General features: G+C 59.7%; 42 protein-coding genes. All 42 read right to left on the bottom strand.

Translation table 11 applies throughout. The features are described 5' to 3' along the window. Window positions 1–520: 520 nt before the first annotated feature. Window positions 521–1,660 (bottom strand): flagellar biosynthesis protein FlhB, encoded by a 1,140-nt coding sequence (flhB, locus tag AC1DIG_RS28255; protein ID WP_427539043.1) that lies wholly within the window; start codon window positions 1,658–1,660, stop codon window positions 521–523. A 3-nt stretch (window positions 1,661–1,663) separates the two neighbouring features. Next, window positions 1,664–2,446, bottom strand: a complete 783-nt coding sequence (fliR, locus tag AC1DIG_RS28250) for a flagellar biosynthetic protein FliR (protein WP_123584007.1) — start codon at window positions 2,444–2,446, stop codon at window positions 1,664–1,666. 3 nt (window positions 2,447–2,449) lie between these two features. After that, complete coding sequence (fliQ, locus tag AC1DIG_RS28245; RefSeq protein ID WP_054596295.1) at window positions 2,450–2,719, bottom strand: flagellar biosynthesis protein FliQ; 270 nt, start codon at window positions 2,717–2,719, stop codon at window positions 2,450–2,452. Between the two features lie 24 nt (window positions 2,720–2,743). After that, on the bottom strand, window positions 2,744–3,493 hold the full coding sequence (fliP, locus tag AC1DIG_RS28240; RefSeq protein WP_477769959.1) for a flagellar type III secretion system pore protein FliP: 750 nt from the start codon (window positions 3,491–3,493) through the stop codon (window positions 2,744–2,746). Next, on the bottom strand, window positions 3,493–3,924 hold the full coding sequence (gene fliO, locus AC1DIG_RS28235) for a flagellar biosynthetic protein FliO (protein ID WP_103315621.1): 432 nt from the start codon (window positions 3,922–3,924) through the stop codon (window positions 3,493–3,495). Before fliO ends, fliP begins: the two co-directional genes overlap by 1 nt. Then, window positions 3,925–4,386, bottom strand: a complete 462-nt coding sequence (fliN, locus tag AC1DIG_RS28230) for a flagellar motor switch protein FliN (protein ID WP_477769958.1) — start codon at window positions 4,384–4,386, stop codon at window positions 3,925–3,927. It abuts the gene before it with no gap. A 69-nt stretch (window positions 4,387–4,455) separates the two neighbouring features. Then, window positions 4,456–5,424, bottom strand: a complete 969-nt coding sequence (gene fliM, locus AC1DIG_RS28225) for a flagellar motor switch protein FliM (RefSeq protein WP_010456950.1) — start codon at window positions 5,422–5,424, stop codon at window positions 4,456–4,458. Between the two features lie 9 nt (window positions 5,425–5,433). Further along, window positions 5,434–5,934, bottom strand: coding sequence for a flagellar basal body-associated protein FliL (gene fliL, locus AC1DIG_RS28220; protein WP_477769957.1), 501 nt, complete (start codon window positions 5,932–5,934; stop codon window positions 5,434–5,436). A gap of 240 nt (window positions 5,935–6,174) precedes the next feature. Continuing rightward, window positions 6,175–7,569: a flagellar hook-length control protein FliK gene (locus AC1DIG_RS28215; RefSeq protein WP_477769956.1), complete on the bottom strand. Its 1,395-nt coding sequence runs from the start codon at window positions 7,567–7,569 to the stop codon at window positions 6,175–6,177. Between the two features lie 105 nt (window positions 7,570–7,674). Next, window positions 7,675–8,019, bottom strand: coding sequence for an Hpt domain-containing protein (locus AC1DIG_RS28210; RefSeq protein ID WP_477769955.1), 345 nt, complete (start codon window positions 8,017–8,019; stop codon window positions 7,675–7,677). Between the two features lie 30 nt (window positions 8,020–8,049). Beyond that, window positions 8,050–9,756: an ATP-binding SpoIIE family protein phosphatase gene (locus tag AC1DIG_RS28205; RefSeq protein ID WP_477769954.1), complete on the bottom strand. Its 1,707-nt coding sequence runs from the start codon at window positions 9,754–9,756 to the stop codon at window positions 8,050–8,052. A 5-nt stretch (window positions 9,757–9,761) separates the two neighbouring features. Then, window positions 9,762–10,070 carry an STAS domain-containing protein gene (locus AC1DIG_RS28200; RefSeq protein ID WP_019692386.1) on the bottom strand — a complete coding sequence of 103 codons (309 nt, stop codon included), beginning with the start codon at window positions 10,068–10,070 and terminating at the stop codon, window positions 9,762–9,764. An 82-nt stretch (window positions 10,071–10,152) separates the two neighbouring features. Beyond that, window positions 10,153–10,602 carry a flagellar export protein FliJ gene (gene fliJ, locus AC1DIG_RS28195; RefSeq protein WP_216741855.1) on the bottom strand — a complete coding sequence of 150 codons (450 nt, stop codon included), beginning with the start codon at window positions 10,600–10,602 and terminating at the stop codon, window positions 10,153–10,155. A gap of 6 nt (window positions 10,603–10,608) precedes the next feature. Further along, window positions 10,609–11,967, bottom strand: a complete 1,359-nt coding sequence (gene fliI / locus AC1DIG_RS28190) for a flagellar protein export ATPase FliI (protein ID WP_477769953.1) — start codon at window positions 11,965–11,967, stop codon at window positions 10,609–10,611. Beyond that, window positions 11,957–12,784 (bottom strand): flagellar assembly protein FliH, encoded by an 828-nt coding sequence (fliH, locus tag AC1DIG_RS28185; RefSeq protein ID WP_477769952.1) that lies wholly within the window; start codon window positions 12,782–12,784, stop codon window positions 11,957–11,959. The genes fliI and fliH overlap by 11 nt, the downstream gene beginning before the upstream one ends. Before the next feature lie 4 nt (window positions 12,785–12,788). After that, window positions 12,789–13,808: a flagellar motor switch protein FliG gene (gene fliG, locus AC1DIG_RS28180; protein WP_019692390.1), complete on the bottom strand. Its 1,020-nt coding sequence runs from the start codon at window positions 13,806–13,808 to the stop codon at window positions 12,789–12,791. Continuing rightward, window positions 13,801–15,588, bottom strand: a complete 1,788-nt coding sequence (gene fliF, locus AC1DIG_RS28175) for a flagellar basal-body MS-ring/collar protein FliF (RefSeq protein WP_477769951.1) — start codon at window positions 15,586–15,588, stop codon at window positions 13,801–13,803. The genes fliG and fliF overlap by 8 nt, the downstream gene beginning before the upstream one ends. 14 nt (window positions 15,589–15,602) lie before the next feature. After that, window positions 15,603–15,932, bottom strand: coding sequence for a flagellar hook-basal body complex protein FliE (gene fliE, locus AC1DIG_RS28170; protein ID WP_427529933.1), 330 nt, complete (start codon window positions 15,930–15,932; stop codon window positions 15,603–15,605). A gap of 290 nt (window positions 15,933–16,222) precedes the next feature. Then, window positions 16,223–17,623 (bottom strand): sigma-54-dependent response regulator transcription factor FleR, encoded by a 1,401-nt coding sequence (fleR, locus tag AC1DIG_RS28165; RefSeq protein ID WP_477769950.1) that lies wholly within the window; start codon window positions 17,621–17,623, stop codon window positions 16,223–16,225. After that, a complete protein-coding gene (locus tag AC1DIG_RS28160) occupies window positions 17,623–18,822 on the bottom strand; it encodes a sensor histidine kinase (protein WP_477769949.1) in 1,200 nt (399 codons plus the stop codon). The genes fleR and AC1DIG_RS28160 overlap by 1 nt, the downstream gene beginning before the upstream one ends. A gap of 128 nt (window positions 18,823–18,950) precedes the next feature. Then, the gene (locus tag AC1DIG_RS28155) at window positions 18,951–20,426 is read right to left on the bottom strand and encodes a sigma-54 dependent transcriptional regulator (RefSeq protein WP_477769948.1); all 1,476 of its coding nucleotides are present in this window, start codon (window positions 20,424–20,426) and stop codon (window positions 18,951–18,953) included. Between the two features lie 170 nt (window positions 20,427–20,596). After that, window positions 20,597–20,893: a flagellar protein FliT gene (fliT, locus tag AC1DIG_RS28150; RefSeq protein ID WP_123423334.1), complete on the bottom strand. Its 297-nt coding sequence runs from the start codon at window positions 20,891–20,893 to the stop codon at window positions 20,597–20,599. A gap of 10 nt (window positions 20,894–20,903) precedes the next feature. After that, complete coding sequence (gene fliS / locus AC1DIG_RS28145; RefSeq protein ID WP_427529926.1) at window positions 20,904–21,299, bottom strand: flagellar export chaperone FliS; 396 nt, start codon at window positions 21,297–21,299, stop codon at window positions 20,904–20,906. 128 nt (window positions 21,300–21,427) lie between these two features. Then, a complete protein-coding gene (gene fliD, locus AC1DIG_RS28140) occupies window positions 21,428–22,876 on the bottom strand; it encodes a flagellar filament capping protein FliD (RefSeq protein WP_477769947.1) in 1,449 nt (482 codons plus the stop codon). 83 nt (window positions 22,877–22,959) lie between these two features. Further along, complete coding sequence (locus tag AC1DIG_RS28135) at window positions 22,960–23,316, bottom strand: flagellar protein FlaG (RefSeq protein ID WP_477769946.1); 357 nt, start codon at window positions 23,314–23,316, stop codon at window positions 22,960–22,962. 73 nt (window positions 23,317–23,389) lie between these two features. Beyond that, the gene (locus tag AC1DIG_RS28130) at window positions 23,390–24,241 is read right to left on the bottom strand and encodes a flagellin domain-containing protein (RefSeq protein WP_103315605.1); all 852 of its coding nucleotides are present in this window, start codon (window positions 24,239–24,241) and stop codon (window positions 23,390–23,392) included. Window positions 24,242–24,488: 247 nt separating this feature from the next. Then, a complete protein-coding gene (locus AC1DIG_RS28125; protein WP_477769945.1) occupies window positions 24,489–24,761 on the bottom strand; it encodes a hypothetical protein in 273 nt (90 codons plus the stop codon). Continuing rightward, window positions 24,758–26,050, bottom strand: coding sequence for a motility associated factor glycosyltransferase family protein (locus AC1DIG_RS28120; protein WP_477769944.1), 1,293 nt, complete (start codon window positions 26,048–26,050; stop codon window positions 24,758–24,760). Before AC1DIG_RS28120 ends, AC1DIG_RS28125 begins: the two co-directional genes overlap by 4 nt. 82 nt (window positions 26,051–26,132) lie before the next feature. Beyond that, window positions 26,133–27,059: a ketoacyl-ACP synthase III gene (locus AC1DIG_RS28115; RefSeq protein WP_477769943.1), complete on the bottom strand. Its 927-nt coding sequence runs from the start codon at window positions 27,057–27,059 to the stop codon at window positions 26,133–26,135. A gap of 226 nt (window positions 27,060–27,285) precedes the next feature. Further along, entirely contained in the window at window positions 27,286–28,338 is a 1,053-nt protein-coding gene (gene pseI / locus AC1DIG_RS28110; RefSeq protein WP_477769942.1) for a pseudaminic acid synthase, read from the bottom strand. 1 nt (window position 28,339) lies between these two features. After that, window positions 28,340–29,836, bottom strand: coding sequence for a UDP-2,4-diacetamido-2,4,6-trideoxy-beta-L-altropyranose hydrolase (gene pseG, locus AC1DIG_RS28105; protein ID WP_477769941.1), 1,497 nt, complete (start codon window positions 29,834–29,836; stop codon window positions 28,340–28,342). Continuing rightward, the gene (gene pseF, locus AC1DIG_RS28100; RefSeq protein WP_477769940.1) at window positions 29,833–30,540 is read right to left on the bottom strand and encodes a pseudaminic acid cytidylyltransferase; all 708 of its coding nucleotides are present in this window, start codon (window positions 30,538–30,540) and stop codon (window positions 29,833–29,835) included. Before pseF ends, pseG begins: the two co-directional genes overlap by 4 nt. Continuing rightward, the gene (locus AC1DIG_RS28095) at window positions 30,537–31,157 is read right to left on the bottom strand and encodes a pseudaminic acid biosynthesis-associated methylase (protein ID WP_477769939.1); all 621 of its coding nucleotides are present in this window, start codon (window positions 31,155–31,157) and stop codon (window positions 30,537–30,539) included. The genes pseF and AC1DIG_RS28095 overlap by 4 nt, the downstream gene beginning before the upstream one ends. Window positions 31,158–31,191: 34 nt before the next feature. Continuing rightward, the gene (pseC, locus tag AC1DIG_RS28090) at window positions 31,192–32,361 is read right to left on the bottom strand and encodes a UDP-4-amino-4,6-dideoxy-N-acetyl-beta-L-altrosamine transaminase (RefSeq protein WP_477769960.1); all 1,170 of its coding nucleotides are present in this window, start codon (window positions 32,359–32,361) and stop codon (window positions 31,192–31,194) included. A gap of 110 nt (window positions 32,362–32,471) precedes the next feature. Next, entirely contained in the window at window positions 32,472–35,402 is a 2,931-nt protein-coding gene (locus AC1DIG_RS28085; protein ID WP_477769938.1) for a TIGR00180 family glycosyltransferase, read from the bottom strand. Window positions 35,403–35,457: 55 nt separating this feature from the next. After that, on the bottom strand, window positions 35,458–36,186 hold the full coding sequence (locus AC1DIG_RS28080; RefSeq protein WP_103315594.1) for a cephalosporin hydroxylase family protein: 729 nt from the start codon (window positions 36,184–36,186) through the stop codon (window positions 35,458–35,460). 25 nt (window positions 36,187–36,211) lie between these two features. Continuing rightward, entirely contained in the window at window positions 36,212–36,877 is a 666-nt protein-coding gene (locus tag AC1DIG_RS28075; protein ID WP_477769937.1) for an acetyltransferase, read from the bottom strand. Then, complete coding sequence (locus AC1DIG_RS28070; RefSeq protein WP_477769936.1) at window positions 36,874–37,995, bottom strand: DegT/DnrJ/EryC1/StrS family aminotransferase; 1,122 nt, start codon at window positions 37,993–37,995, stop codon at window positions 36,874–36,876. Before AC1DIG_RS28070 ends, AC1DIG_RS28075 begins: the two co-directional genes overlap by 4 nt. Further along, window positions 37,992–39,218 (bottom strand): methyltransferase domain-containing protein, encoded by a 1,227-nt coding sequence (locus AC1DIG_RS28065; protein ID WP_477769935.1) that lies wholly within the window; start codon window positions 39,216–39,218, stop codon window positions 37,992–37,994. Before AC1DIG_RS28065 ends, AC1DIG_RS28070 begins: the two co-directional genes overlap by 4 nt. Then, entirely contained in the window at window positions 39,215–39,775 is a 561-nt protein-coding gene (locus AC1DIG_RS28060; protein WP_477769934.1) for a dTDP-4-dehydrorhamnose 3,5-epimerase family protein, read from the bottom strand. The genes AC1DIG_RS28065 and AC1DIG_RS28060 overlap by 4 nt, the downstream gene beginning before the upstream one ends. Beyond that, window positions 39,772–40,854, bottom strand: a complete 1,083-nt coding sequence (gene rfbG / locus AC1DIG_RS28055; protein WP_477769933.1) for a CDP-glucose 4,6-dehydratase — start codon at window positions 40,852–40,854, stop codon at window positions 39,772–39,774. Before rfbG ends, AC1DIG_RS28060 begins: the two co-directional genes overlap by 4 nt. Next, window positions 40,836–41,609, bottom strand: coding sequence for a glucose-1-phosphate cytidylyltransferase (gene rfbF, locus AC1DIG_RS28050; RefSeq protein ID WP_103315589.1), 774 nt, complete (start codon window positions 41,607–41,609; stop codon window positions 40,836–40,838). The genes rfbG and rfbF overlap by 19 nt, the downstream gene beginning before the upstream one ends. Window positions 41,610–42,083: the final 474 nt, after the last annotated feature.

The raw sequence follows: 42,083 nt of genomic DNA, 5'->3' as shown, positions 1-42,083 counted from the left end.
GCTGTTGATCTTGATCCACCCGCCCCTATCGGGAGGCCGAGTGGAGGTGTTCATCAGGGGGTGGGCGCGCAGCGCCGTACGGCGCAGCCGGACACATCGAGAGGAGGTCGTCGCGAAGCAGACCGTAGGCGATGCCCCCTGATGAATGCCGGAACGAGGGTACGCCGAGCCTAGGCGAGGTGCCGTACGCTTGGGGCGAGCGTTTTTTTGCTTACTTTTTTTAGGCGCTTGTAAAAAAAGTGAGTCGCCGTCAGGCGAAACCGTAAGTGGCCGTTACCGCAGAAATGGATATGTACACCTGCAAGAGATGGGTCGGCTGTCAGGCCGCCATCGCAGGCAAGCCAGCTCCCACAGGTTTGATTGGGGTACATCCGCGGGAGATTGGTCGGCTGTCAGGCCGCCATCGCAGGCAAGCCAGCTCCCACAGTTTTGATTGATGTACATCCGCGAGAGATGGGTCAGCTGTCGGGCCGCCATCGCAGGCAAGTTAGCTCCCACAATTTTGATCAGCGTATGCCGGTCAGGAATCGCGGCGCAGATCCGGCGGAATCGGCAAATCATCCTTGAGCGGATCCGGCCGCTTACCCTTGCCGGCACGGTACTGGCGAATCTGATAAACGTAAGCCAACACCTGAGCAACCGCCAGATAGAGCCCACCAGGAATTTCCTGGTCAAGCTCCGTGGAATAGTAGATCGAACGCGCCAGAGCCGGCGACTCAAGCAGCAAGACCTCGTTGGCCACCGCGATTTCGCGGATCTTCAGCGCCAGGAAGTCGCTGCCCTTGGCGACCAGCATTGGCGCCCCACCCTTCTCCGGATCGTACTTGAGCGCCACCGCATAGTGGGTCGGGTTGGTAATGACCACATCGGCCTCAGGAATGGCCGCCATCATCCGCCGCTGGGACATCTCGCGCTGCAACTGGCGAATCCGCTGTTTGACCTCTGGGCGACCTTCCTGATCCTTATGCTCGTCGCGCACTTCCTGCTTGGTCATCAGCAGCTTCTTGTGACTCTGGTAAAGCTGAACCGGCACATCGACCGCCGCGATCAGAATCAACCCGCACGCCATCCACAAGGTGCTCCAGCCCACCAGCTGCACACTGTGAATAATCGCCTGCTCCAGTGGCTCATGGGCGATTCGCAACAAATCGTCGATGTCCGAACGCAGCACGCTCAGCGCGACGAACAGCACCAGCAGGAATTTTGCCAGGGCCTTGAGCAGCTCGATCAGCGCCGTGGACGAAAACATCCGCTTGAGGCCGTTGGCCGGGTTCATTCGACTGAACTTGGGTGCCAGGCTACTGCCGGCGAACAACCAGCCGCCCAAGGAAATCGGGCCAATGATCGCCGCCAGCAACAAGGTCAGCAGCACCGGTTGCACCGCAATAATCGCGATCTTGCCCGACTTCAGCAAATACAGGCCCATGGCGTCCGGGGTCAGCACCACTTCACGCGGCAGGGAGAAGTTCAGGCGCATGATTTCCAGCAGGTCCAGCGCCAGACCACCGCCATAGATCAGCAACCCGCCCGCCCCGGCCAGCATCACCGCCAGGGTATTGAGTTCTTTGGAGCGCGCGATCTCGCCCTTTTCACGGGAGTCCCTTTTGCGCTTGTCCGTGGGGTCTTCTGTCTTGTCCTGACCGCTCTCGCTTTCAGCCATGACTCAGCGCGCCTGTGCCATATCACGCAACAACTGCAAGGCCTCGACGGCCAACGGTTGATACTGGTTGAGAATGTCCCCCAGGCTGACCCAGAAAATCACCAGGCCCAGCACCAGGGTCAACGGAAAACCGATAGAGAAGATATTCAGTTGCGGCGCCGCACGGGTCATGACCCCGAAGGCAATGTTGACCACCAACAATGCGGTGATTGCCGGCAATACCAGCAGCATCGCCGCCCCCAGCACCCAGCCCATCTTGCCGGCCATTTCCCAGAAATGATTGACCAGCATGCCACTGCCTACCGGCAGGGTCGTGAAGCTTTCCGTGAGGACTTCAAACACCACCAGGTGGCCATTCATCCCCAGAAACAACAACGTCACCAGCATCGTCAAGAACTGCCCGATGACGGCCGCCGACACGCCATTGGTGGGGTCGACCATGGACGCGAAGCCCATGCCCATCTGAATCGAAATAATCTGCCCGGCCACCACGAACGCCTGAAAGAACAACTGCAAGGAGAACCCCAGCAGCGCGCCAATCAGTATCTGTTCGGCAATCAGCAGCAGGCCACTCAAATCCAGCGGATTGACCTGCGGCATCGGCGGCAGGCCCGGCGCGATGACCACCGTTATCGCCACTGCGAAATACAGTCGGATACGCCTGGGCACCAGGGTCGTGCCGAAGACCGGCATGGTCGTCAGCACTGCGCCAACCCGGAATAGCGGCAGCATGAAGCTGGCCACCCAGGTACTGATTTGCGCGTCGGTCAGCGCCAGCAACGACATGGCTTAGCCGATCAACTGCGGAATGCTGGTGTACAAGCGCAGGATGTATTCCATGAACGTTTGTATCAGCCACGGACCGGCAACGATCAGCGTGATCAGCATCACCAGCAAACGCGGCAGGAAACTCAGGGTCTGCTCGTTGATCTGGGTGGCTGCCTGAAACATCGCCACCAACAGCCCCACCAGCAAACTCGGAACGACCAATATGGCGACCATCATGGTGGTCAGCCAGAGCGCTTCACGGAACAGGTCTACCGCAACTTCAGGAGTCATATCGCCCTACCCGCCCACTTATGCCTAAACACCGCCGAAACTGCTCGCCAGCGTACCGATGATCAACGCCCAACCATCCACCAGCACGAACAGCATGATCTTGAACGGCAGCGAAATAATCAGTGGCGAGAGCATCATCATGCCCATGGCCATCAGCACACTGGCAACGACCAGGTCGATGATCAGGAATGGAATGAAGATCATGAAACCGATCTGGAACGCGGTTTTCAGTTCCGAGGTCACGAAGGCCGGCACCAGAATGGTCAGAGGAGCCTGATCCGGCGTCGCGATATCGGTGCGCTTGGACAGGCGCATGAACAGCTCAAGATCGCTGCTGCGGGTCTGCGCCAGCATGAAGTCCTTGATCGGTACTTGCGCCTTGAGTACCGCATCCTGAGCCGTCAGCTTTTCGGCCAGATACGGCTGCAAGGCATCCTGGTTCACCCGATCAAAGACCGGCGCCATGATGAACATGGTCAGAAACAGCGCCATGCCGGTGAGGATCTGGTTCGACGGCGTCTGCTGCAGGCCCAGGGCCTGACGCAGGATCGAAAACACGATGATGATCCGGGTGAAACTGGTCATCAGCATGACGAACGCCGGGATGAAGCTCAGCGCGGTCATGATCAGCAGGATTTGCAGGCTGACCGAGTATTCCTGAGCGCCATTGGCGTTCGTGCCCAGGGTGATCGCCGGAATCGACAGCGGGTCGGCAGCGAACGCCAACGGCGCGGCCAGCATCAGGGCCAGTGTCAACAGGATGCGCAACGGCATTACTTCTTATCCTTATCTTTACCCAGCAACTCCATCAGACGCTGGGCAAACTCGGGGGTCGCCTGCTCGGTGCTCGGCACTTGCACCGGTTCCTTGAGCACATGCAACGGGGTAATGGTGCCCGGCGTCAGCCCAAGCAGAATCTGCTCGTTACCGACTTGCACCAGCACCAGGCGATCACGCGGCCCGAGGGCGCGCGAGCCGATCAGCTCGATCACTTGCCCTTTGCCGGCAGGACCCGCCTGCTGGACGCGGCGCAACAACCAGGCGAGGAAGAAGATCAGACCCAGCACCAGCAGCAACCCCAGCACCAGCTGAGTCAACTGCCCGGCCACGCCGCTGCCGACCGCTGGTGTCGCGACCGCCGCTACCGGTTCCGCCGCCCACGCACTGAGCGGCAAGGCCAGCAATACGCCGAGAAACGCCTTCACTCAGCGCAGCTTCTTGATGCGTTCGCTTGGGCTGATCACGTCGGTCAGGCGGATGCCGAACTTCTCGTTGACCACCACCACTTCGCCGTGAGCGATGAGCGTGCCATTGACCAGCACGTCCAGCGGTTCGCCGGCCAGACGGTCAAGCTCGATCACCGAGCCCTGGTTGAGCTGCAGCAGGTTACGAATGTTGATATCGGTGCTGCCGACTTCCATGGAAATCGACACCGGGATGTCCAGAATCACGTCCAGGTTAGGACCGTCGAGGGTCACTGGCTCGTGGTTCTTCGGCACGCTGCCGAATTCTTCCATTGCCAGGCGACCGGAGGACGACGAACTCGCCGCATCGGCGGCCAGCAAGGCGTCAATATCGTCCTGTCCGGCATCACCGGTTTCTTCGAGCGCCGCAGCCCATTCATCGGCCAGCGCCTGGTCGTCCTGGGTATTCATTTCGTCAGCCATCATTTGTCCTCAGCGGGCAACCAATCAATTGGACGCCGTCAATTAAAAGCGAATGTGTACGAACGCGGATCAGCGTCGCTCGATCGGCTCGATCACTTGCAACGCCAGGTTGCCCTTGTGGGAGCCCATCTTGACCTTGAAGGCCGGCACGCCGTTGGCGCGCATGATCATCTCTTCCGGCATCTCGACCGGGATCACATCCCCTGGCTGCATGTGCAGGATGTCCCGCAGGCGCAGCTGGCGACGGGCAACCGTGGCACCGATCGGCACGTCGACATCCAGCACGTCCTGACGCAGGGCGTTGACCCAACGTTCATCCTGATCGTCGAGGTCCGACTGGAAGCCGGCATCGAGCATTTCGCGTACCGGCTCGATCATCGAGTACGGCATGGTCACGTGCAGATCGCCGCCACCGCCATCGAGTTCGATGTGGAAGGTCGAGACCACCACCGCCTCGCTCGGCCCGACGATGTTGGCCATGGCCGGGTTCACTTCCGAGTTGATGTACTCGAAATTGACTTCCATGATCGCTTGCCAGGCTTCTTTCAAATCAACGAAGGCCTGTTCCAGCACCATGCGCACGACGCGCAATTCGGTCGGGGTGAATTCACGGCCTTCGATCTTGGCGTGACGACCGTCACCGCCGAAGAAGTTGTCCACCAGCTTGAACACCAGCTTGGCGTCGAGGATGAACAACGCAGTACCGCGCAACGGCTTGATCTTGACCAGGTTGAGGCTGGTCGGTACGTACAGCGAATGCACGTATTCGCCGAACTTCATCACCTGCACGCCACCGACAGCGACGTCCGCCGAACGCCGCAGCATGTTGAACATGCTGATGCGCGTGTAACGGGCAAACCGCTCGTTGATCATTTCCAGGGTCGGCATGCGTCCACGGACGATGCGATCCTGACTGGTCAGGTCATAGCTTTTGACACTGCCCGGTTCAGCAGCGTTGTCGGTCTGCACCAGACCATCGTCGACGCCATGCAACAGCGCATCGATCTCATCCTGGGACAGCAGGTCCTGCACGGCCATGTCGTGTTCCTACTGCAGTACGAAATTGGTAAACAGCAACTGGTCGATAACGACTTTGCCGACTTCTTTCTGCGCCACTTCCTGCACACTGGCAGTGGCTTTCTGGCGCAGCATTTCCTGACCGACCGGAGTCGCCAGGGTGTCGAAATTCTGCCCGGAGAACAGCATCACCAGGTTGTTGCGAATCACCGGCATATGCACTTTGAGGGCATCCAGATCAGCCTGGTTACGCGCCTGCAGGGTAATGCTCACCTGCATGTAGCGCTGACGGCCATTCTGGTTGTAGTTGGCCACGAAGGCCGGAGCCATGGGTTCATAAATCGCCGCAGGCTTGGCATTACTGGCGGTTTCGGCTGCAGGCGCAGGCTTGCTCTGAGCGCTGTGCATGAAGTACCAGGTCGCCCCCACGGACAGACCGATCGCCAGCAGCACGGCCAGCACAATCACGAGAATAAGCTTGAGTTTGCCTTTCCCGGCAGGGTCTTTCACTGCTGCTTCGCTCTTCGCCATGCCAATAATCCGTCACTATTCGAGTTTTCACAGGTGCACGGCAAGGCAAGAGCAAGTGTTATGCCAGAAGTGTCAGGAGGGGAAATGGCTCTGAATGATGCGTGACGAACGCACTCTATGAAACGCAATGAATCTAATGTGGGAGCGGGCTTGCTCGCGAAGCAGGCACCGCGGTTTATCTGTTAAACCGCGTTATCGTTCTTCGCGAGCAAGCCCGCTCCCACAGGGTCCTGCGCTCGGTCAGGCGTAGTAATCGACTGCGCTGGAGCCGATGACGCTGGTCGTGCTGGCAGCCGCTTCAGCCACGCTTGCCGGCAGCTCTTCATCTGCCGAATCCAGACGACCACCGCTGGCAGTCGTGCCGGCGCCCTGGCCTTGCTGAGCCTGCTGCTGTCCCTGCCCTTGCCAGCCGCGAGACTGGTCGGACACGCTGACATCGACCTGCCCCATGCCTTGCTGGGCAAACATGTCGCGCAGGCGGTGCATCTGGCTATCCAGCGCCTCACGTACGCCAACGTGAGCACTCATGAACGTCACTTGAGTCTGCTGATCGGGAACCATGTTCACCCGAATATCCAGGCGACCCAATTCCGCCGGCTGAAGCTGAATATCAGCCGCCTTGAGGTTGGCACTCGACAGGTACATGACCCGATTGACCACTTCCTCGGTCCAGCCGCTCTGATGCATGGCGATCGGTTGATTCACCGGCAACGCATTCGCGGTCTTTGGCGTGGCGGCCTGGGTCAGCGCTGCCAGGCGATTGGCGAAATCGTCAACGCGCGTGTCGCTGGTCGCCGACTTCAAATCCTTGAGCCCGTCGTCGATCAACCCGCTGAAGGACTTTTCGCCCCCCTGGCTGGTGCTGTCCTTGCTGGCCTGCACATCAAGCATGCTCGCCATGCCATTGGCAAAGTTTTGCGCCGTCGTGGGCTCACCATCAGCCTGATCCGGCGTCGCTTTGGTCGGGGACTGGCTGGAGGCCGACACGTGACCACTTTGCTCCAGGGCCAGGCGCACGGCCGGCATCGCGTCCAAAGGATCGGATGCAGGATCGAACGAGGGGTCCGTCGTGACCGCAGGCTGAGCCGGTGCAGGCGTCACCGTCGCCGCAAGAGCCGCATCGACTTGAGGCGGGGTCTGAACCTGAGCCTGAACGACCACTGGCGGTGCTTGTGGATCGGGTACCGGCACTGGCACCGGCGTCGGCTGCACCGCCTGCGCCAATGCCGGATCAAGGGTTGGGTCGAGCGGAGTGCTATCAGCTACCGGGGCATCTTTGACCGCTGCAGAATCGCTTGCGCCGCTTGCGGCCTTATCGCTGGCATCCGCCGGCTTGTCGGCGGGCAAGGATTTGCCGCTATCGGCAACGGTCGCTTGCGGGGCGGCAGACTTGTCGCCAGTCGCCACTTTTTTGCCGGAGCTGTCAGCGACTTTGTCACGCGCGCTTTTACCGGCCCCGTCGGTGCTTGACGCCGGGGTAGCTTGCGCCTGTTTGGCGTAGACCTGAGAAAAGCTGGCGGCCTTATCCCGGGGCTCTGCTGGCGCTGCCGGCGCATTGACAGGCACGCTGGCAGACACAGACGGAGTCTTGGCCTGCGAGGCGGTCTGAAGAAGCGAATTCGGGGCGAGGGGCATAGCGGTCTCCGCTGCACTGGGATCGTAGGTACAGTTGAGAAACAAAACTGCAAGGGTTGAGCCAAGTTTGCTCAAGCGCTGAAAAAAACTGCACCGATGGCGCTTTCAACAATGAAAGCGCTGGCGCTCTTCACGGTACAGTCGCCGGACGATGGCGAATTCGCCGTCGATTTCTCCGACCAGCTCTTCAATTCCCGCAAGGCTTTTTTGTTTGGCTCGCTGCTCCAGCTCATTGCACAGCTCAGCCAGGCGCGTAGCCCCCATATTGCTGCTGCTGCCCTTGAAGCTGTGGGCGGTACTGAGCAACTGGTCGGGGTCCTGAGTTTCGCGAAGCTGGGTCAAACGTGTTTCGGAATCCTGAAGAAAAGTATCCAGAAGTATCGGGTACTCATCCTCCATGACCTCTTGCAGCGCATTCAGTACGTCGTGATCCAGATGAATGTCAGTCACTTGTTCGCTCCTTGATCAAGAATGCACGGATTATGCCTGAGCCTCCCAGGAAAACTCCACGCGGGCACGCCGACCATTGTCCGACCAACTGGCTCGGTGACTCAACTGACGAATCAGGCTCACACCACGACCCGACAAACGGCCATCGTCGACCGGTCGAGCCATGACCCGCTCCACGTCGAACCCTGCGCCACTGTCTTCGACTTCCACCACCAGGCAGCCACCCGCACCTTGCGGCGACAGCTGCATATGCACCCGCAGGTAACCATCCTCAAGCGCCTCCAGACGCGCATTGCGCTGCTCGTAATACCGCGAAAACCCGGAGGCATCGCGCTTGATACTCGAATCCAGGCCCAGTACGCCATGTTCCAGCGCATTGGAATAAAGCTCGGCCAGCACGCTGTAGAGCGCCCCGCTTTGCGCCCGCAACCCATGCACCTCAAGCAACAATTGCATCAGATAAGGCAACGGGTTGAAGCGCCTGAGCGAATCTGCACGAAACTCAAAACTCACTGACCAATCCAGTGGGCAAGACACACTACTGTCGGAATACACCATGGCCGGAGGCGTGAGCTGCGCGGCCTCGAGCAGACTGACCTCAACCATGCTGACATCATCACGCGCCTCGCCCCGAAAATCCTGCAACGCCTGTTCAATTTCCTCGAACAACCGTTCTGGCTGGCGATTGTCGGCAAATACCCGCTCTAATCGCTCGACTCCAAACAGCTGCTCATTGGCATCACAGGTATCGATCACGCCGTCCGACAACAGGAATACCCGGTCGCCGAGGGCCATCGGGAACACCTCGGTGCGATCGTCAAAGGCTTGCGAACTCAACACACCCAGGGGCAGATGCCGCGCCAGCAACGTGGTGCGCTTTCCGCTGGCGATATCATGCAGATAACCATCCGGCATACCGCCGTTCCAGACCTCCACTGAACGACGCTGAAAACTCAGGCACAACAGGGTCGCGCAACAGAACATATCCACCGGCAGGATACGCTTGAGCTTGGCATTCATCTCGCACAGCATTTCCGCCAGGCCGTAACCCTTGGCAGTCATGCCATAGAACACTTCCGCCAGCGGCATGGCGCCGACCGCCGCCGGCAGGCCATGACCGGTGAAATCCCCCAGCAGCACATGCATGTCACCGGCCGGCGTAAATGCCGCCAGCAACAGGTCGCCGTTGAACAGTGCGTAAGGGGATTGTGAATAACGGATATTGGGAGCGCTCAGGCAACCGGAGTGAGCCACCTTGTCGAATACCGCCTTGGCCACCCGTTGCTCATTGAGCAGGTACTCATGGTGCCTGGCAATCAGATCGCGCTGCTCCAGGACCGTCGCCTGCAAGCGCCGCAAACGATCCATCGCCTTGATCTTGGCGCTGAGGATCACCTGGTTATAGGGTTTTGCCAGAAAGTCGTCGCCACCCGCCTCCAGGCAACGCGCCAAGGCTTCGCTTTCCGTCAGCGAGGTCAGGAAGATGATCGGCACCAGCGTTTCGCCGGCCAGCAGCTTGATCTGTCGCGCCGCTTCGAAACCGTCCATTACCGGCATCATCGCGTCCATCAACACCAATTGCGGACGCTGCTGCTGATACAGCTCAACCGCTTCGGCGCCGTTGGCCGCGGTCAACACCTCATGTCCCTGACGACGGACGATACTCGACAGCAACAAGCGATCGGCCGCGCTGTCTTCTGCGATCAGCACGGTCAGCGGCTCGGGCAGCGTCGACATGACGATCAACTGATGTCGAACAGCTTGTCGAAATTGGAGATGGCGAGGATTTTCTTCACATCGGAACTGCTGTTGACCACGCGAATATCGGAGTTGTCTCCGCCAGCATGATCACGCAACAGCAGCAACATGCCCAACGCCGAGCTGTCGAGGTAGGTCGCTTCTTTCAAGTCGACCACCACCGAGTTTGGCATCTGCCCGTCGGGGCGTTCGTAGGACTCACGAAATTCCTGATGCTTGGCGAAATCGAACCGCCCCTTGACCGAAATCGTGAGTTTTTGCCCATCCGGAGATACTTCTGTAACGACTGACATGCTGCGGCTTCCCTGTCATTGGCAACGTGTAGAAGGTTTAGCACTTGCAGGGGGCATGAGCAAGGCCATTTGAAAGCAACGCTCAATACGGGTCGTGGCGCGGCAAACGCTGGGAAAGCTCGTCGAGCAGCTTCTGCTCGCGCCGGTCTTCGAGTTGGCGAGCCTCATCAATGTAACGCTGCACCAGTTTGCGCAGCCCTTCAACCCGGGCAAACGCCTGCTGCCAGGTGTCACGCGCCTTGTTCAGGTTGTTCTGGTGCCAGGCCAGGCTTTGGCGCTGCTGATCGATCGCGGTGCCCAGTTGCGCAAGAAAGCCCTGATACCCCAGCAACCATTGCCCCGAGACGCCATGGCTGCCGCGTACGATCCATTGTTCCTGGTACTCGAGGCGGAAGCTTTCGAGGTCGGCGAGCTTGCTTTCGGCCAATCGCACCTGGCCCTGGAAGTGTCCCAGGCGCTGGGCGGCGGTCTTTTCGGCCTTTTCAGCCATATCGACCACGGGCGCCAGGCGCGCCGACCGGCTCTGGGCCATGAGGGGTTAGCCGCCAGCCGCCGGGGCGAAGATCGAGGCAAGGTACGCCTCGCTCTCACCCAGGCTGATGCTGTCGTTCAGGCCCTGACGCAGGTACTTGGCCAATTGTGGCTGCAACGAGATCGCCAGATCGGTTTCCCGGTCGCCGCCCGCCACATAGGCACCGACACTGATCAGGTCGCGACTTTGCTGATAACGCGACCACAGCTGCTTGAAATACTGCGCACGGGTCATGTGGTCCGGGCTGACCACCGACGGCATGACCCGACTGATGGACGCTTCGATGTCGATCGCCGGGTAATGCCCCTCTTCCGCCAGGCGACGCGACAGGACGATGTGCCCGTCGAGCACGCCCCGCGCGGCATCGGCGATCGGATCCTGCTGGTCGTCACCTTCGGACAGCACCGTATAAAACGCGGTGATCGAACCGCCGCCTGCCTCGGCATTACCGGCACGCTCCACCAGTTTCGGCAGTTTGGCGAATACCGATGGCGGATAACCCTTGGTCGCGGGAGGCTCGCCGATGGCCAGAGCGATTTCCCGTTGCGCCTGAGCAAAACGGGTCAGTGAATCCATCAGCAACAGGACGTTCTTGCCTTTGTCGCGGAAATACTCGGCGATTCGCGTGCAGTACATCGCGGCGCGTAGACGCATCAGCGGTGCATCGTCCGCAGGCGACGCCACCACCACGGAGCGCTTGAGTCCCTCTTCACCGAGGATGTGCTCGATGAATTCCTTGACCTCGCGACCCCGCTCGCCGATCAGCCCGACCACGATGATGTCGGCCTCGGTAAAGCGGGTCATCATGCCCAACAGCACACTCTTGCCGACGCCGGTGCCGGCGAAGAGACCGAGGCGCTGACCGCGACCGACTGTCAATAATCCGTTGATGGAGCGAATACCCACATCCAGCGGTTGGCTGATGGGGTCACGCTTGAGCGGGTTGATGGTCGGACCATCCATCGGCACCCAGTCTTCGGCTTTCATTCCGCCCTTGCCGTCCAGCGCACGACCGGCGCCATCCAGTACCCGCCCGAGCATGCTCATGCCCATCGGCAAGCGCCCGGCATCGGCCAAGGGCACGACCCTGGCGCCCGGGGCGATGCCGGCGACACTGCCGACCGGCATCAAAAATACCTTGCTGCCAGAGAAGCCCATGACTTCGGCTTCGACCTGTACCGGGTGATAACTGTCGTCGTTGATCACCATGCAGCGGCTGCCCATGGCAGCGCGCAGGCCCTCGGCTTCAAGCGTGAGGCCGACCATGCGCAGCAAGCGCCCTTCAAGGATCGGTTGGCCGGGAAGCTCGGTGGCATGCGCATAAGTACTCAGGCGCTTGCCGAAGCTGGTGCGATCAAGGCGCATCAGCGATTTCCGGCTCTGGCTCTGGCTCTGACTCTGGCTCAAGCGCCAAGGCAGACGGTTTTTCGCTGACGGGAAATTCCAGCGTCAAATCCGCCTCAGCCGGATGCAGCGCCTGATCGTGTAATTGATCGAACAGCTTGGCCATGATTTGCGTGATACGGGTCTCTACGGTCGCGTCGATGCGGCTGTGCTCGGTCTCGACCCGGCACCCGCCTGGCAACATGGCTTCGTCTTCGACGATGCGCCAGGTCTCTTCATGACGCTCGCGCAATGCCTTGACCAGCTCGAAGTCCTGCGGATTGATGTACAGACGCACATTCCCGACGCCCAACGGCAGCAATTTCAGGGCTTCGCGCATGACGTGTTCGATCTGCGTCGAATCGATGGCCAGTTCGCGCTGAATCACCTGTTTGGCAATGTGCCGGACCAGCCCGACCAGAGACTTCTCGATCTGCGTATCCTGCTCGGCAATCGGTTCGAACAGATTGCCCATCAGCAATTCAAGGCTGGCGAGCTTCGCACTCAGGGCCACGTCAGCTTCCTGACGAACCTTGAGCGTGGTGCTGTGAAAGCCTTCTCGCTCGCCAGTAGCGAAGCCTTCGTTGTAGGCTTCCTGTCGAATGCTTTCGAGCTCTTCGAGGGTCAGTGGCTGGACTTCCTCCAGCGGCACTTCTTCCATCTCTGGCGGTTCGGGCTCAGGCTCGGGTTCAGGCTCCGGGACGTGCGGGTCGAAGCTGGGCAACGACCAGATATCAAAACCGCGGACATCACGCGCACGGATCAGGTCAGTGGGCGACTCATCGCTCTTGGATGCCATGGCGTTAAATCATTTCCTCGCCGCCCTTCCCGCCGAGAACGATTTCTCCGGCTTCGGCCATACGGCGGGCAATGGTAAGGATTTCTTTCTGTGCGGTTTCCACATCGCTGACGCGTACCGGGCCCTTGGCCTCGAGGTCGTCGCGCAGCAATTCGGCCGCCCGCTTGGACATGTTCTTGAAGATCTTTTCCTTGACGCCTTCGTCCGAGCCCTTGAGGGCCAGCACCAGCACGTCCGAGGACACTTCGCGCAGCAATGCCTGAATCCCGCGGTCGTCGACATCGGACAGGTTGTTGAACACGAACATGAGGTCTTCGATCTGACCGGACAGGTCTTCGTCGACTTCGCGGATCGAGTCCATCAGTTGACCTTCGATCGAGCTGTCGAGGAAGTTCATGATGTCGGCTGCACGCTTGATACCGCCCAGGGTGGTACGCGCGGCGTTGGAGTTGCCGGAGAATTGCTTCTCGAGAATCTGGTTGAGTTCTTTCAGCGCGGCAGGCTGTACGGTGTTCAGCGAAGACACGCGCAAAATAATATCGAGGCGTACTTTATGGTCGAAGTTGCCGAGCACTTCGCCGGCCTGATCCGGGTCGAGATACGCCACGACGATGGCCTGGATCTGCGGGTGCTCGTAACGGATCACGTCCGCCACGGCACGCGGCTCCATCCACTTCAGGCTGTCCAGACCGCTGGTGTTGCCACCCAGCAGGATACGGTCGATCAGGCCGTTGGCCTTGTCTTCGCCCAGCGCCTGGGTGAGCATCTTGCGCACATAGTCATCGGAGCCGACGCCGAGGCTGGTCTGATCGCCGACGATGTCGACGAACTCGCTCATCACCTGCTCGACCTGCTCGCGGTGCACGTTGCCCATTTGCGCCATGGCCACACCCACACGCTGGACCTCTTTAGGCCCCATGTGGCGCAACACTTGCGCAGCATCGGTTGAACCCAGGGACAGCAGCAGAATCGCGGCTTTGTCGACCCGGCTGAGTTTGGCGATAGCGGCTCGGTTATCACTCATCTGCGTTAATCCACTCTTTCACGACCTGAGCCACACGACCCGGGTCTTCGGCCACCAGGCTCTTGATTGCGTTCAACTGTGCGTCATAGCCTTCGCTCGGGCTAGGCAGCAGAATACTTTGCGGGCCACCGAGGCTGACGCGGTCGTTGGCCAGTTCGCCGTCCAGGCCGCCCATGCCACCGAGCTCGACATCGCTGCCAAGACCCGCCAGTTGCTTGCCTTTGCCGCCGCCGGTGATGTTGTTGAGCACCGGACGCAGCACGCCGAACACCAGCACCAGGATGAACAGCACGCCGAGAACCTGTTTCACCACATCCCAGAACCAGGGCTGCGAGTAGAACGGAATGTCGGCGATGACTTCGCCACGCTCGGCCGAGAACGGCACGTTGATCACGCTGACGCTGTCGCCACGGCTGGCATCAAAACCGACGGCGTCCTGCACCAGACGCGTGAAGCGCGCCAATTCATCGGCGCTCCACGGTGCACGGGTGGTTTCACCGTTGGCCGCGTTGACCTTGACCTGATCATCCACAACGACCGCAACCGACAGGCGATTCAAACGACCCTGCTGTTGCTTGGTGTGGCTGATGGAACGGTCGAGTTCGAAGTTCTTGGTGGATTGTTGACGCTTGTCCGCCGGGTACGGTGCCAGCATCGGCTGACCGGTTGCCGGGTCCATGATTTGCTGGCCGTTGGCATCCAGCAGCGGCTGACCTGGCTGCACCATGCCCGCGGAAGCGCTCGAGCCACCGGTGGTTTGTGGCGCCGAAGCCGGCGATGGCGGCTGGTTGCTCAGCGCACCGGGAACGCCTTGCGGGCCGTTGCTGGCGGTGCGCTGTTCGGAAGTCGATTGCTCGCTGCGCAGGGCTGGCTGATCCGGGTTGAACTGCTCCGAAGTCGACTCGACTGCACTGAAATCCACATCGGCGGAGACTTCAGCCTTGTAGCGATCGTTGCCCAGCACCGGCTGCAGAATATTGTGCACACGCTGGGTGAGCATGCTTTCCATGCGGCGGCTGTAATCGAATTGCTTGCCGGCCATGGTCAGTTCGGAGTTTTCCGCCTGATCCGAGAGCAAGGTGCCCTTCTGGTCGACAACGGTGATCTGCGACTTGCTCAACTCGGGAACACTGGTCGCCACCAGATTGATGATGGCCATGACCTGGCCGGGTTCCAGCGACCGACCGGAATAGAGCTCGACCAGTACCGACGCGCTTGGCTTGCGTTCATCACGCACGAATACCGAGCTTTTCGGAATCGCCAGGTGCACGCGGGCACCCTTGACGTTGTTCAGGCTGGAAATGGTCCGCGCCAGTTCACCCTCAAGGCCGCGACGATAACGGGTCGCTTCCATGAACTGACTGGTCCCCAGGCCCTGGTCCTTGTCGAGGATTTCAAAACCGATATTGCCGTCGCTGGGAGTGACACCAGCAGCGGCGAGCTTGAGCCGCGCACGTGCCACATCATCGGCCTTGACCAGCAAGGCACCGGAGTTGGGTTCAATCGTATAGGGAATGTCAGCGGCGGCCAGGGTTGCCATGACCTGCTTGGCATCCATACCGGCAAGGCTGCCGTACAGCGGCCGATAGTCGGGTTGCTGCGACCACAGCACCACGGCAAAACCAATCGCCACGCTTGCAGCCAGGCCAACCAACAGGCCTACCTGACGCAGCATGGTCATCTCGGAAAGGTTTTCCAGGAAGGACAGACCAAACAACGGCGGTTTTCCGTCGACAGGTGTGGCCTTGGCCGGAACGTTATCGGCGACTGCTTCTGCCATGACTCAATACTTCCTTAGACCGGCATCTGCATGATGTCTTGGTATGCCTGTACCAGCTTGTTACGCACTTGGGTCAACGCCTGGAAAGACACGCTGGCCTTCTGCGAGGAAATCATCACATCGGTCAGGTCGACGCCGCTTTTGCCAATTTCGAACGCATTGGCCAACTGGTTCGAAGCCTGCTGGGTATCGTTGACCTTGTTGACGGCCTTGCCGAGCAGGTCAGAAAAGCTGCTACCGCCCATTTCCGGCACTGCAACGGCGGCTTTCGGCTGAGCCATGGCGTCCATTTGCATGGACCGCATGTCCAACATCAACCGATTAAATTCAATACCCTGGCTCATGGTCTACTCTCTCTGACGACCCGCAATTTTTTGACACTCATTCGGCGGATAGAGTGGTGTTAGCAACAAGGGTGCCAGCTCCATGGCGACCTTTCATAAAAGTCCGACACGGATCACCGCCCCGTAGCAGCTGTCGAGCTTGCGAGGCTGCGTTCGAGGCGGGCCGCGTTCGGACGAAGTCCTCGCAAACCCTGCGTTCGCGTTTTTTCTGGAAAATCTCGTCGCCCGGTTTACGACCGCTCCGCGGCCGAACGCCGCCTCGCAAGCTCGACAGCAGCTACAGATACGGTTCAGGTCGCGAACAGATAACCTTCAACGTCCATTCCCGCATCGCGCATTTGCGCCAGCTTGTAGCGCAAGGTCCGCGGGCTGATACCCAGGCGCTCGGCCGCTTCTTTGCGTCGCCCGCGCTCGGAACGCAATGTATCGATGATCATCTGAAACTCGCGACGCCGCAGGTCATCACCCAGCGCGCCCGCAGAATCGCCTTGCGGCGCCTCGACTTCGAGCACTCGTGACGACATTGGAACCGGCGCCAATACCGGCAGTGGCGCGCAAGCCACAGGCCCCGCAAGGCAGAAGTCCTGTGGCTGAATCAAACCACCCTGCTGCAAAATCAGCGCCCGCTGAATGGCGTTGTCCAGCTCGCGCACATTGCCCGGCCACGGATAACCGATCAGGCAAGCCTGAGCTTCCGGCGACAGCCTGGCGGCGGCATGCTTCATTTTATTGACGTGCTTGGCCAGCAGACGCTCGGCCAGCGGCAAGATATCGGCAGTGCGCTCACGTAACGGACGCCAGGCCAGCGGAAACACCGACAGGCGATAGTAAAGATCCTCACGAAAGCGCCCCGCCGCCACTTCGCCCGCCAGATCGCGGTTCGTGGTTGCCACCACCCGGATATCCAGCGCAATCGGCTTGCGCGCGCCCACACGCTCGACTTCACGCTCCTGCAGCACGCGCAGCAGCTTGGCTTGAAGCCCCAGGGGCATTTCGGAAATTTCATCGAGCAGAATGGTCCCGCCATCGGCTTGCTCGAACTTGCCGGCCTGAGCTGCAATAGCGCCGGTGAACGAGCCTTTCTCATGCCCGAACAAGGTCGCCTCGAGCATGTTGTCCGGGATCGCCGCGCAATTGATTGCAATGAACGGCTGACTGGCGCGACGCGAGTGCTGGTGGATGTAACGTGCCAACACTTCTTTGCCGGTCCCCGACTCACCCGAGATCAACACCGTCGAATCACTGCGCGCTACACGAGCTGCCAGCTCAAGCAACTGCGCACTGGCCGGCTCGAACGCCACCGGGCCTTCGCCTTCTGCGGCGCCGAGACAACCCAGGGCATGGCGCGACACCAGATCCAGCAAGGCCTTGGGCTCGAACGGCTTGACCAGATAGTCTGCCGCCCCCTGACGCATCGCATCGACGGCACGCTCAACCGCGCCATGGGCGGTCATCAGCAACACCGGCAACTGCGGCTGGCGAATTCGCAACAAACCCAACAACTGATGACCATCCATGCCCGGCATGTTGACGTCACTGACCACCAGACTGAAGGACTCGCTCGCCACAGCTTGCAGCGCATCTTCGGCCGAGCCCACTGCGGTGTAGTCGTGACCGGCCAGCAGCAGCGTATCCGCCAATGCTTCGCGCAGCGAGCGGTCGTCTTCGACCAGTAAAACCTTGATTGCCATCAGCCTCTTTCCACTCCTTGAGCGCTGGAAAACAACGGCAAGACCACCACCGCACACGTCCCACGGCCCAGCCGCGAGCGCAACTGCAATTCTCCCTGATGAGCACGGGCCACTGCCTTGACCACGGTCAGGCCAAGGCCGGTGCCGGTGGTTTTGGTGGTGAAAAAAGGCTCACCCAGGCGCGCCAGCACGACGGGGTCAATACCGCCACCGTTATCGCTGACGCACAGCCGAAGGGTGTTTTCACGGGTATATAGATGGACCTTCAGACGAACATCGCCAGCACTGGCCTGTATCGCATTTTCAATCAGGTTCAGCAGCGCACCGACCAGCGTGTCGCGATTACACAGCAACTCCCCGGCATGACTGTCGCACTGCCAACGCACCGGATAATCCTGGACATGCGTCAATGCCGCCGCTTGCAGCGATTGCAGGAGCGCCCCGGGCGTCACGCGATCAGTCAACGGCAACTCGCCGCGAGCGAACACCAGCATGTCCCGCACCTGATGTTCGAGCTCATGCAGGCGCTCTTTCAAACGCCCGGCAAACCGTTGCTGGGTAGCGACCGGCAACTCTTGCTCAGTCAAATGACTGGCGTACAGCAATGCCGCGGACAGCGGCGTGCGAATCTGATGCGCCAGGGAAGCGACCATCCGCCCGAGGGACGACAAGCGTTCATGGCGAGCCAGTTGATCCTGCAAGTGCCGGGTTTCGGTCAGGTCGTTGAGCAGCACCAACTGGCCCGGCTCGGCATCCAGCGAGCGCGTGGCAATCGACAGGCGTCGACCATCCTTCAGGGAAATTTCATGACCATCGTCTTCGCGTGGAGCAAAGCAGCGGGCAATCACATGACGCCACAACTCGCCTTCAAGCGGCAGACCCAGCAGTTCGCAGGCCGCCGGATTGGCTTCGCGCACCATACCCTGGGCATCAATGACGATGACGCCACCGGGCAACAAGTCGAGAAGGTTTTGCAGCCGGTTGGCCAGGCGCTCTTTTTCGGCCAGCTCTTGCATGCGCTGAGCACTGACCACCGCCAGTTCGCCCTTGAGCTCGGTGACCCGGGCTTCAAGCATGCTGTAGGAATCGGTCAGTTGGCTCGACATCTGACTGAACAGCGCGAACGCCTGCTCAAGGCCAAGCCGACTTGCCTGCTCTACAGAGGACGATTGCCCCGAGACTTCGGAGACAGGAGACATTTGGGCGGCGTGGGGCATCGTGCTCTCTCGCTGGGCTGACCGTCAGTTAAACGGAACGTTGCGAGGGACGTAGCAATACCCGTGCCTAAAAAAAACCGCCCATTATTCAGCGAGTTGAAAAACAGGCGTCAATCATCCGCCTGCTCATCACCTTCGCGACGGCTCATGCCGTACTTGCGCATCTTCTCGACCAGGGTGGTACGGCGAATGCGCAGGCGTTCGGCAGCACGCGCCACAATGCCATTGGCATCATCCAGTGCCTGCTGAATCAGGCCCTGCTCCAGGCCACCGAGGTAGTCCTTGAGGTCCAGCCCTTCCGGCGGCAGCATGGCGTTAGCGGTGAAGTCCGGAGTGTGGCCATTGATGGCTACCCGCTCTTCAAGATCGCTGCGCAAGCTATCGACCAGTTGCTCGTCTTCGTCGTCGACATACCGGAATTTCTTCGGCAACTCGACCACACCGATCACGCCATACGGGTGCATGATCGCCATGCGCTCGACCAGGTTGGCCAGCTCACGGACGTTGCCCGGCCAGCCATGACGGCACAGCGACATGATCGCTGCCGAGTTGAAGCGAATGGAACCGCGCTTCTCGTGCTCCATACGCGAGATCAATTCGTTCATCAGCAACGGAATATCTTCGACACGCTCACGCAGCGGCGCCATCTCGATCGGGAAAACATTGAGGCGGTAGTACAGATCCTCACGGAAGCTGCCGACCTCGATCATGCTTTCGAGATTCTTGTGAGTCGCGGCAATGATCCGCACGTCGACGCTCTGGGTCTTGTTACTCCCCACGCGCTCGAAAGTGCGCTCCTGCAATACCCGCAGCAGCTTGACCTGCATCGGCAGCGGCATGTCGCCAATCTCGTCGAGAAACAGCGTACCGCCGTTGGCCAGCTCAAAACGCCCGGCGCGGCTGGTGATAGCCCCGGTAAAGGCGCCCTTCTCGTGGCCGAACAATTCGCTTTCCAGCAGCTCGGCCGGGATCGCACCGCAGTTGACCGGCACAAACGGCGCGTCGCGCCGCTTGGAGTGATAGTGCAGATTGCGCGCAACCACTTCCTTGCCCGTACCGGACTCACCGAGGATCAGCACGCTGGCATCGGTATCGGCCACTTGCTGCATCATCTGGCGGACGTGCTGAATCGCCCGGCTGGTGCCGACAAGACTACGGAAAAGATTGGGTTCACGGTGACGACCGCGCTCGCGGGCCTGGTCGTACATCTCGCGATATACTTGGGCGCGGTGCAGGGAGTCGAGCAACTTGCTGTAGCTGGGCGGCATTTCCAGCGTGGAAAGTACCCGGCGACGCTGGTCTTCCGGCAGGTCAACGGAAGAATTATCGCCCATTAACAAAACCGGAAGGAACTCATCCCAGGTAGCGAGTGTCTTTAACAGGCCCGGAAGAGAGCCTGGAGCATTTACCGTCCCGATAAGAACGCAAATGACTTCACGACTTGATGACAAAGAGCCGACAGCCTGCTGCCAGTCATGGCTACCACAGGGTAAATTTTCTTCGCCAAGAAAATTTAAAATCACCGCCAAATCACGGCGGCGGACGCTATCGTCATCAATCAGCAGAATTTTGGTTTCACGCCACATGCAATAGCAACTTCCCTAGTCAACTCAATGCCCGAAATGAGTGGGCAAGCTAGACGCTTGCAGGCACGTTAGGCCTGATAGACGCCTGAAATCTTCAAACAGCCACTAGTTAAGTCAAAAAACCGTGCACAGTCAAATTTATGGCGCACTACGGTCGGATTAACTGAGCATTAACCGAACAGATGGTAAACCTTTGCCGCGTTCTGTGCTTGATGGATCTGCGACATCTCATCGAATATTGCCTGACGCTCTCCCGTCGCCGCCTCCAGCAACTGCCGATAGACCCCCAGCAACTCCTCGAGATTATCGCGCAACGCAGCCTCATCCAGCGAAGCCTCACTCAAAACGTCTTCCATGCAGGAACGGCAATCCAGGTCCAGTTGACCGATAGCTTCCCAGTTACGCTCGGCCAATGCATCGACCAGGGCTTCACGGGTTTGTTCGATACGCTGCAGTACAAGACTCACGGTGATCTCCTTAAAACTGCGGACCTGGCGCTGCGATGGCATCCCAGCCTTCTTTGACCGTCCCCAGCAAACTGGCGACTTCGTCAAGGATCTTCGGATCGCTCTTGATATTAGCCTCCGCCAGACGCTTCATCATGTAGACGTAGAGATTATCCAGCTCTCCTACTTCATCCGCCTTGTTCTCAAGGTCCAGACCTTCGCGCAGGCCACCAATGATGCCGATGGCCTTGCTGATGAATACACCTTTGCCCGGAATATCCTTTCGCTCCATGGCGCCTTTGGCCTGAGCAATACGATCCAGCCCACCTTCCATCAGCATCTGCACCAAGCGGTGCGGACTGGCTTCGGAGGTTTGGGCCTGCGCTCCAATTTTCTGATATTGCCGAAGGGCTAACATCGGATTCATGCTCTACCTCATCACAACTCAAGGGCTCGTATAACCAATGTATCGTCTACGAGTCAAAAAACTTAAATTCAAAAGGCAAAAACCCGGCGCGTTAAAAACGCAGCCGGGTTTTTGGCGCTGGCTCAAGATTAGCCGCCGGACTTCTGTGCGTTCAAGGAGGTGAAGAACGAGGTGATACTGGTCGACGTTGCCTTCATCTGCCCGACCAACAGGTCCATGGCATTGTACTTGGCCGTCAGCGTCGCGGTCAGTTTGGTAACGCGCAAGTCCAACGCCACCTGCTGATTGCTCAGATCGTTTTTCTGCTGGTTCAGGCTGGTGGTGCGCTGATCAAGAATGCCACCGGTCTGCAAGTAAGGCTTGATCGCCGTACCCATTCGGGCCAGCAGGCCATTAGTGCTGTTGGTGCCGGTGAACAGCGTTTGAACCTGACTACTCAAGCCCTTGGTAGTCATCGCAGCAGTGAACTTGGTGGAGTCAAAGTTCAGCGTACCGAGCTTCTGATCGGTCGTGATGCCCAATTGCGACAACACCGCCAATTGCCCCCCAGGCCCGGGAGTCACCAACTGATTGCGAATATCGGCAATTATTGAACGAGGCACCGAGTCACCGGTCAGCGCAGCAGAGACGGTCAGCTTGCCATTGGCATCGGCCGAGGCCTGGGTCAGCGAGGTAACCGTTTTCACCAGCGTGTTATACGCGTCGACGAACGACTGTACCGCCGTCTGCAAACCGGTGGTATTGGTCGCCACGGTTACCGTCGAGGCCCCCGGCGCAACCAACGTCATGCTCAAGCCACCCACCGCCTGATTGACGGTATTGGTTTTGCTGGTGACTGCCAGACCATCAATCGTCAGGCTCGCATCAGCGGCCAGCGCACCGATCGTACCGGCACTGGCGGGATCAGGCATCGTCCCCCCGGTGGTCGACGAAGGATCAGGGATAGTCCCCATCATCTTGGTGCCGTCGATTTCCAGACCGGCAATACCACTGACAGTAAGGTCCGAACCCTTGCCGGTAGTAGTCGACCCGAGCACCAGACGCGAACCACTGCTGTCGGTGACGATGTTGGCCGTGATGCCTTTGGCCGTCAGCGTGGTGTTGATCGCGTCGCGAGTGGACTGGAGCGTCGCACCGGACGGGATAGTGACGTTGTAGGCAGTGCCATTTTGACTGATATTCAAAGTACCACTCGGAATGGCACTGGCAGCACCGCCTGCAAATGAAGCACTGGCAACTTTGGAACCGGTAGCCAGATTCTTCACATTAATGCTGTAAGTACCGTTGACCGCGGTGTTATCAGAAGTCACGGTCAAGGTTGCCGGAGTCGACGAGGTAGCCGCAAACCCGCCAAACGCAGGATTTGTCGAGCTATTGAGCTTATCCATGGCAGCCTGATAAGCAGCCAAAGCACTTTTCAGCGAACCCACACCGGAAATTTTCGAGGTATTGAGCGTGGTCTGCGTGGTGATCTGAGTCTGTTTGGCCGACTTGTCGCTGTTGACCAACGCTGTAACGATCGAACCGATATCCAGGCCGGAACCCAGACCTGTACCCGGTAAAATTGGACTTGCCATGTGCATCTCCCTTTCTGTCTGTCGCCAGTCTTTTGACCACTCACGCCGTCAAATCAGCGTACAAACACTATTCATGCCAGTAGTCAGGCTTTTGCATCAAACAAAACATTGCTCGCCGTACTCAAACTGTCCGCCAGCTTCAACGCTTCTTCGGAAGGGATTTGTCGCACCACCTCACCCGACTCAGTGGCAATCACCTTCACGACCACCCTGCCGGAAGCCTCATCGATAGAGAACTCCAGGTTGCGCTTGATCGACTGTACGAACTTCTCGATCTCTTGCACGGCCAGTTTCAGCTTCTGCGCGTCCGCGTCCTTACTTCCAGCCACAGCCTGAACACTGTCACTGCCGCTACGAGGTGCTGCAGCCGTTTTATCGACCGTCGTACTTGCCGGCTGAGCAGTCGGGTAAGACAAGTTCAGCTTCACGCTCATGTCCATATCCATCACCTCTTAACGTAAAAAGGCGAGAGAGCGCGACCAGCACACTCCCTCGCCAAAACTCATTCCGAAATTACTGAAGCAGCTTCAGTACAGCGGAAGGCAGTTGGTTGGCTTGAGCCAGAACCGAGGTGGAAGCTTGCTGCAGGGTTTGCTGCTTGGTCAGCTGAGCAGTTTCTGCTGCGAAGTCGGTGTCTTGTACGCGACCCAGTGCAGCGGTGGCGTTTTCGTTGACGTTCTGCAGGTTGGAGATGGTGCTGGTCAGACGGTTTTGCGAAGCACCCAGGTTTGCACGAACAGCACCAACAGAGGCGATTGCAGCATCGATTGCGGTGATTGCACCGTCGATGTTGGTAGCAGCAGTAGCACTGGTAGCACCGGTCAGAACAGTAGTACCGCTACCTACGGACAGGCTGACGGCGTCGAACTTGGTGCTCAGGGTCAGAGTGATCTGGTTGGCAGTACCGGTGTTGGAGCCCACTTGCAGGGTCATGCTGCCGGCGGAACCGTCCAGCAGGTTTTTGCCGTTCAGGTTGGTGGCCTGGGAAATACGGGTCAGCTCGTCGGACATCTGAGTGAATTCCGCGTTGGTCGCGGACTGGTCAGCAGTGCCGTTGGTGCCGTTACGTGCCTGGAGAGCCAGTTCACGCATACGTTGCAGAATGTTGGTAGTCTCTTGCAGAGCGCCTTCAGCAGTCTGAGCCATCGAGATGCCGTCGTTGGCGTTTTTGATAGCTACGGTCTGACCGCGGATCTGGCTGCTCATACGGGTAGCGATCTGCAGGCCGGCAGCGTCGTCTTTGGCGCTGTTGATTTTCAGGCCGGAAGACAGACGAGTCATGGAGGTCTGCAGAGCGTTAGCGGCATTGTTCAGGTTCTTCTGAACAGACAGAGAAGCGACGTTAGTGTTTACGCCTAAAGACATGGTGAATTCCTCGTTGGTTGGGTACTGCGGCTTCCGGCCCTGGCAACCGCCGGGTGTGGCCTAGAGAACCTTCGTAGTAGTTATCGTCGCGATTGCAGGTTGCTTGAGGGCTTTTTTTAAAATAATTGCCATCACACTGCCATCCCCGCGAAAACAAAGGCCTGCACGAGACCCACGAGAGAAAAATGACGCCAGGGAAATGCCGGCGACAGAAGAGCGAGGAGATCGCCCGGCCGGCAAAAACGGTTCAGAGGTGAGCGTGACTCGCGTCCAGCAAGTCGATCAATTCATACTCCATGGTGTCGGCCAGCCCCAACCAGTCCTGCGCCTCCTGGGAGGCCAGCATCGACATGAGCAATTGCGCCCACTGCAACTGGATATCTTCAGGGGCCTGACTCAAGAGGCCTTGCACCTTGTCGAACACATCGACCATGCTCAGCGCGGCCTCGACATCACGCCCCAGACGAAACAACCCGGCGCACTGCCGGCAATCGATAATGCATTGTGCAAGCCCGCTCATTGCACGAACTCCTGATTGAACGTCGTTCCCACAATCATCGCCCCCGCCCGGCTGCTGTTAAAAAAGCGCACCTGCGGATGCCCGGCGATGTAGCGCTCCAGCTCACACAGATAACTGCGGAAATTCAACTGCGTTCGGACCCGCTCCCCATTTCCATCGAGCACCCAATGCTTGGCCTGGTTCACGCCTGGCCCCAGATCGCCATCGTTCCAGCCGGCATGGGTTTTGTTCATCGGGAACGCAAAGTCGGCACCGAACAGGGTGATCCGGTCCGCGCCCATCTTCACCGCCAGGTCCACTGCCGGATGGATCACGCTGCCACCGACATACAGTTCAGCCTTGCTGATCTCCTGGCGAATAGCGGCATAGACCGGGCTGGCGGAATACCCGACATAACGCGTGCCCTGCCAGGCGTTCAACACCTGCGGGTCGCTCATGGGCAGGTACACCAGCGGGATGTTGTCGGAGTCCTCGGGTGGCAAGTGCCTGAAGCTTATTCGCCGGTCGATACTGACCACCAGATCCGGCCTGATGCCATGCTCGATCAACGGTCGATAGGCGGTATCGACGCTGATGAACAAGGGACGCTGATCGCGCTCGTGTATCGCCCGAAGCTGATCAAAGTGCTGCTCAAGGCTTGGCCCCGTGCCGATCACATAGACCTCCCGACCGGTACACGTCGCAAACAACTCGGCAACATCGCGATCACGACTGACGAGTTCACGACTCTCCTCCAACCGCTCAATGATCGCTGGAGACTGCGGATCGAACTCACGATTATTGAAGGTAAGGTGCACTTCGCTGATCAGCCGATCCCGGATCTTGGCATTGAAATCATCTGCCAGCAGCATCTCGGACGGTAACGCAAAAAACGGCAGGTGGATGTCCGACAAGTCGCCGGCGTAGATCAACTCGACCCGTGGATCACTGAGCCAGTGCCGCTGATCGAGCAACTGCAGCGTCAACGAGAAAATCGCGCCATTGAGGATATGCACGTACAAACGCTGAAGCTCGGCGTTTTCAAGCAGTACTGACTGCAAGTCACCCAGCCCTGTACCGTAGACATGCACCACCTCGCTTGCCGGCGGCAGACTGGCCGCTTGCAACCGCGCTTCACGCGTACGGTCATGGCGACTGGTGAGCTGGATACCGGCAATGCTCAGGGTCGAGCCCAATCCTTCCACCAGCTCAGCCTGAACCGCCGTACTGTCTTCAGTCATCAGCCGTACATGCAGCGCCGGCCAGCGACGCTCTATTACCTGGAAATTGTCTTCAACGCTGTCGCTCATGCTGCCTCGATTGTCATTCAGGCAAAAAAAATAGCGTCCAAGGTTACACTTTGGACGCTATTTTTATGCCACAGGATTTAGCTCAAGGACGATAAATAATCGCCGAACCCCACGAGAGCCCTACACCAAAACCGCTCAGCGCAACGCGCTTCCATTTGGAGTCGAGTACGTGTTTTTCCAACAGCAACGGAATGCTCGAAGACACGGTATTACCGGTCTCGACCATGTCCTTGATGAATTTCTCCGGATCACCTTCGAAGCGCCGCGCCACGGCGTCAACAATCGCCGCACTGCCCTGGTGAATGCAGAACGCATCGATATCGTCGTCGTGCAGGCCGGACTCATCGAGCAACTCGCGCAAATGTGCCGGGACTTTCAGCAATGCAAAGTTGAACACCTGACGACCGTTCATGAAGAACACCCCATCAGTGACTTTCAGGTGCGGCGCACCAGAACCATCGGTGCCGAACTTGGCCTTGCCCAACTGCCACGGAGCATCTTCGCCCATCCAGGTCGCGGTGGCGGCATCACCGAACAGCATGGTGGTGTTGCGGTCTTCGGGGTCGACGATTTTCGAATAAGGGTCGGCGGTCACCAACAGGCCGTTCTTCAGGCCCGCGGCTTCCATGAAGCCCTTGATCGCGTAGATGCCGTACACGTAGCCGGAGCAGCCCAGGGAGATATCGAAGGCGGCAACGGTGGTGGGCAGGCCGAGTTTGTCCTGAACGATCGCTGCGGTGTGCGGCAGACCTTCTTCGTCGCCGTTCTGGGTGACAACGATCAGCACGTCGATCGATTCGCGCTTGAGCGCCGGGTTGTTGGCAAACAACGTATTGACCGCTTCGACACACAGGTCCGAGGTTTCCTGCCCGGCGTCTTTACGCGGCAGGAAAGCGGAACCGATCTTGCCCAGGATGAATTCCTCATCCTTTTCGAATTTTGCACCTTGTGCGTAATTGTCCACGCCGGCTACAGGTACGTAGCTCGCAATGCTCTTTATGCCAATCATTACGGCTTCCCAATAATAAACAGCTGAATACCCCCGTTCGCACGAATCGAGGGGCGCCGACACATAGATTTTGCGTTGCCCGCAACGGGCAACCACGGAAAGCCTAAAGGGCTATCACTGAGCCGGTTACCGGCCAGGCGCCATCTTCCCGATCAATACAATACAGTGAAGATGCCCGTTATGACTCGCAGGTCACGCTATTTTCCGCAATCAGCCACACAAGCGCTCATTCGATCAGCGACCAGGCCAGCGCTGTGCCGCGCTTTAAAGGCCCGCGTGCACGTCGTCCGATAATGCTTTCAGCATGTTTGGGTGCAAGTCCCAGCCCCGGGCGAATGGCTCGCAGGTTCTCTGACGTGAACACCTCACCGGAGGCCATGTCTTGAGTTACGTACAGCGAACGACGATACACCAGCGACTTCTGCTCGGCCTCGGTGACGCCATAATGCACCTCGCCCATGGCCTGCCAGGCACGTTCGGTCTCGACCACCAGGCTGGCGAGTTCGGCTGGTTCCAGCGAGAAGCTCGCGTCGACGCCGCCGGCGGCCCGGTCCAGGGTGAAATGTTTTTCCACCACCGTCGCCCCAAGGGCCACCGCAGCCACCGAGACCCCGACGCCCATCGAATGATCGGACAGCCCCACTTCGCAACCAAACAGCTCGCGCAGATGTGGAATGGTTCGCACATTGCTGTTGGCAGGCGTGGCCGGGTAAGTGCTGGTGCATTTGAGCAGCACCAGGTCCTTGCAGCCGGCTGCACGTGCCGCGCGCACGGTTTCATCCAGCTCGGCGATGCTGGCCATGCCGGTGGAAATGATCAGCGGCTTACCAGTCGCGGCGACCCGACGAATCAGGGGCACGTCGGTGTTTTCGAAACTGGCGATCTTGTAGGCCGGCACGTCGAGGCTTTCGAGGAAATCCACGGCGGTCTCATCGAAGGGTGTCGAAAACGCCAGCATGCCCAACTCTTTGGCTCGGGCAAAGATCGGTGCATGCCATTCCCACGGGGTATGCGCCTTCTCATACAGCGCATACAACGAAGTGCCGGCCCACAGGCTGTTGGGGTCCTTGATGAAAAACTCACCTTGATCCAGATCCAGGGTCATGGTGTCGGCGGTGTAGGTTTGCAATTTCAAGGCATGCGCGCCTGCCTTGGCCGCCGCTTCGACGATCTGCAACGCAACTTCCAGCGACTGGTTATGGTTGCCACTCATCTCGGCGATGATGAATGGCGGCGCATCGGCACCGATCATGCGGTCGCCAATCTTGAAGCTGGTCATGTCAGTGTTCCTTCAATACGCGCGTAAACGCGCAAGCGCTCTGGGTAAACCCGGCTTCGCGAAACAGGCTCAGCGACGGCCGGTTGGCAGGCAACACCTGCGCGGTGATGCTGCGTACTTGCGGCCAATGGGCGGTCACGAAGGCTTCGCCGCGGGCCAGCAGCGCCCTGCCCCAGCCCAGACCGAAACGACCTTCGAACAAATAAATCGAGACTTCGGCGCTCACCCCTTCAAGGTCGTAGCGCAACACGCCAACCGGGCCATCACCGGCTTCGGCAATCAACAGCAAGCGCTGCTCATTGCTCAAACTCGCGGCCAGCCAGGCCTGGTGCGCTTGCCAGTCGATGCTGCGGCTGTCCAGCGACCAGCGCCGTACCGCCTCGGCATTACGTCCGTCAAACAACAGGCGCGCATCATTCTGCGTTGCCTTGCGCACCGGCAGCACGGCACCGACCAGCGCTGCCGCGACCCGCTGCGCACCACGGCCATCGACCAGTTGCCGGGAACGTTCGGCCAGACTCTGGCGCAAGCCCTGATTGCCAGTGACAAAACCGATGGCCTGGCGCAGTTGCTCGACGCTGACCTGCTCCCGCGCACCAAGGAAAACATGGGCGCCCGAAGTCGCCATGACCTCGCCATTGGCCTGCTGATTGTTCGACACTGCAATGCAAATCGTCGGCAGCCCCATGGCCGCCCGCTCCCAACTGGTGCCGCCACCGGCACCGATAAACAGGTCGGATTCGGTCATCAGCCGGTAAAAGTCGCTGGCAAAACGCTGTAAACGCCAGTTCGGGCGACTGGCCGCCAGCGCCTGCATCTGCTCCCACGCCGGGTTGTCGGCACCGGCGACGAAGTCGACTTCCAGCTCAGGGAAATCGGTCAACGCGAGCATCGCATGGTGAGTCTGCCTCGCCGCATCGAAGCCCCCGAAGTTAACCAGTACGCGCTTGGCCCGGGGTTTGATTTCAATCGCAGGACAGCAGAACTCATCGCGCAACATGGCGAAGCGCGGACCCAGCAACGTCTGGCATCCGGGGGCAAGCAGCGAAGCATAAGCCTCTGGCGTGCCGGAAAGATTCTGGTTGAGCAGCAGATCGACGCTATAGGTGCGTGTCGCCAGATCATCCACTGCGCCGATCCGTGGCGCCCAGCGGCGGGCGGCGGTCTGCCAGTGGTGATCGAGGCCGTAATGGTCGGCAATGATCCAGTCAAACGCCGCCTGCAGCTCCAGAGCTTGCCCCAGCGCGGCGATGTCCGCCTGCCACGGCAGCAGGCTCTCGATGGCTTGCTGCGGGTCTTCGTCGGGATAGCGCTCCGGCAGTGCGAAGGTTTCAAAGCCTTCAGCGGCGAGACTGTCGAGCCGATGCCCCGGCAACCGTCGACAGGCGAATGCCACGTGCACGCCCATCCGGCGCAAGGCTCTGGCCAAGGTCAGGCAGCGGGCAATGTGGCCGCTGCCAATGGTCGGCGAGGCGTCGGAACGGATCAGCACTCTCATTGCAATTCACCGCCAGCCTTCAGCGCGGCGTACAGGTACTCGGCGCGTTTCCAGTCTTCGAGGGTATCGATGTCTTGCACCAGATAGCGCGGCAGGATCACCGGCAGGCTCTGGGTTGAATACAACACATCGCCGCGCAACCAGGCACTGCTGCGGCCCCAATAGAACTGCCCGGCGTCCTGATAGGCCGGTGGCAAATCCTGGGAGCGCGTATTACGAAATTCCGGGTACAACGCGCTCAAGGCACCCTGATCGTCCAGGGTCAGGGCACGCTGCACCGGAAAACCGAAGTCGCACACCGAGAACGCGAACGACTTGTCCGGGCGCTGTTCCAGCCGCTGCAAACCCTGTTGCAGAAACCGCGTTTGCAGCAGGGGCGCGGTGGCGTAAATGCAACAAGCGTAATCAAAGTCGCCGCCCTGTCGACGCAGCTCTTCCAGTGCATGGACAATCACCGCCGCCGTGCCGGTGAAATCATCGGCCAGGGTTGCCGGACGCATAAACGGCACCTGCGCACCACTGGCGCGGGCCACGTCAGCAATTTCGTCATCGTCGGTGCTGACCACCACCTGGGCGAACAACCCCGAATCGAGAGCGGTTTTAATCGAACGGACAATCATCGGCACGCCGTCGAATGGCTTGAGGTTCTTGCGCGGTATGCGTTTGCTGCCACCGCGGGCCGGGATAATTGCGATCGCACTCAAGGGCGTTTTTCCAACAGAAACCAGTTGATGTCGTCCGTCGGGAACTGCGGGTCGCGTCGATAGCTGAAGCCGTAGTCAAGCAGTTGCAGATCGCTGTAGCGGTCGAGCATTTCCCCGGCAAAATCGCGTTTGAACAACTTGCCGCTGTTGCCACGATAAGACACTTCAACCGGTACCGGGTTGTAATACTCGGCAATCAGGATATACCGCCGGCTCAGTTCATAGAGCTGTGCATAGGCCGCCGGCAACAACTCCGGCGCCAGGTGAATCAATACGCCTTTGCTCAAGGTCAACTCGAAAGACTGCTCGCGAGGAAAGTCGAACAGCGACCCCTGCCAGACTTCCGCAATTCCCAGGGCCCGCACCTGCTCGCAGGCCTTGGCGTTGATCTCGACGCCCTGCAAGGCACAGCCAGGCAACAGCTGATGCAAGGCGCGCAGGTTGTTGCCGGTATTGGTGCCCAACTCCAGCAGACTGTCGAGGCGCGTGGTTCTCGCCAGCGCCTTGGAAAACAACGCCAGGTTAGCAGCGATCAATGCCTGTCCCTGGTTGCGAGCCACATACTCATCGCCAAACTCGCCCTGCCAGAAAACTTCCTGCTCGCTTAACTTACGCATGTTTCTCACTCGTCATCGGGTCACGGAACGTCGTTTAACCGACGATACTTCGAAGTTGTTCAACCACATAATCCTGCTGCTCATCGCTCAGAAGCGGGAACAGCGGCAAGCTGACTGCCTCGCTGAAATAACGTTCGGCTTCTGGGAAATCACCTTCTTCAAAGCCTAACTTGCGGTAATACGGCTGCAGGTGCACGGGGATATAGTGCAGGTTCACACCGATCCCGGCAGCCCTCAGCGTATCGAATACTTCGCGTTGCGTGACGCTGATCTCGTCAAGCCGCAAACGCACCACGTACAGATGCCACGCTGATTCAGCACCCGCCTGGGCGACCGGCAATACCAGCGGCAAATCCGCCAGTAACCGGTCATAACGGGCGGCCAATTGACGTCGCTTGCCGACGAAGCTGTCAAGCCTGGCCATCTGTGACAACCCCAATGCCGCGTGCAGGTCGGTCATCCGGTAATTGAAGCCCAACTCCAGTTGCTGGTAATACCACAGGCCGTGATCGGGCACCTCCATCTGCGCCGGATCACCGGTGATCCCATGGCTGCGCAAACGCCGCAAGTGCTCGGCCAGTTCCGGGCGATTGGTCAGCACCATGCCGCCTTCGGCCGAGGTGATGATCTTCACCGGATGAAAGCTGAAAATCGTCATCGCCGCAAACTCGCCACAGCCCACCGGCCGCCCGAGATACGACGCGCCCACCGCATGGGAGGCATCCTCAATCAGGGTGAAAGCATAACGCTCGGCCAGCGCAGCCAGGGTGCGCATGTCGCAGCTCTGACCGGCAAAAGCCACCGCCACAACGACCTTGGGTAATTGTCCGGCGGCCTCGGCAACTTCAAGTTTCGCTGCCAGCAAACGGGCGTCGAGGTTCAGGGTCAGCGGATCGATGTCGACAAAGTCCACCTCGGCCCCACAGTAACGCCCACAGTTAGCGGACGCGACGAAGGTATTCGGACTGGTCCACAACCGATCCCCCGGCCCCAACCCTGCCGCCAGGCAGGCAATGTGCAACGCCGCCGTGGCATTGCACACGGCGACCGCGAATTGCGCCTGGCAATGCTCGGCCATTGCGTTCTCGAAACGCGCAATGGTTGGCCCTTGGGTCAGCCAGGGCGATTGGAGCACCTGTACCACCGCATCGATATCCGCTTGCTCGATGCTCTGGCAACCATAAGGAATCTGATAGGTCAGCATGACCGGAACCCGATCATCCATACCCCATCCAGACATGCCCGATGGCTACCGGAGCTGGAAATCAATTTGCCATTGAACATGTGTAGTGCCCTTCTGCCGTTACGCCAGACTTAAACCAGCAACCGCGCCCAATCCACGCTGGTCGGATTGCCAAGGGTGAAACCCTTGCCGGTCAGGGCGAGGTTCTTGTTGTACGCCAGATCGTGCTGGAACGGCCCGGCCCATTTTTCACGCAAGGCTGCAAGCGCCTGTGGTGCATCGGGCAAGGTGCCTGGATGGATGACCTGCACTTGCGGCGTCCACACCACCAGATAACCAGCCTGACCGGCCTTGAGGCACAGGTCGACATCGCCGTAGGCGTCGGCGAACGCGTGTTCGTCCAGCCCGCCAACCTCGTCGAACAGCGCTTTGCGGATCATCAGGCACACCGCCGAGACGGCGGAATAATTCTGCTCCAGCACCAGACGATTCAGGTAGCCCTTGGCATCCTTCGGCTCGCCGACGAAGGCCGAACCGACGCCATCGTTCATGCCCAGAATCAGCCCGGCCTGAGTCACTTTGCCGTCGCGATCCAGCAGCTTGGCGCCGACCACGCCAACTTCCGGGCGCTGGGCCTGGTTGAGCAGGGAATCGAGCCAGTTCGGGTTGACCACTTCACTGTCCGCCGCCAGCAGCACCAGGTATTCACCCTGGGCCTGCTGACTGGCCTCGTTATACAACGCCGACAGACTGAGACGCTCGTGCGCCCGCAGGACTTGAATCTTGTCGCCCGGCTGCCCGAGGCCATCCAGCCATTGCCGGAGGTCCGGCGACTGGCTCGCGTTGTCGGCGATCAGCACTTCGTAACGGGTGTAGCGGGTTCGTTGCACAATGCCGGTCAGGCACCGTTGCAACTGCTCCAGATTGTCCTGGCTGGCCACGATGATCGACACCAGCGGACGCTCGGTGTGACGGTAATCGATTTGATAAGTACCAGGCTCGGCGGAGCTGATTTGCGCCTTGTAGCCACGGGTTGCGAGATGGCGAATCAACGCCTGACGCTCGTGGACATTGTCTTCCAGCACCGGCGCCCGGGCGATCAGCAACGGTTCGTCCAGATGAGCCAGCCAGGCCAGGCCGCCCTGCTCGATGATGCGCAGCAGCAGGTCGAACTCCAGCGCCTTGCTGAAGTCGGCCTGGTAACCGCCCGCCTCCAGCAGCACATCCTTACGGATCAGCCAATGCCGCGCCATCAGCGCTGGCAGGCTTTGCAGCAAATCGAGGTTGAAGCCTGGGCGGAACACATCGATCAGTGCGCCAGTGGAGTCACGCTGAATCTCATCGGCTGCGACCGCTCGGCACTCAGGCGCTGCTTGCAACTCCAGACCTGCGCGCAACAAACCGCCAGCAGTGAACTCGTCCCCCGCCTCGGTCAGCAGCAACCAGTCGCATGGCGATTGACGTGCGATCTGATTGAGCTTGTCGACATAGTTGGCCGGGGTCACCCGAACAAAGTGCAGCGTGTTGTGTACCGTCGTTGCCGCCAGCGGCTCGCCCGTGGTGAACACCACGATCTTGAAGGCGTGGTTGTGACCTTCCAGCAGACTGTCGAGGGTGATCTGTAGCTTGGCCGCGTCGTTGTCCAGATCCAGCACCAGAATGCCGAACTGTGGACCACCGTTGTGGGCAGCCAGATAACGCGACGTCGCAGCGACTTCGTCAGCGTCCGGGCTACGCGCCGCCAACCACTTGAGCAGGCGACCGGAGCGCATGGCACCGAACACCTCGTCATTGCCTTCAGTCGATACCGCGTCCAGACGCGCGGCCCAGGCAGACATGTCCCGCGCATCATCCGCTTCGCCCAGAAGCTCCAACTGCTGCGCCAGACGCTTGACCACCTGACGGTTGAACGGGTTGCTGCCGTACGCGTACCCCAGGCGCTCGACGACGCTTTCAGGGGTGTCGTTGTTGCGTGGCCGCATCATGTCGGCCTGCATCGCCCAGATACCTTCGAGCCCCTGAAGCTGAACGCGGCCGGCCGGCATGGCGTGCAGCAGAAATTCAAACTGGCTCAACAGGTCGAAGAACTTTTGATTGTAGAAAGGCATTTCAACGTATTGCAAAAGCCCGAACTGGCGGTCCGGCCCCTTCTGCACATTGTTCCAGCGCGACTCGAAAATCGGCTCGGCAGTCAACGCCCGACGGTTGCGCAGGCTGTCGGCCAGCGCCTCGAAACTGTCCAGTGCCAGTTGCCTGGCCTGCTCCGCGTCAAGACCGGTGCGGGTACTCGGCAACGTCGCCAGCAATTGGGCGAACGCTTCACGGTCCGCTACCGATTTGGCATCGGCGAGGGTCAGGGTGCTGTAAATCTCGGTGTTGTGTTCCGACTCAAGGTAATTGACCTCTCGCACCACATACGGGATCGGCAGAATGCGCGCCTTGGCCATGGCCAGCATGTAGTACGCATGGCCGATTTCCTGCCATTCGAAGATGGTGTCTTCCGGCATGAGCGCGTACCAGTCACGCAACAGCTCGGTGCGGTGAACCGCATAGAACGGCGGGATGTACTGATGCATGAAGTCGATTACCCGGTCCTGCGCGCGCTCGGACGAATAGTCTTCACAGACCTTCTTGTCCCGACGGTAGTAGCTCACGCTGTTGGCCAGGGTCAGGTACATCAGGCAATAGCCATGGCACATGCCGTAATCCGGATGTTCTTCCAGGAACGACACCGAAGCGTCGAGGGCATCATGCACGATGAAGTCATCGTCGGCGGCAAACACCATGTAGGGCGTGGTGACTTGCTGCACGCCGTAGTCGAGTTTGGCCCGAATGCCCCAGTAACCGTATTGCGGCAGGTGTTGATAGTCGACCGAGGGGTACACGCCGTCGATGCCATCGGTGGCCTGGGTCGAAGAGTCCAGCACCAGAATCCTGCAAGGCAAGGTGCTGTAGAACTTCACCGCCCGGCGCGCAAAGGCCGGTCGGTTGTGGGTGATGAGTACCACCGTCAACAACTCGTTCAATGGTAATCCGCTTTCAGAACCGCACTTGCCTTGCATAATTTTTCCCCACAACCGGCGTATCGCCCGATGAACTCAACAATGATGTCGTTGCTTAACGAACCCGACGCAGATAGCCGTCCGGCGCCACGGTGATCAGCAGCTTGCTGTGAATCCGCGCATCGATTTCAAAATCGCGGTTTTCTTCCAGGTAGGCCCAGACCGCAGTTTTCGGGTTATCGCCCTTGCCCCACGGACGATCCGGGAAGGCGTCTTCCGGCATGTCCTCGACCACGGTGTCCATCACCACGCAGTAACTGCCGACCGACACCAGCGGTGCATACAGACGCAGCTCTTCCAGCACATGTTCGTGGGTGTGGTTGGAGTCCAGAACCACCAGCACTTTCTTGCCGGCCACCCGCGCACGCACTTCTTCAACGATGGCCGGATCGATGCTCGAACCCTGGATCATGCTGATCCGGCGCGCCATCGGGTGGGCTTCAATGGCTTCGCGGTTGTGTTGACGAATGTCGATGTCCACACCCAACACTTCGCCGTGGCCGATCAGTTCCAGCATCGAGGCGTAAAACACCAGGGAGCCGCCGTGGGCGATGCCTGTTTCGACGATCACATCCGGGCGCAGGTCCCAGATGATTTCCTGCATGGCGACCATGTCCTGGGGAAACTGAATGATCGGCCGGCCCATCCAGCTGAAGTTGTAGGTGTATTTGTGCTTGGCCGTGACACCGACCCAGTCCAGCGACTCGGACTGAAGTTTTTTGTCCTGCTGCAAGCCTTCGATGTTCTGGCTTACTTCTTCGCGAAACTGCTCATGAGGATTCATGCAAACGCTCCGATACGGGGTGTTGTTAGTTGAAAACCCGACCGTCCCGATAAGGGACAGCCTGAGTCTTGATAATTCGTGCGGGATTGCCGACGACGACGGCATAGTCGGGAACGTCCCGGGTGACCACGGCGCCGGCGCCGACCGTTGCCCAGCGGCCAATCCGCAAACGCGGAAGAATGGTGGCGTTGGTGCCGATGAAAGCGCCGTCACCCACTTCGACGCAGCCGGCGATGGCTACGCCGGGTGCCATGAATACGCTGTGCCCGATCCGGCCTTCGTGCCCGACCAGGCTGCCGTAGCTGATGCTGCTGTTATCGCCCAGGGACACTTCGGCCTGAATGATCACGCCTTCCTGGAGATAGTTGCCGGTGCCCATGCGCGTCATGCTCAAATCGATGCCGGGGTGCAGGAAGTTGCCCAGTGTTCCGCCGGCGTCGATGATCTGCCGTGTCGTCTCGTAACGGGTTTTGGTGTCGCGGGTGATCAGGTTCACGAAGTGCGTGTCGGGGCCTTTCAAGTCAGCCACACGCTCTACCCCACCGATCACCGGCACACCATGAAACAGCGTGCCGTGCTTGGCTGCATCGTTGTCTAGAAAGGCAAATTCCACAGCCGGGTTGGCCCGTTTGACGGAGCCGATCATGCGCACTGCTTCAGGGTTCGCCGCGCCCAACAGGTAGACCTTCACAGCACATTCCTTTGCTGGCAGACCGTGCGAATCACCTCGATCACCCGCTGCTGATCGGTGTCAGTCATGTCGTGGTAACTCGGCAGATTGATCGCCCGTTCCGACAGCGAAAACGCCGTCGGTGTGTGCACTGGTTTATCGGCAAACATCGGCAGCGCCGACAATGGCCAGAAAAACACCCGCGCATCGATATCCGCTGCTTGAAAGGCTTCGATCAACAGCTCCCGGGTAATACCGGTGCTTTCATGGAACACTACCGTGGGCATCCAGTAACCGTTCCTGGAATGCTCCGGCTGCGGGTTCATGGACAGCAACGGGATGTCCAGCAGTCCCTCGGCATACCGATTGAAGATCGCGCGCTTGCGGGCGATCAGCTCATCGACACGTTCGATCTGGGCGCAACCGATGGCGGCCTGCAGATTGCTCATCTTGTATTTGAAGCCGATGAAATCCGGCCAGAACTGACGCGTACTACCACTGACCCGACCGTGGTTGGAGAGTGTCAGCACTCGTTCGTACAGCGCCTTGTCCGAGGTCACGAAAATCCCGCCTTCCCCGGTGGTCATGGTCTTGGTGCCATGAAAGGAGAAGGCGCCGAAGGCCCCCAACGAACCCGCGGCTTTACCACGCCATTGCGAGCCGATGGCTTCGGCAGCGTCTTCGATGACCGCAATCCCGTGCTCGCGACCGATCGCAAGCAGCGCGTCCAGATCACACAGGTTGCCGTACAAATGCACCGCCACGATGGCTTTGGTCCGTGGCGTAATGGCTTGCCGAACCTGCTCCGGGTCCAGACACCAGCTGTCCGGCAACACGTCGACAAAAACCGGGGTCGCGCCCAGGTAATCGATAGGGGCCGCCGAGGCGATCCAGTTGGTATTGGCCAGAATCACTTCATCGCCCGGACCGATCCCCAATGCGGCCATGCCCATGTGCAAGGCGCCGGTGCAGCTGGAGGTCGCGATGGCATAGGGCACGCCCATGTGCTGCGCGAAGGATTTCTCGAAACGCGTGATGTATTCGTAGCAACGCTCGCCCCAGCCATGCTGCACAGCATCCAGCACGTACTTGGCTTCCAGCTCGCCCACACTGGGCTTGGTGTAGTGAATTCGGCTCATCTGAAGCTCAACTCCGGAATGGCAACGACAAAACGCCCGCCCCAACTGCGGACAACCGCGTATTGCTGGGTGATCTCGTCCAGCAGGTTCCATGGCAGCACCAGGACATAGTCCGGCTTCTCGATTTCAATCCGCTCGGGAGACACCACCGGAATGCGACTGCCCGGCAAGAACTTGCCTTGCTTGTGCGGGCTGGCATCCGCCACCCAGGCGAGCAGGTCTGGCTTGACCCCGGCATAGTTGAGCAAGGTGTTGCCTTTGGCAGCGGCGCCGTAACCGACTACGCGCTTGCCCTCGGCCTTGGCCTGCAAGAGGAAACGCAGCAGTGCGTGTTTGATCTGTTCCGCGGCCGGGGCCAGGGTCGTGTAGTAGGCAGCGGTTTTCACCCCGGCCGCCTGCTCGACCTGCAACTGTTGTTGCACTGCAGGCGTTACTTCACGGCGCACACCCTCGGCACGCTGCACGAACACCCGCAGCGATCCGCCATGGGTCGGTAGCTCGCTGACATCGAAGACTTCCAGGCCATTGCGCTCGCACAAACGCTGTACGGCGGTCAGCGACAGATAGGAATAGTGCTCGTGATAAAGGGTGTCGAACTGCTGCCCGGCCATCAGCGTCAGCAACTGCGGAAACTCGAACGTTGCCACGCCCGTGGGCTTGAGCAGCGTCGCGAAACCGCTGAGGAAATCATTGATGTCCGGCACATGCGCCAGCACATTGTTGGCGGCCATCAGGTCCGCGCCCCAGCCCTCACTCAGCAACTGCGAGGCGCTGTCGCGGCCGAAAAACAGCTCGCGTATATCCAGGCCTTTTTCCCGCGCGGCCTGTGCCGTGCTGCGGGTCGGCTCGACGCCGAGGCAACGGATACCGCGTTGTGCAACGTACTGCAGCAAGTAGCCATCGTTGGCGGCAATTTCCACCACACGGCTGTCGGCGGTCAGCCCGAAACGCTCGACCATCTCGGCCACATACCGCTCGGCATGGGCCAGCCAGGTGCTGGAAAAGGAACTGAAGTACGCATAGTCGGCATCGAACAGACTGTCAGCGCGGGTGTAGTCCTCGGTCTGCACCAGCCAGCATTCCTGGCAGACCGCGACTTTCAACGGGACCCACTGCTCGGCCTGTTCCAACTGCTCGGCCCGCAGGTATGCGTTGGACGGCGGCGAGGTGCCCAGATCGATCAACGGCAACGCCAACGGGGTGCCGCAACCTCGGCAGTTCATAGACGCACTCCAGGGAATTGGTCATCCAGCCAGGGATGGGCGGCATCCCGGGTCGACAGATTTTTGACAGGCTCGGGCCAGGCAATCGCCAGGCGCGGATCAAGCACCGACAAGCCGCCCTCGTGATCCGGGGCGTAATCGGCGCTGTGCAAATAGAGCAGCTCGGCATCCTCGCTCAAGGTCTGAAAGCCATGGGCGAAACCAGCAGGAATCAACAGGCTGCGACCATCACCGGCACGCAGGTGCTCGGCGTGCCACTGCAAGAAGGTCGCCGAATCCGGTCGCAGGTCGACCGCCACGTCCCAGACTTCACCGCGCAGGCAGGTGATCAGTTTGGCTTCCGGGGCCAGGGCGTTCTGATAATGCAAACCGCGTACGCTACCGCGCTCGCGGGTGCAGGACTGGTTGATCTGACGAATATGGAACGGCTCGCCAAAGGCGCTCAGGCTGCCCTCGCAGAACAACCGGGCGAAGTGCCCGCGCTGATCTTCATGACGTTTGTGCTGAACACTGAACAAGCCCTGGAGAGGCAACGCACTGATGCGAAATTCGCTCACTGCAGCCCCCGATACTGGTTCAGCTGGTTCAGGGTGATGGCACGCATGTCGTCGCCATTTTCCCAGGCCAGGTGCCAATCCAGGGTATGCGTCAGGCAGTCCTGCAACGACCAGCGCGGCCGCCAGGCCAACAACTGACGGGCGCGACTGCTGTCCAGGCGCAACAGGCCAGCCTCATGCAACTCACTCGGTTCGACGCGCAAACCGCGCGCGTGCGGCCAGCGTCTGGAGAGCAGCTCGACCACTTCACCGACACTGCACATGTCGCCTTCACTCGGTCCGAAGTTCCACGCACCGGCGAATTGCGGACCGTGCTCATACAAGCCCGCCGCCAGTTGCAGGTAACCGGCCAGCGGTTCCAGCGCATGCTGCCAGGGGCGTACGGCTTGCGGATAACGCAGGGTCACCGGCTCATTCGCCGACCACGCCTTGAGCACATCGGGAATCAACCGTTCCGGGGCGAAGTCACCGCCACCGAGTACATTCCCGGCACGCGCCGTGGCCAGTGCCAGACCGTGTTCGGCATGCCGTTCGGCCGGGAAAAATGAGGCTGCGTAAGACTGCGCCAACAATTCGCAACAGGCCTTGCTGCTGCTGTAAGGATCATGGCCGCCAAGGGCTTCGTTCTCACGATAGGGCCACAGCCATTCCTGATTGGCGTAGACCTTGTCGGTGGTCACCAGCACACAGGCGCGCACCCCGCCGACCTGGCGAATCGCTTCCAGCAGATTGAGCGTGCCCATGACGTTGCTCGAGTATGTCCCGAGCGGATCGCGGTAGCCTTCGCGCACCAGCGGCTGCGCCGCCAGATGCAGGACGATTTCTGGCTGAGCCTCGGCGATCAGCTCCAGCAACGCCCCCAGGTCACGCAAGTCACCGCGCTGATCGTTGATGCCTTCAGCAACACGCGCCAGTTCGAACAGACTCGGTTCGGTGGACGGGTCCAGGGCAAAGCCTGTGACCTCAGCCCCCAGGCTTTGCAGCCACAGCGTCAACCAACTGCCTTTGAAACCGGTGTGACCGGTGACCAGTACCCGCTTGCCGCGCCAGAACTGCGAACTCAGTCCCACTGCTTCCATGGGGCCTCCCCGCTCTGCCACAGGTGCTCCAGATGATTCTTGTCACGCAGGGTGTCCATCGGGTGCCAGAAACCGTCGTGCTGGAAAGCGTTCAGTTGCCCCTCGGCCGCCAAGGTCATCAGCGGTTCGGATTCCCAGACCGTCTCGTCGGCTTTGATCAGCGACAGCACTTTGGGCGACAAGACAAAGAAGCCACCGTTGATCCAGCCGCCATCACCGCGAGGCTTCTCGGTGAAACCGCGCACCAGATCACCGTCGCGCTCCAGCGCGCCGTAACGTCCGGGCGGCTGTACCGCCGTAACCGTCGCCAGCTTGCCGCTGCTCAAGTGAAAATCCACCAGCGCGCCAATATTCAGGTCCGAAACACCGTCGCCATAGGTAAAGCAGAACGCTTCCTGATCTTCCAGATAGCGGCTGGCACGACGCAAACGGCCACCGGTCATGGTCTCTTCGCCGGTGTCGATCAAGGTGACACGCCAAGGCTCGCTGTAGTTCTGGTGAACGTCCATGCGGTTGTTGGACATGTCGAAGGTGACGTCAGAGGTGTGCAGGAAGTAGTTGGCGAAGAAGTCCTTGATCGCGTAGCCCTTGTAGCCGAGGCAAATCACGAAGTCGTGAATTCCGTGTGCGGAATACTGCTTCATGATGTGCCAGAGAATTGGCTTGCCGCCGATCTCGATCATCGGCTTGGGCTTGAGGTGCGACTCTTCACTGATCCGCGTGCCCAGGCCACCCGCCAGAATAACTGCCTTCATCTTGTCCCCTCTTGTTCGTCACAGGGCCAGCCCAAGCCCTGCAAGGCTTTGCGACCGTCTGGATAAATCGTATGAGGCTGCACCCATCACCTTCTGGCTGCAGCGCACATGCTCGATTTATGGCGATTTTGAGGGGGACTTGCAGGAAACGCGCCAGCTAGCGCTGACACGAGAACTGGAGCTGACGCAGGCGGCGATCTTTTGATTGTGCCTTGAAAAGATCGTCCGAACGCGGCCCGAGCCTGCATCAGCTACGGATATCAACCGCCCGCAATGAAGTGGCTCGCCTTAACCACTCAACAGGCCGAGCGTTAGCTCGCCTGCCGCTGTTGATCTTGATCCACCCGCCCCTATCGGGAGGCCGAGTGGAGGTGTTCATCAGGGGGTGGGCGCGCAGCGCCGTACGGCGCAGCCGGACACATCGAGAGGAGGTCGTCGCGAAGCAGACCGTAGGCGATGCCCCCTGATGAATGC

Source organism: Pseudomonas sp. 05N431 (assembly GCF_056397005.1).
This window is presented reverse-complemented; position numbering and strand designations above follow the sequence as displayed.

Coding starts and splice junctions, on each gene's coding strand:
- flhB (WP_427539043.1), bottom strand. CDS start 1,660: ATGGCTGAAAGCGAGAGCGGTCAGGACAAGACAGAAGACCCCACGGAC.
- fliR (WP_123584007.1), bottom strand. CDS start 2,446: ATGTCGTTGCTGGCGCTGACCGACGCGCAAATCAGTACCTGGGTGGCC.
- fliQ (WP_054596295.1), bottom strand. CDS start 2,719: ATGACTCCTGAAGTTGCGGTAGACCTGTTCCGTGAAGCGCTCTGGCTG.
- fliP (WP_477769959.1), bottom strand. CDS start 3,493: ATGCCGTTGCGCATCCTGTTGACACTGGCCCTGATGCTGGCCGCGCCG.
- fliN (WP_477769958.1), bottom strand. CDS start 4,386: ATGGCTGACGAAATGAATACCCAGGACGACCAGGCGCTGGCCGATGAA.
- fliM (WP_010456950.1), bottom strand. CDS start 5,424: ATGGCCGTGCAGGACCTGCTGTCCCAGGATGAGATCGATGCGCTGTTG.
- fliL (WP_477769957.1), bottom strand. CDS start 5,934: ATGGCGAAGAGCGAAGCAGCAGTGAAAGACCCTGCCGGGAAAGGCAAA.
- AC1DIG_RS28215 (WP_477769956.1), bottom strand. CDS start 7,569: ATGCCCCTCGCCCCGAATTCGCTTCTTCAGACCGCCTCGCAGGCCAAG.
- AC1DIG_RS28205 (WP_477769954.1), bottom strand. CDS start 9,756: ATGTCGACGCTGCCCGAGCCGCTGACCGTGCTGATCGCAGAAGACAGC.
- AC1DIG_RS28200 (WP_019692386.1), bottom strand. CDS start 10,070: ATGTCAGTCGTTACAGAAGTATCTCCGGATGGGCAAAAACTCACGATT.
- fliJ (WP_216741855.1), bottom strand. CDS start 10,602: ATGGCCCAGAGCCGGTCGGCGCGCCTGGCGCCCGTGGTCGATATGGCT.
- fliI (WP_477769953.1), bottom strand. CDS start 11,967: ATGCGCCTTGATCGCACCAGCTTCGGCAAGCGCCTGAGTACTTATGCG.
- fliH (WP_477769952.1), bottom strand. CDS start 12,784: ATGGCATCCAAGAGCGATGAGTCGCCCACTGACCTGATCCGTGCGCGT.
- fliG (WP_019692390.1), bottom strand. CDS start 13,808: ATGAGTGATAACCGAGCCGCTATCGCCAAACTCAGCCGGGTCGACAAA.
- fliF (WP_477769951.1), bottom strand. CDS start 15,588: ATGGCAGAAGCAGTCGCCGATAACGTTCCGGCCAAGGCCACACCTGTC.
- fliE (WP_427529933.1), bottom strand. CDS start 15,932: ATGAGCCAGGGTATTGAATTTAATCGGTTGATGTTGGACATGCGGTCC.
- fleR (WP_477769950.1), bottom strand. CDS start 17,623: ATGGCAATCAAGGTTTTACTGGTCGAAGACGACCGCTCGCTGCGCGAA.
- AC1DIG_RS28160 (WP_477769949.1), bottom strand. CDS start 18,822: ATGTCTCCTGTCTCCGAAGTCTCGGGGCAATCGTCCTCTGTAGAGCAG.
- AC1DIG_RS28155 (WP_477769948.1), bottom strand. CDS start 20,426: ATGTGGCGTGAAACCAAAATTCTGCTGATTGATGACGATAGCGTCCGC.
- fliS (WP_427529926.1), bottom strand. CDS start 21,299: ATGAATCCGATGTTAGCCCTTCGGCAATATCAGAAAATTGGAGCGCAG.
- fliD (WP_477769947.1), bottom strand. CDS start 22,876: ATGGCAAGTCCAATTTTACCGGGTACAGGTCTGGGTTCCGGCCTGGAT.
- AC1DIG_RS28135 (WP_477769946.1), bottom strand. CDS start 23,316: ATGGACATGAGCGTGAAGCTGAACTTGTCTTACCCGACTGCTCAGCCG.
- AC1DIG_RS28130 (WP_103315605.1), bottom strand. CDS start 24,241: ATGTCTTTAGGCGTAAACACTAACGTCGCTTCTCTGTCTGTTCAGAAG.
- AC1DIG_RS28125 (WP_477769945.1), bottom strand. CDS start 24,761: ATGAGCGGGCTTGCACAATGCATTATCGATTGCCGGCAGTGCGCCGGG.
- AC1DIG_RS28120 (WP_477769944.1), bottom strand. CDS start 26,050: ATGAGCGACAGCGTTGAAGACAATTTCCAGGTAATAGAGCGTCGCTGG.
- AC1DIG_RS28115 (WP_477769943.1), bottom strand. CDS start 27,059: ATGATTGGCATAAAGAGCATTGCGAGCTACGTACCTGTAGCCGGCGTG.
- pseI (WP_477769942.1), bottom strand. CDS start 28,338: ATGACCAGCTTCAAGATTGGCGACCGCATGATCGGTGCCGATGCGCCG.
- pseG (WP_477769941.1), bottom strand. CDS start 29,836: ATGAGAGTGCTGATCCGTTCCGACGCCTCGCCGACCATTGGCAGCGGC.
- AC1DIG_RS28095 (WP_477769939.1), bottom strand. CDS start 31,157: ATGCGTAAGTTAAGCGAGCAGGAAGTTTTCTGGCAGGGCGAGTTTGGC.
- pseC (WP_477769960.1), bottom strand. CDS start 32,361: ATGCTGACCTATCAGATTCCTTATGGTTGCCAGAGCATCGAGCAAGCG.
- AC1DIG_RS28085 (WP_477769938.1), bottom strand. CDS start 35,402: ATGCAAGGCAAGTGCGGTTCTGAAAGCGGATTACCATTGAACGAGTTG.
- AC1DIG_RS28080 (WP_103315594.1), bottom strand. CDS start 36,186: ATGAATCCTCATGAGCAGTTTCGCGAAGAAGTAAGCCAGAACATCGAA.
- AC1DIG_RS28070 (WP_477769936.1), bottom strand. CDS start 37,995: ATGAGCCGAATTCACTACACCAAGCCCAGTGTGGGCGAGCTGGAAGCC.
- AC1DIG_RS28065 (WP_477769935.1), bottom strand. CDS start 39,218: ATGAACTGCCGAGGTTGCGGCACCCCGTTGGCGTTGCCGTTGATCGAT.
- rfbG (WP_477769933.1), bottom strand. CDS start 40,854: ATGGAAGCAGTGGGACTGAGTTCGCAGTTCTGGCGCGGCAAGCGGGTA.
- rfbF (WP_103315589.1), bottom strand. CDS start 41,609: ATGAAGGCAGTTATTCTGGCGGGTGGCCTGGGCACGCGGATCAGTGAA.